This is a genomic window from Pseudomonas sp. FSL R10-2964, from assembly GCF_009600035.1.
GTDB lineage: Bacteria > Pseudomonadota > Gammaproteobacteria > Pseudomonadales > Pseudomonadaceae > Aquipseudomonas > Aquipseudomonas bubulae.
Genome location: NZ_WIWH01000032.1, coordinates 1 through 57,671, shown reverse-complemented (window position 1 = coordinate 57,671; position 57,671 = coordinate 1). Strand labels below are relative to the sequence as shown.

Sequence of the window (57,671 nt, the reverse complement as noted above, 5' to 3'; positions counted from 1 at the left end):
GGCACCTACTGCAACAGCCGCATGTTGCTGGGTATGGCGCAGCAGGGCGATGCGCCGAAAGTGCTGGCCAAAATCGACAAGCGCGGCGTGCCGGTCAACTCGATCCTGGCCTCGGCGGCGGTGACGGTCATTGCAGTGCTGCTCAACTACCTGATGCCCCATGATGCGCTGGAACTGCTGATGTCCCTGGTAGTGGCGACCCTGGTGATCAACTGGGCGATGATCAGCTACTCGCACTTCAAGTTCCGCCAGCATATGGACAAGACCGCGCAAGTCCCGCTGTTCAAGGCGCTGTGGTATCCGTACGGCAACTACATCTGCCTGGCGTTTGTAGCGTTCATCCTGGTGATCATGCTGTTGATCCCGGGGATTCGCGTGTCGGTGTACGCGATTCCGGTGTGGGTGGCCTTTATGTGGCTGTGCTTCGTGATCAAGAACAAGCGCGCGGTACAGGCGCAGGCAACGGCTTACAGCTCTGCCAAATAAACGCTGTGTTTAACCCTGCAAACCCGGCCATTGCGCCGGGTTTGTTGTTTGTGGGGTATCCTTGATGCTCTGAACACGGACTCTTTTTTGATGCTGGTGATTTCCAACAACGTGCATATCCCTGATGCCGAGATCGAACTGACGGCCATTCGCGCCCAGGGTGCGGGCGGGCAGAACGTCAACAAGGTTTCGAGCGCCATGCACCTGCGCTTTGATATTCCCAATTCGTCGTTGCCGGATTTTTACAAGGAGCGGCTGCTGGCGCTGCGTGACAGCCGCATCACCAGTGATGGCGTGCTGATTATCAAAGCCCAGCAATACCGCACCCAGGAGCAGAATCGGGCTGATGCGCTGGAGCGTCTGGCGGAGTTGATCGTCAGTGCCACCAAGGTGGAGAAAAAGCGCCGCCCGACCAAGCCGACCCTGGGCTCAAAAAAACGTCGGCTGGAATCCAAGACCAAGCGCGGCAACATCAAGGCGGGGCGGGGCAAGGTGGATTTCTAGAGGGCAGCAGCAGTCCTGTGGGAGCGGGCTTAATCACCCTGAGCGCGAGCTAGGACGCTCTTGCGTTCTGCGCCTGACGATACAGATAAACACTCAGCATCAACCCGCCAAGCGCCGCCAGCGCCGCAAACAGAAAGATCGAAGCAAAGCCGAACCCTGCCGCCACGGCACCCACTAGCGGCCCGGTGATGCCCAGCGACAGGTCGATAAACAGCGAATACGCACCCACCGCAGCCCCCCGGCTGGAGGCCGGCACCAGGTTGACCGCCTCAACCCCCAGCGCCGGGAACACCAGCGAAAAGCCAAAGCCGCTCAAGGCCGCGCCCGCCAGGGCCAACTCCGGGTTGGGTGCCAGCCACAGCAACAGCAGGCCCAGCGTCTCGACGCTCAGGCAGGCAATCGCCACGCGAAAACCGCCGATACGGTTGATCAGGTTGCCAAACAGCAAACGCGCACTGATAAAGCTGGCGCCAAACAGGCTCAGGCACAGCGCTGCGTTTTCCCAGTGGTTGGTCGCGTAATACAAGGTGATAAAGGTGGCGATGGTGCCAAAGCCGATCGAGCCCAGGGCCAGCCCGGTGCCGTGGGGCAACACGCGTCCCAGTACATGCAGAAACGGCAGGCGCACGCCGCTGACAATGGGGGCCGCCAGTTTTGGCCAGGCCAGCAGTACGCCCAGCGCTCCCAGGGCAATAATGCTTACGCCCAGGCTCCACATGCCCAGGTGGCCGACCATGACCACGCCCAGAGGTGCGCCAATGGCAATAGCGCCGTAGCTGGCGATGCCATTCCAGGAAATCACCTTGGCCGTGTTCTGCGCGCCGACCCGGCCTATGCCCCAGCCGATTGAGCCGGAGCCCACCAGGCTTTCCGCGCTGCCCAGCACCAGCCGGCCGATCAACAGGCTGGCCAGGCTCCAGGCCGGCATGCTCGTCAGCCAGCTGGACACCAGCATAAACACGCCACTCAGGCCGCAGCCGGCCAGGCCAACCATCACGGCGCGCTTGCTGCCCCGGGTATCGATGTAGCGGCTGGCGTAAGGCCGGCTCAGCAGCGTAGCCAAATATTGCACGCTGATCACCAGCCCGGCGATCACCGTGCCGTAACCGAGATGGTTATGCACGTAACCCGGCAGTACGGCCAGCGGAATGCCAATGTTCAAATAGCCGATAAAGGTAAACAGGACGATGGAAACCACTTGCAGCGTGATTGCCATGGGGCGCTGTGTTTCAGGCATGGGGTAGGGGTCCTGCGGGGAGCGGGTTGGTGCAGATTATAGTGGTGTAACCAGTTGCGTCGCGATTAAAGCGGCCAGTGCATTTTCCTGGGTGCCGAACCGTTTGAGCAGGAGAGCTTGTTTTTCGGGGCTGAGGCGCTCCCAGAGGTCGATCATTTTCTCGGCGGTGCCGATCAGAACGCTGGCCTGGGTATCGCTGAAGGTGTCAGTCACGCTTGATTCCGCAATAAGGGGCGATTGTGTCAGACGGTGTGAAAAACTGAATGCTTTTCGCACCGTCTGATTGTGCGCCGTCAGTCTTCGCTTTCGGCCTGCAGGCTTTCAGAAGCCTCGTCCAGTGCGGGGTTTTCGCCACTGGTGTGTTGCGGGGTTGGCTGCTCGGTTTCGTGCAGGCTTGGGAAGGGGAGGTTTGGGATCTCGTGCATCGTCGCGCTCCTCGTAAGGTGTGTTTTAAGTAGCTTGCTAAGGATACAGGAGGGAGTGTGACAATTTGTCTTTTTATTGCGTCTGGGGGGATTTGTATCGAACTTTTCATATTGCAGCTGTCGCTGCAAAAGGCAGAGCCCTGTAGCAGCTGCCTCGTTCCTTCGGCAGCTGCTACAGGGTGGGGGGCTAGTGTGTACACACCTGCGCAATCGCCTTGGCCAGCAGGCTCAGGCGCGTGCCGTCGACCCCGGCCATATTGGCGCGCCCCGAACCAACCATGTACACGCTGTGTTTCTCGCGCAACAGCTGGACTTGCTCTTGGGTCAGGCCAGTGTACGAAAACATCCCGCGTTGCTCATTAATATGGGCAAAGTGCTCCGCCAGCCCGAACGGGATCAGGGCTTCCACCAAACCGCTACGCAATTGCGCGATACGGCTGCGCATGGCTTCCACTTCTGCGATCCACACGCTTTTCAGCTGGGCATCGCCGAGGATGGTTGCTACCACCGCCGCGCCGTGATCCGGCGGGTTGGACCACAAGTTTCGCGCAATATAGGCCAACTGGCTGCGGATATCGGTCAGCTTTTCGGCGTCATTGGCACACACAATCAATGCACCGACGCGTTCGCGGTACAGGCCGAAGTTCTTCGAGCACGAGCTGGTGATCAGCACTTCCGGCAGTTCACGGGTGAACAGGCGGGTCGACCAGGCGTCTTCCTGTATTCCGTCGCCAAAACCCTGGTAGGCAAAATCGATCAAAGGCAGCAATTCACGACGACGGACCACGTCCAGCACCTGCAGCCAGTCCGCCTGGGACAGGTCAAAGCCGGTCGGGTTGTGGCAGCAGGCGTGCAGCAGCACCACATCGCCTTTTGGCGCGTGTTCCAGGGCTTCGAGCATGGCCGCGACATTGAGCTTGTTGTCGCTGCCCACGTAAGGGTAGTGACTGATCTTCAGCCCGGCTGCGGCAAAGATGGTTTCGTGGATCGGCCAGGTTGGATCGCTCAGCCAGATGCCACGGCCCGGCAAGCATTGCGCGATAAAATCGGCGCTCAGGCGCAAGGCCCCGGTACCGCCCGGGGTCTGGGTCGCTGCAGCACGCTTGCTGGCCAGCAGGGGTGAGTCTTCGCCCAGCACCAGTTCGCTGATCAGTTGCCCGAATCGGCTGTCACCATGACCGCCGATATAGGTTTTGGTCTGTTGCTGATCGACCAGGCGCTGCTCGGCCAACTTTACCGATTGCAGGATCGGCGTCAGGCCATTGGCGTCTTTATAGACGCCCACGCCTAGGTCGAACTTGTCCGGATTGGTATCCTGTTGATAGGCGTCCATCAAACCGAGAATCGGGTCGCCCGGTACCCGACCAATATCGGCAAAGTGCATTACTTGCGACCTTCGGCAGTTTTGGCGACTTCATCAGTGCGTGCGGCCATGATGAAGTCGTTGCGGTGCAGGCCCTTGATCGAGTGGCTCCACCAGGTCACGGTGACCGAGCCCCATTCGGTCAGCAGGCCCGGGTGATGGCCTTCGGCTTCGGCGATCTCGCCCACGGCATTGGTAAAGGCCAGGGCGAATTTGAAGTTCTTGAACAGAAAGACCTTTTCCAGCTGCATGATGCCGTCGCGAACTTCGATGTTCCAGTCCGGGATCTGTTTGATCAGGATCGGCAGTTCTTCGTCGCTGACCTGTGGGGCATCGGCGCGGCAGGCTTCGCAGTGGGCTTGGTTCAGTGCGTTCATGGTGGATTCCTGAAATCAGTTTTTATAGATGACTAAAAAAGGGTTAAGCCGCTTTCGGCTTGGGCGTGAACTTCGGCGCGTGCAGGCCCATTGTCATGCCTTTTTCGACCATACCCATGATGTCTTCATGGGCCAGGTCAAACAGTCGCTTCAAGTCCGGCAGGACAAAATACAGCGGCTGCAAAATATCGATGCGATACGGCGTACGCATGGCTTCCAGCGGGTCGAAAGCCTGATGTTCCGGCTCTGAAGACAGGCTGTAAACCGTTTCTTTGGGCGACGACAGAATCCCGCCACCGTAAATGCGTTTGCCTTCCGGCGTGTCGACCAGGCCGAACTCGATGGTCATCCAGTACAGACGTGCCAGATACACCCGTTGTTCTTTGCTCGCCTGCAGGCCCAGCTTGCCGTAGGTGTGGGTGAATTCGGCGAACCACGGGTTGGTCAGCAGCGGGCAGTGGCCGAAAATCTCATGGAAAATATCCGGCTCTTGCAGGTAATCGAGTTCTTCGGGAGTACGAATAAAGGTGGCCACTGGAAACTGCTTGTTGGCCAGCAACTCGAAGAAGGTCTGGAAGGGGATCAGTGCGGGTACCCGGGCAACTTGCCAGCCCGTGGTGGCGCCCAGTACCTGATTGATCTCGTCGAGTTGCGGGATGCGGTCGTGGGGCAGGCCCAGCTTTTCGATGCCTTGCATGTACTCGGGGCAGGCGCGGCCTTCCAGTAGTTTCAACTGACGGGTAATCAGCGTGTTCCACACCCCGTGCTCGGCGGGTGTGTAGTCGATAAAGCCATTGGCATCAGGCTCACGGGCGACGTATTTCGTTTGCTTCATGGGGCTCTCCGCAAGGAAATCGTTTTTATTATTCGGTGTTGTTGCGATGCCTTAGTGATACCCCATGTGATTGTTATGTGCAGCTAGCCTAAAGCCAGTAATGCTGGGATGATGGCGCTTATTCGTAAAGTATTCGTTACGATGTGAGGGGCAGGCTGTCATTCTTGACTGTGCGACAGCACAACTGTCACAAAATCGTGACGATGAAATGCCTCTGAAGCCGGAAAACCTCCCTGTGGGAGCGAGCCTGCTCGCGAATGGCGCTCTTTGAGCCTTCGCGAGCAGGCTCGCTGCCACATAGGACATCCATTGTTAGTTATTCCCGAGCCCTGCCCATGCGTATCAAAGTCCACTGCCAAAACCGGATTGGCATCCTTCGCGACATTCTCAACCTGCTGGTGGCCTACGGCATCAACGTCAAGCGCGGCGAGGTCGGGGGTGATCAGGGCAATGCGATTTATCTGTACTGCCCCAATCTGATTAATCTGCAATTTCAGGCCTTGCGTCCGAAGTTTGAAACCATCCCCGGGGTGTTTGGCGTCAAGCGTGTGGGCTTGATGCCCAGCGAGCGCCGGCATATGGAGCTTAACGCCTTGCTCGGGGCGCTGGAATTTCCGGTGCTGTCTATCGATATGGGCGGTTGCATTGTTGCGGCCAACCGTGCCGCCGCACAGTTGCTTGGGGTGCGGGTGGATGAAGTGCCGGGGATTTCCCTGTCACGCTACGCCGAAGACTTCGACCTGCCCGAACTGGTGCGGGCCAACAAGTCGCGGATCAATGGCTTGCGGGTCAAGATCAAGGGCCTGGTGTACCTCGCCGATATCGCCCCGCTGCAACTGGAACACGACGAAAGCGAGGCGATGGCCGGGGCCGTGCTGACCCTGCACCGCGCCGACCGTGTGGGCGAGCAAATCTACAATGTGCGCAAGCAGGAGCTGCGCGGCTTCGACAGTATTTTCCAAAGCTCGAAAGTCATGGCTGCGGTGGTGCGCGAAGCGCGGCGAATGGCACCGCTGGATGCGCCGCTATTAATAGAAGGCGAAACCGGCACCGGCAAGGAGCTGCTGGCCCGGGCCTGCCATCTGGCCAGCCCTCGTGGCCAGTCGCCATTGATGGCGCTGAACTGCGCCGGCTTACCTGAGTCGATGGCTGAAACCGAACTGTTCGGCTACGGCCCCGGTGCCTTTGAAGGTGCGCGGGCGGAAGGCAAGCTCGGCCTGCTGGAGCTGACAGCAGGAGGTACGTTGTTTCTCGATGGCGTGGGTGAAATGAGCCCGCGCTTGCAGGTCAAATTGCTGCGCTTCTTGCAGGATGGTTGCTTTCGTCGGGTTGGCAGTGATGAAGAGGTGTATCTGGATGTGCGGGTGATGTGCGCCACCCAGGTCGACCTGTCCGAGCTGTGCGCTCGGGGTGAGTTTCGCCAGGATCTGTATCACCGGCTCAACGTGCTATCGCTGCATATTCCGCCGCTGCGCGATTGCCTGGACGGTCTGGAACCGCTGGTGGAGCATTTCCTCGATCAGGCCAGTCGCCAGATCGGTTGCTCGCTGCCGCGCCTGGCGCCAGCGGCAATGGATCGTTTGAGCCACTACCACTGGCCGGGCAACGTGCGCCAGTTGGAGAACGTGCTGTTTCAGGCGGTGTCGCTGTGTGATGGCGGGGTGGTCAAGGCTGAGCATATCCGCCTGCCGGATTACGGCGTGCGTCAGCCCCTGGGCGAGTTCTCGCTGGAAGGCGGGCTGGAGCAGATTGTCGGGCGGTTCGAAAAGGCAGTATTGGAACAGCTGTATTCCGAGCACCCAAGTAGCCGATTGCTGGGCAAGCGATTGGGGGTGTCCCATACCACCATCGCCAACAAACTGCGCGAGCACGACATTATTAAGCCGGGCAAGGACGTTTGAGCCTGTAAGTGCTGATCTGTGGGAGCGGGCTTGCTCGCGATGATATCGCTGCGGTGTGCCAGACATATCGCGCCGCCAGAATCGCGAGCAAGCCCGCTCCCACAAGATCGACGTGACTCGGCAGGCCAGCCCTTGCCGCAACCGGCAGAACCCCGCCGTCTCTTCGCACCAAACGCTATCCCCATCCCTGCGCAAACCCGCGCCGCAGCGCGTCAAAATAAAGTTGGTGCGCAAATTGCAATGACCTCTTCAGTACAGCGGTGGGCGGCAAGCGTCCGTCAGACAGAGGAAAGACTGTGGACAAGTACCTTTATGTGGCAATGACCGGCGCCAGTCAGAACGCACTGGCGCAGAAGGCGCATGCCAACAATCTGGCGAACATCTCGACCAACGGGTTTCAGCGTGACCTGGAACAGGCCCGCTCGATGCCGGTGTTTGGTGACAGCTTTCCGGCGCGTGCCTTTGCCTTGACCGAGCGCCCTGCCACCGATTTCAGCCAAGGTGCCCTGGTCGAGACCGGCCGCGACCTGGATGTGGCCGTGTCCGGCGACGGCTGGCTGGCGGTGCAGGCCCCCGACGGCAGTGAGGCCTATGTGCGAACCGCCAGCATGAACGTGGATGCCCTGGGCATCCTGCGTGCCGGCAACGGCATGCCGATCATGGGCAACGGCGGGCCGATCGCGGTGCCGCCCCAGCAGCAGATCGAAGTCGGCGAAGACGGCACCATCAGCATCCGCGCCCAGGGCGAAGGCCCGCGGGTGATGGCGCAAGTGGACCGCATCAAGCTGGTCCAGCCGGACCTTAAAACCATGAGCAAGGGCCTCGACGGCCTGATCCACACCAATGACGGTCAGCCGGCCCCGGCCGATGCCAATGTGCGGGTGACCTCGGGTTTTCTGCAGGCGAGCAACGTCAATGCCGTGGATGAAATGACCTCGGTGCTGGCTCTGTCCAAGCAGTTCGAGCTGCATATCAAAATGATGAACACCGCCAAAGAAGACGACCAGGCCATGACTCGCGTCCTGTCCATCAGCTAATTACTTGAACGCGGCGCCGAAAAACCGGCGCGCGAGGAGAGCTCCATGCTTCCGGCACTGTGGGTTGCAAAAACGGGTTTGGCTGCACAAGACACCAACCTGACCACCATTTCCAACAACCTGGCCAACGTCTCGACCACCGGCTTCAAACGTGATCGCGCCGAGTTCCAGGACTTGCTCTACCAGATCAAGCGCCAGCCAGGTGCCCAGTCCACCCAGGACAGCGAACTGCCATCGGGCCTGCAAGTGGGCACCGGGGTACGTATTGTCGGCACGCAAAAGAACTTCACTGCCGGTAGCCTGCAAACTACCGAGCAGCCGCTGGACATGGCCATCAACGGCCGTGGTTTTTTCCAGATCATGCAGCCCGACGGCACAACGGCCTACACCCGTGACGGTACTTTCCATCTGGACTCCAATGGCCAGATCGTCACCGCTAACGGCTTTGCCCTGGAACCGGCGATTGTGGTGCCGGCCGATGCCCAGACCTTCACCGTCGGCCAGGACGGCACCGTATCGGTGACCATTTCCGGCAACCCGGCGGCGCAAGTGATCGGCAACGTGCAGACCGCCGACTTTATCAACCCGGCCGGCTTGCAGTCCCAGGGCGGCAACCTGTTCCTGGAAACCGCCTCCAGCGGTGCGCCGCAAATCGGCACCCCGGGCCTGAACGGCTTTGGCCTGACCATGCAAAGCATGCTCGAGACCTCGAACGTCAGCACCGTGGAAGAAATGGTCAATATGATCACCACCCAGCGCGCCTACGAGATGAACTCCAAAGTGATTTCGACCGCTGACCAGATGTTGTCGTTCGTCACGCAAAACCTGTAATTACGTGAAATAGCGGGAGAGCTCATGAAGCGCTTGTTTTCTGTTCTGGCACTGGGCGCCATCACCTTGCTGGCCGGCTGCGTCAGCCCGCCACCGCGGGCCAACGACCCGTACTACGCACCTGTGCTGCCGCGTACGCCGCTGCCGGCTGCCGCCAACAACGGCTCGATTTACCAGGCCGGTTTCGAGCAGAACCTGTACAGCGACCGCAAGGCGTACCGCATCGGCGACATCATTACCATTACCCTTAATGAGAAGACCCAGGCGAGTAAAAACGCCAACTCGGCGATCGGTAAAAACAGCAATACCAGCATCGGCCTGACCTCGTTGTTCGGCAGCGGCCTGACCACCAACAACCCGCTGGGTGGTGGCGATTTGAGCCTCAATGCCGGTTATAGCGGCAGCCGTGCCACCAAGGGCGACAGCAAGGCCGGGCAGGGCAACAGCCTGACCGGTTCGATCACCGTGACTGTCGCCGACGTGCTGCCCAACGGCATCATCGCCGTGCGCGGTGAAAAGTGGATGACCCTTAACACCGGCGACGAGCTGGTACGCATTGCCGGCCTGGTACGGGCCGATGACATTGCCACCGACAACACCGTGTCTTCGACCCGTGTGGCCGATGCGCGCATCACCTACTCGGGCACCGGTTCTTTTGCCGATGCGAGCCAGCCGGGCTGGTTTGACCGTTTCTTCCTTAGCCCGCTGTTTCCCTTTTAGTGATGAAGCTCACCATGCCCAACCTCAAGCATCTGCTGGCAGCCGTGTTGCTGTTGTCGACCTCCCTGGGCGCCCACGCCGAGCGGTTGAAAGACATCGCCAGCATTTCCGGCGTGCGTTCCAACCAATTGATTGGTTATGGCCTGGTGGTGGGCTTGAATGGTACGGGTGACCAGACCACACAAACCCCGTTTACCCTGCAGACGTTCAATAACATGCTGTCGCAGTTTGGCATCAAGGTACCGCCGGGTTCGGGCAATGTGCAGCTGAAAAACGTTGCGGCGGTGTCCATCAGCGCCGATTTGCCGGCATTCGCCAAGCCGGGGCAGGTGATCGATATCACCGTTTCCTCCATCGGCAACTCCAAAAGCCTGCGCGGCGGTACGCTGCTGCTGACACCGCTTAAAGGCATTGATGGCAATGTGTATGCGGTGGCCCAGGGCAATCTGGTGGTCGGCGGTTTCGATGCCGAAGGCCGCGACGGCTCGAAAATCACCGTCAACGTGCCCTCGGCCGGGCGTATTCCGGGTGGCGCATCGGTTGAGCGGGCCGTGCCCAGCGGTTTCAACCAGGGCAACAGCCTGACCCTGAACCTCAACCGTTCGGACTTCACCACCGCCAAGCGTATCGTCGACAAGATCAATGACCTGCTCGGCCCCGGTGTGGCGCAGGCCATCGATGGCGGCTCGGTTCGCGTGACCGCACCACTGGACCCGAGCCAGCGGGTCGACTATCTGTCGATCCTGGAAAACCTCGAAGTTGATCCGGGGCAGGCGGTGGCCAAGGTCATCATCAACTCGCGTACCGGCACCATCGTGATTGGCCAGAACGTCAAGGTTTCGCCCGCCGCAGTGACCCACGGCAGCCTGACCGTGACCATCACCGAAGACCCGATTGTCAGCCAGCCCGGCCCGCTGTCCAACGGCGAGACCGCCGTGGTGCCGCGTTCGCGACTGAATGCCCAGCAGGAAGCCAAGCCGATGTTCAAGTTCGGCCCGGGCACCACCCTCGACGAAATCGTGCGGGCGGTAAACCAGGTCGGCGCAGCGCCAGGGGACTTGATGGCGATTCTCGAAGCGCTGAAACAGGCCGGCGCGCTGCAAGCCGACCTGATCGTGATCTGAGGCCGACGTCATGGATATGCGTAAGAGTGGAGTAGTCAGTGGCAGCGATTCCGGGGCGTTCACCGACCTGAATCGGCTGAACAATCTGAAAGTCGGCGACCGCGAAAGCGACGGCAATATGCGCAAAGTTGCCCAGGAATTCGAGTCGCTGTTTCTCAACGAAATGCTCAAGTCGATGCGCTCGGCCAACGAAGTGCTGGGCAAGGACAACCCGCTCAACACCCCGGCGGCCAAGCAGTATCAGGAAATGTACGACCAGCAATTGTCCGTGACCCTGTCCCGGCAGGGCGGTGGTATCGGCCTGGCCGATGTGTTGATGCGCCAGATGTCGAAAAACAAAGCTGCGGTGCCGGGGGAGGCTGCGGCGACCCCGGCGCTGACTGCCGAAGCCAAAGCCCCGGCCGCCACCACCGTCGACAGCCCTTTTGTGCGTTCCAGTGGTCAGCGTCCATTGTGGGCTTCGCGGGTCGCCATCACGCCGCAGGCAGCCGGCGGCGGCCATCAGAATGACATGGCCCTGCTCAATCAGCGCCGTCTGGCGTTGCCGAGCAAGCTGACTGACCGCTTGCTGGCCGGGATCGTGCCATCGGCCGATCCGGTGCGTTCCACGCTCAATACCGCCGCCGTGCCGGGGCGCACTTCGCCGGGGCTGGATGCCGTGCTCAAGGGCAGCCGCCAGCCGATGCTCAGTGCCAGTGGCGTGCAAGGGCGCATGCAGGTTTACGGTCGTGCCGTGGCGCAGCCGCCGCTGGCCCCGGCCAAACAGGCCTTCGAGTCGCCGGATGCGTTTGTCGCCACCATGTTGCCGATGGCGCAACAGGCCGCCGACCGCATCGGCGTCGACCCGTTGTACCTGGTGGCGCAAGCCGCACTGGAAACCGGCTGGGGCAAGTCGGTGATGCGCCAGCAAGATGGCAGCAGCAGTCACAACCTGTTCGGCATCAAGGCCACCGGCAGTTGGCAGGGCGCCCAGGCGCGGGCCATCACCAGCGAGTTCAGGGGCGGGCAGATGGTCAAGGAGACAGCGGAATTCCGTTCCTACGATTCCTATCAGGACAGCTTCCATGATCTGGTGACGCTGTTGCAGAGCAACAATCGTTATAAAGAAGTGCTCAATGCGGCCGATAAACCGGAGCAGTTTGTACGCGAATTGCAGAAGGCCGGTTATGCGACCGACCCTGAGTACGCGAGCAAGATTTCGCAGATAGCCAAGCAAATGAAAACCTACCAGAGCTACGCTTCGACGGGTTCTCTCACGAATTTATAAGGTTTGAACCATGGCGAGTTTGATCAACATCGGGATGTCGGGGCTCAACGCCAGTCAGGGCGCATTGGCGACAGTCGGCAACAACATTGCCAACGCCAATACCTCGGGCTATTCGCGTCAGCAGATCGTCCAGGGCAGCGCCGCGTCGCAACAGGTGGGCGGGGTGTTTATCGGCACCGGCACCACCCTGGCCGACGTGCGCCGCGTGTACAACTCCTACCTCGACGCCCAGTTGCAAACCACCACCTCGCTCAATGGCGATGCCCAGGCTTATCTCGACCAGATCGGCACGGTCGACAAACTGCTGTCGGATAAAAACACGGGCGTATCGGCAGCCCTGAGCAGCTTTTTCAGCTCATTGCAAACTGCCGCCGCGGCGCCCGGTGATGTGTCCGCGCGGCAGTTGTTGCTGACCAGTGCGCAAACCCTGAGCAACCGCTTCAACTCGATTTCGACCCAGCTCAACCAGCAGAACGAAGGCATCAACAGCCAGCTGGACACCCTGACTTCGATGGTCAACCAGCACACGGCCACCATTGCTTCGCTGAACAAGCAGATCGCCCAGGCCACCACGGCTGGCAATACGCCGAACAACCTGCTGGATGCGCGTAACGAAGCCGTGCGCAGCCTCAACGAGCTGGTCGGGGTGACGGTTCAGGAGCACGACAACGTCTACGATATTACCCTGGGTACCGGCCAATCGCTGGTGCAGGGCAGCACCTCGAACACGATTTCGGCGGTGCCGGGCAAGGTCGATAAAAGCCAATACAGCATCCAGGTCAACTTCCAGCAATCGAGTTCGGATGTGACCTCGGTGATCAGTGGCGGCAAGATCGGCGGCCTGCTGCGTTACCGCGACGATGTGCTGGCCCCGGCGATGAACGATTTGGGCCGTACAGCCATTGTGGTCGCCGATGCGATCAACCAGCAGCTGGGCCAGGGCCTGGATGCCAATGGCGAGTTCGGCTCGTCGTTGTTCAACAGCATCAACAGTGCCACGGCCATCAGCCAGCGCAGCCAGGCGGCGACCGGAAATATTGGCGCAGGCAACTTCAATGTCAGCATCGCTGACAGCGGCGCGCTGACCGCCTACGACTATCAGGTCACGTTCACCAGCGCCACCGAGTACTCGGTCAAGCGCTCTGACGGCACCGATATGGGGGCGTTCGCTACCACCGACACCCCGGCCAAGGTCATTGACGGTTTCACCCTGGATCTCAAGGGCGGCCCGATGACCGCTGGCGACGCGTTCAAGGTCAGCCCCACCCGCAGTGGTGCAGGCAATATCGGCGTGCAAATGAGCGATGCCAATAAATTGGCATTTGCCGGGCCGCTGGTGGCCGGAGCGGGCGGTTCCAATACGGGTACTGGTGCGGTAGGTGGCTTGAACCTGACGGTACCACTGGATATTTACAGCGGGACCAACCTGGGCCAGTCCCAGGTCGAAGACGCGATGCCATTGCGTATTGTATTCGATGGGGTCAATGACGCTGGAGCCCATACTTACCGTGTGCTGAACGAAAAAGGCGAAAAGATCAGCGACGGCTCCTACGTGCCGGGCCAGGACAACGCCGTCAAGATCAAGGTGCCGGTCGCCAACGCTGACGGCAGCACTTCGGATGTCAGCTTCGACGCCACTATCAGCGGTTCGCCGGGCAAGGGCGACAGCTTCGATATCAAGTTCAACAAGGACGGCAAGGCCGACAACCGCAACGCGAACGAACTGCTGGGCCTGCAAACCAAGGCCACAGTGGGCGTAGGCAAGGACGGCACTGGCGGCGTCAGCATGGCTACTTCCTACAGTCAGTTGGTGTCCAAGGTGGGCGGTAAAGCCAGCCAGGCGGCGGTCGACGGCACCGCCAATGGCGCGGCTTTGTCCTACGCCAAAGAGGTGCGCAACTCGGTATCCCAGGTCAACCTGGACGAAGAAGCCTCCAACCTGGTCAAGTTCCAGCAGTACTACACCGCCTCGTCGCAGATCATCAAAGCGGCGCAAGCAACCTTCAGCACGCTGATCAACAGTCTTTAAGGGAGCCCGCGACGATGCGTATTTCAACTTCGCAGTTTTTTGAATCGACCAGTGCCACCTACCAGAACAACTTCTCGTCGGTGATCAAGACCCAGAGCCAGATCGACTCCGGCGTGCGCATCCAGACCGCTGCCGATGACCCGGTAGGTGCGGCGCGCCTGCTGCAATTGCAGCAGCAAAAAGACATGCTGGCGCAGTACAGCACCAATATGAACAGCATCAAGTCGTCGCTGGGCGCCCAGGAAGCGGTGCTCGACAGCATCAATAACTCATTGCAAAAAGCCAGTGAGCTGGCTCTGCGCGCCGGTGGCGGGATCAGTGATGCCGACCGCGGCGCCATCGCCAACGAACTGGGCAGCATTGAAGAACAGGTGTTCAGCCTGCTCAACAGTAAGGACGCCTCAGGCAACTATATGTTCTCCGGCTCCAAAACCGACACCCCGCCATACACCCGCAACAATGATGGCACCTACAGCTATCAGGGCGACGACACCCAGCTCAACCTCAAGGTTTCCGACACCCTGACCCTGGCCAGCAGCGACACGGCCAGGAGCATCATGGAAGGCGCGACCAACACCGGGCGTACCCAGGCGACTTTTGTGCCCGGCGTGGATGCCAATGGCGAGCCGACCGTCAATGACGGCAAGCTCTCGGTGTCTGCCGGTCTGGTCACGTCAAGCGCGGTGTTCAACAAGAGCTTTGCCGAAGGCCAGCCATACAAACTGACGTTTATCAGCAGCACCCAGTTCAAACTGACTAAAAGCCCGGATGACGAGGACATTACCTCGCAAATTCCGGGAAATGGCGTATTCGACCCGACCAAGGAAGGCTCGCAGAGCATCAGCCTGCATGGCGTATCCTTCGATATCACCCCCAACCTCAAGGACGTACCAGCGGCTGAGCGGGATGCGTTGGTGGCGGGGCGCAGCTTTACGCTTGAGGCCAAGGCGGACACCATCAATACCTCGCGCACGCCGGGCAACGGTTCGACGGCGCAGATTACCAATTCCACGGTGACCGACGCCCAGGCCTATGGCGACAGCTTTCCGAGCGATGGCGCGGTGATCAAATTCACCAGCGCCACTGAATACGAAGTCTATGCCCAGCCGCTGAGCGCCGACAGCAAGTCGATTGCCCAGGGCACTGTTGATGGTGGTGCGCTCGGGATCAAGTTCGACTTCGCTGGAGCACCGCAGGCGGGCGACCAGTTTGTCGTCAACCGCAACAACCACCAGAGCCAGAACGCGCTGGATACCATCAGCCAGCTGCGCAAGGCCCTGGAAATCCCCAGCGACAAAGACCCGCTGGCCCAGCAAACGCAAAAGGACGCGATCAACTCCGCGATCGGCAACCTGAAAAACGCCAGTGCCGGCGTTGACAGCGCCCGCGGCTCGATTGGTGCGCGCCTGAAGGCGGTGGATATTCAGGCGGATGAAAATATCAGCCTGGGCCTGGCCAACGACTCCACCACGGCGGCGATCGGCAACACCGATATGGCGGGGGCGTCCATCGAACTGGCGTTCCAGAAAGCCATGCTCGAAGCCTCGCAACTGGCGTTCGTGAAAATCTCCCAGCTGAGCCTGTTCAACCAGCTCTAAACAGCGGTGCAGGGGGGTGATGTGGGAGCGGGCTTGCCCGCGATGCAGGCGACACGGTATGCCGGTAATACCGTGTTGCTGCCATCGCGGGCAAGCCCGCTCCCACAAAATCGCCTTTCTGGCTGTAATGTTTTGTATAAAACCGCACAAAATAGCGTGACCTATGAGTCATAACGGGCATCTTCACTGTATCGTGTGAAACGTACGGGCGGGTGCCGGGCCTTTTTCGGGCTGTTTTGTTTATTTTTACGCACCCACACAAGCCCTTTTATTGTCAGCGCCCCTCGATTATGTGAGCGGGTGATCTCCAGCTATTTAGTATTGGGAAGCCACAATGATTGGCATTAAAAGCATCGCCAGTTACGTGCCAGCAAGCGGTGTAGACAACTACGCGCAGGGCGCGAAGTTCTCCAAAGACGAAGAATTCATTCTGGGCAAGATCGGTTCGGCGTTTCTGCCGCGCAAAGACGCTGACCAGGAAACCTCCGACCTGTGTGTTGAGGCAGTCAACGCACTGTTTATCAACAATCCTCAGCTTAAACGCGAATCCATCGACGCGTTGATCGTTGTCACCCAGAACGGCGACGCTGAAGGCCTGCCGCACACCGCGGCCATTGTCCAGGACAAGCTCGGTCTGCCGACCCACGTTGCCGCCTTTGATATCTCCCTGGGCTGCTCGGGTTATGTCTACGGCATCTACGCGATGAAAGGCTTTATGGAGGCCGCGGGCCTGAAGAACGGTCTGCTGGTGACGGCCGACCCGTACTCGAAAATCGTTGATCCGGAAGACCGCAACACCACCATGCTCTTTGGTGACGCCGCCACCGCTACCTGGATGGGCGAAGACGCTCCCTGGCAGTTGGGCAAGGCCAAGTTCGGCACCGACGGTTCGGGTGCGCCGCATCTGAAAGTCAGTGATGGTGTGTTCTTTATGAACGGGCGCCAGGTGTTCAACTTCGCGCTGCTCAAAGTGCCTGCGCACTTGAACGAGTTGCTGGAAGAGTCCGAGCTGACCTCCAAGGATATCGACGCGTTCTGCATCCACCAGGGCAGTGCGGCCATTGTTGACGCCGTGGCCCGTCGCTTTGAAGGCGAGCCGGAGAAATTTATCAAGGATATGGTCGAGACCGGCAACACCGTGTCCTCGAGCATTCCGCTGCTGCTGGAAAAGCACGTGATGGATGCCACCTGGAAGCGGGTGGCGCTGAGCGGCTTTGGTGTGGGCCTGTCGTGGGGCTCGGCGATTATCTATCGCCCGTAAGCATTACGTTGAAACACAAAACGCCCGTGGCCCTAAAGCCATGGGCGTTTTGCTTTCTGGCAGGGCTGATTGAAACTGTGGGAGCGGGCTTGCTCGCGATGGCATCACCCTGGTTTGCCTGAAGCACCGCGTCGCCCGAATCGCGAGCAAGCCCGCTCCCACACTGGGGGGTGCCCGGCAGCTCATCGCCCCGCTAACCCCCTGAATTACAAGGCATGGCCCCCTTGCCTGCAAAAAAAATCAAAATAAACCTCAAGCAACCTGCGTTTACGACGATAACCATTACGAAGGTTCTCTAGGCCACACCCGGCGGTTGCCAGGGCCGGAAGCCGCAGTATTCATCCAATGAGGATTTCGTCATGGCTTTATCAGTAAACACTAACGTCACGTCCCAGACCGTTCAGAAGAACCTGAACAAAGCCGGCGACTCGTTGAGCACCTCGATGACCCGTCTGTCTTCCGGTCTGAAAATCAACAGCGCCAAAGACGACGCTGCCGGCATGCAGATCGCCAACCGTCTGACTTCCCAGACCAAAGGCATGACCGTTGCCATCGCCAACGCCAACAACGGCTCCTCGATCGCGCAGACCGCTGAAGGCGCGATGCAGGAATCGACCAATATTCTGCAACGTTTGCGTGAACTGGCCCTGCAGTCCGCGAACGGTGATAAAAGCGACGCCGACCGTGCGTCCCTGCAACAAGAATTTACTGCGAAAACCGGTGAACTGACCCGTATCGCACAAACCACCACTTTCGGTGGTCGTAACCTGCTGGATGGCTCGTTCACCAACCAGTCTTTCCAGATCGGTGCTGACGCTAACCAGACCATTTCGTTTGGTATGACTGATATCAGCGCTACTGGTTTGAAGGGGTCTTACAGTGAAGCGTCGGTGAATGGCGCTGCGATGACAAATCTGTCGGCTTCATCTGTTGGTAGCGCGCTGTCGACTGCTACTACCACGACTACTACTCGTACTGTTACTTCTGCTGTAGGAACTGGCGCGCAAGTTACTAAGCTGCAGACGGCGGGTACTTCCGACATTCTTGAGACCGATAAAATTACCGTTAACGGTAAGGCGGTCGCGCTGACAGATGGCATGAAAGGTGAGGCTCTGGCTGCTGCAATCACCAAGGCTGATAGCACCGTTCAGGCCTCATGGAGTGAAACAGACGGCAAATTGACGCTGACTTCCTCTTCTGCCATCACTATGGGGGGGGCAAACATTGACAAGGCCGGTCTGAGTGCCACACCAATTCTGACAACGACTGGTGCCGTAGCCACAGGTGCTGCTGTTAATACCCTGAAAGCTACTGGTGGTGGCGCATCAGTCATGGCGAGTACAGACGATATAACGGTTAACGGCAAGAAGATTACTGTATCTAACGGCATGACCGGTGCGGCCCTGGCTACATCTATCTCTAATGCCGGTGCAAACGTTGTGGCAACTTTTGATGAGGGTACAGGTGTTATGAGCCTTACCTCACCTGCCGCAATCGTCGTAGGTGGTGCTGACGCGGCAAAATCCGGTCTGACCGCTACTTCGGCCAACACCACAGCGAACACCACCACGACGCCTAAAGCAGCCGGTTCTGCCATGGGTACCGCGGGCGAGATCGCAATCAACGGCAAGTCCGTTTCGTGGACCAAGACTAACACCGTTTCTCAAGTCATCGACAAGATGAGCGCGATTGAAGGCATCAAGTCCGCTACCTTCAACTCTGAAGGCCGTGTTGAACTGACCTCCACCGATGGCAATGACATCAAGCTGACCAACACCGCTGGCGGCTCGCTGGCTCAGTTGGGTCTGTCGGCTGGCACTTCCCAAGCCAAACTGACCGCTGACACCTCGATCGAACTGAACGGCGTTGAAGTCAAGTTCAAGAAGGGCGACACCACCGACACCATCGTATCCTCGATCAACAGCGCCAGCACCGGCGTGACTGCCAGCAAAAACACTGACGGTACCTTGAAGTTGTTCTCCAACAAGGACATTACCGTCAAGGACGGCGCTGCAGGTACAGGCCTGACTGCATTGGGTCTGACTCCGGCAGCTGGCAAAACTGACACCACGACTGCAACCACCGTAGAAACCACCGTTTCCGACCTGAGCATCCTGTCCGCCGCTGACTCCCAGCGTACCGTCCAGGCTCTGGCTGACGCGATCCAGCAGATCGACACCCAACGTTCCGCCCTGGGTGCCGTACAAAACCGTTTCACCAGCACCGTGGCCAACCTGCAGAGCATTTCCGAGAACTCCACCGCTGCACTGGGTCGTGTTCAGGATACTGACTTCGCATCCGAAGCCGCCGAGCTGACCAAGCAGCAAACCCTGCAACAGGCATCCACCGCGATCCTGTCCCAGGCTAACCAGCTGCCTTCCGCTGTCATGAAACTGCTTCAGTAATTTCAGCGCTGGGTTGAGAACAAAAGGGCGCGTTTACGTGCCCTTTTGTTTTTTCAGCATTTACTGCTTGAAGGTGGCACGAATTGTGAAGCTGCCTGCAGTCTTGGCACTTGCTTCGTCAATAAAGCGGTAGCCACCGGACAAGGAGAATACAGATGGCCAGTTCTACGATTACCGGCGTCGGTTCGGGTTTTGACACCATCGGGATTGTGAAAGCCTTGGTTGATGCTGAAAAAGCACCCAAGCAAAGCCAGATTACCGCGCAACAAAAAGACACCACCATTCAGCTGTCCGCCGTGGGCACGGTGAAAGCGTCGCTGGAAAGCTATCGCACAGCCATTGCCAAGCTCAACAGCGTCTCCAGTTTCAACGGTTTGACCGCTTCGTCCACGGACGAGAAAATTTCCAAGGTCACCATCGATGACAAGGCTTCCAGCGGCAAGTACGTGCTGAACGTCACTCAGTTGGCAACTTCTTCCAAAATCACCAGCAAGGTGTTTGAAGGTGGCGCGTCGGCGTCGGTCAACTCCAGCGAGCAAGACCAGACCCTGACCATTTCCCAGTCCGGTGACAGCTATGACGTCAAGATCCCGGCTGGCGCGACCATGCAGCAGACTCGCGATGCCATCAACACCCAGCTGCAGTCCAAGGGCATCAGCGCCAACGTGCTGACAGACGCCAACGGTTCGCGTCTGGTGATCGGCTCGCAGACCACGGGCAAGGGCACCGATATCACCATCAGTGGCGATTCGGAGCTGGCCACTGGCTATAGCGCCGGTAAACCGCCGGTGAATGCCGAATACACCATCGATGACATTGCCATGGAATCGTCGAGCAATACGGTCACCTCTGCCATCAGCGGCGTGACCCTGGAGCTGCTCGATACCAAAGCCTCCACCATTACCGTGGCCTCCAATACCGACACCCTGAAGACCTCGGTGCAGTCGTTTGTCACGGCCTACAATGCGCTGCTGACCAGCATCAATACTCAGACCAAGGTCACCGCCACCGGTGACGCGGCAACCACCACCTCGGGCGCCCTGACCGGTGATGCGTCGATGCGCCAGCTGGTCAACGGCCTGCGCGGCGAGTTATTGCAAAACTCCGGGACTTCGAGTGTTGGTAACCTGGCGCAAATGGGCATCAGCACCGACCAGAAAACCGGCCTGCTGACCCTCGATGACACCAAGTGGAAAGCCGCGGTGGCAACCCCCAATGGTGCTATCGAGATTGCCAAGGTGTTTACCGGTGACACCGGCCTGATCACGCGCATGACCAAGGCCACCGAGAGTTATGTCGGCAGTTCGGGTCTGCTGGCCACCCGCGCCACCGATCTGAACACCAAGCTCACCGACCTGACCACCCAGCAGGCGGACCTGGACCGGCGCATGGAGTCGATGAAAACCACCCTGACTGCCAAGTACACGGCCATGGATGGTTTGATCGCCAAAATCAACGCCAGCAGTTCCAGCATCATGACCACGCTCAATTCCTTGAATAACCCTAAATCCGACTGATTTGCCGCGCCCTGGCCGCTAAAGCTTTGGGCGCTGCAGTCGATAAAAAGATCAAGAACCAAGCATTTTTGCCTGACACCGTAATGAGGTAGAAACATGAACCCGATGCGCGCCCTTCGTCAGTATCAGAAGGTTAATTCCCACGCTCAAATTTCCGAAGCCAGCCCCCATCGTCTGATTCAGATGCTGATGGAAGGCGGCCTGGACCGTATGGCCCAGGCCAAGGGCGCGATGAGCCGTGGTGATATCCCGCAGAAGGCCATGCTGATTACCAAGGCCATCGATATCATCACCGGCCTGCGTCAGGGCCTGGATGAAGAAAAGACCGATGACAAGGCCGCGCTGGAGCAACTGGACAGCCTGTACGAGTACATGGCCGTGCGCCTGACCCTGGCCAATGCCAAGAACGACCCGGAAATCATCGATGAAGTGGCGCGCCTGCTGATCACTGTAAAAAGTGGTTGGGATGCCATCGCCCCGCAATAAGCCAGAGGAGTGCGTCATGAGCCAACTGCAACGTATTCAGGAAACCCGCGAAGCGCTGATTGATGCCCTGGCCGAGCGCAACTGGGATGCCATCGGCGAGCTGGATTCGGCCTGCCGGGTGTGTGTCGAGAATGTGCTGGACGAAGCGCCACTGGACGAGGCTGTTTTGCGCGAAAATCTGGAGGGGTTATTGGTGGTGTATCGCATGTTGCTGGAGGCGGCTACTGATGAGCGCCAGGCGGTCGTTGAGCAGATGGGGCAGATCAACCAAGCAAAAAACGCGTCAAAGGTTTACCATCTATTCGGTTAAGGCCTAAAGAATATGTGGTTAATTGCGTTTTAAACCGCCATAAATTTGACTCGGCACAGTTTTTTGACTTAACTAGCACGTTATTCTGTATTCAGTCGTCTTAGATATCCAACAGGGTTAGGACGTCTACATATGTCCTGCCATCCGGGGCATTGAGTTGACTAGGGAAGTTGCTATTGCATGTGGCGTGAAACCAAAATCCTGCTGATCGATGACGATAGCGTCCGCCGCCGTGATTTGGCGGTGATCCTGAATTTTCTTGGCGAAGAAAATCTGACCAGCCCCAGCCACGAATGGGAGCAGGCTGTCAGTGCCTTGCCGTCCAGTCGCGAAGTGCTTTGCGTGCTGGTCGGCACCGTGAGTACTGCCGGTGGCCTATCAGGACTGCTTAAGACACTGGCCGCGTGGGATGAGTTCCTGCCGATCATGCTTTTAGGTGAAGTTTCTTCTCTCGACCTGCCTGAAGACCAGCGCCGCCGGGTGTTGTCCAGCCTCGAAATGCCCCCCAGCTACAGCAAATTGCTTGATTCCCTGCACCGTGCCCAGGTCTATCGCGAGATGTATGACCAGGCCCGCGAGCGCGGCCGTCATCGCGAGCCCAACCTGTTCCGCAGTCTGGTCGGTACCAGCCGGGCGATCCAGCATGTGCGCCAGATGATGCAGCAAGTGGCCGATACCGATGCCAGCGTGCTGATCCTCGGTGAGTCCGGCACCGGCAAGGAAGTGGTGGCGCGCAACCTGCACTACCACTCCAAGCGTCGCGATGCGCCGTTTGTGCCGGTCAACTGTGGGGCGATTCCTGCCGAGCTGCTGGAAAGTGAGCTGTTTGGCCATGAGAAGGGCGCTTTTACCGGGGCCATCACCAGCCGTGCCGGGCGTTTTGAGCTGGCCAATGGCGGCACCCTGTTCCTCGACGAAATCGGCGATATGCCGCTGCCGATGCAGGTCAAGCTGTTGCGTGTGTTGCAGGAACGTACATTTGAGCGTGTGGGCAGCAACAAGACCCAGTGTGCCGATGTGCGGATCATTGCCGCCACCCACAAAAACCTTGAAAGCATGATTGAAGTCGGGGCCTTCCGCGAAGACCTGTACTACCGCCTCAACGTATTCCCGATTGAAATGGCACCGCTGCGTGAGCGGGTCGAAGATATTCCGTTGCTGATGAACGAGCTGATTTCGCGCATGGAGCACGAAAAACGCGGTTCGATCCGCTTCAATTCCGCCGCCATCATGTCGTTGTGCCGTCATGCATGGCCGGGCAACGTTCGCGAACTGGCCAACCTGGTGGAGCGCATGGCGATCATGCATCCGTACGGGGTGATTGGCGTTGTTGAGCTGCCGAAAAAATTCCGCTACGTGGATGACGAGGACGAGCAACTGGTCGACAGCCTGCGCAGCGATATGGAAGAGCGTGTGGCGATCAACAATGCCACTACCGACTTCGTGGCCAGTGCCAACGCGATGCTGCCGCCAGAAGGGCTGGACCTCAAGGATTACCTTGGCGGGCTGGAGCAGGGTCTGATCCAGCAGGCGCTCGACGACGCCAACGGTATTGTGGCGCGTGCGGCAGAACGCTTGCGTATTCGTCGTACGACCCTGGTCGAGAAAATGCGCAAGTACGGCATGAGCCGTCGCGAAGGTGAAGAGCAGGCGGATGATTGACGCGTGACTTTGTGGGAGCGGGCTTGCTCGCGATAGCATCACCGCGTTATTCCTGACACTGCGAGGCGCCCAAATCGCGAGCAAGCCCGCTCCCACATAAGCCGGGGCTGGCATAGCGGTTCGCTTGTGTTAGCTATTCAGGCACGGGTATTGCTTCGCTTGGTGTAACGGACCGTTTTATGACGGTCAGCCCAGCGAGTACGCCCCATGCCTCAAGCCGCCGTCCAGTTGTCCTCGGCCCCCGATCCCTACAGTCTGCTGGAAGCCCGCGTCTCGGAGCTGACCGGCGAGCTGGCAGTGGTCAGTGCGCAGCGCATGGCCGAGCTTGCAGAGAAAGAGCGGCTGGCCAATCGCTTGCAACACCTGCTCGATCTGCTCCCAGGCGGGATCATCGTGATTGATGATCGTGGTCGCGTGCGCGAGGCCAACCCCGCAGCCTGCGAGCTGTTGGGCCTGCCGCTGGAAGGCGAGTTGTGGCGCCATGTGATTGCCCGCTGTTTTGCACCTCGGGAAGACGACGGCCACGAAGTATCGCTCAAGGACGGTCGGCGCCTGTCGATTGCCACCCGTTCGCTTGACCCTGAGCCCGGGCAACTGGTGTTGCTCAATGACCTGACAGAAACCCGGCGCCTGCAAGACCAGCTCGCCCGCCATGAGCGCCTGTCGTCTCTGGGGCGCATGGTTGCTTCCCTGGCCCACCAGATTCGTACGCCGCTGTCGGCGGCGTTGATCTACGCCAGTCATCTCACCGAGCAGGCGCTGCCGGTGGAAACCCAGCAGCGCTTCGCCGGGCGTCTCAAGGAGCGCCTGCACGAGCTGGAGCATCAGGTGCGCGACATGCTGGTGTTTGCGCGTGGCGAACTGCCGCTTACGGACAGGGTCACCCCCAAAGTATTGATGCAGGCCCTGCAAGCCGCCGCGCAAACCCATGTGCAGGGTGTGGCGATCCGCTGGCAGTGCGATGCCTACACGGGGCAGTTGCTGTGCAATCGCGACACCCTGGTCGGCGCGCTGCTCAACCTGATCGAAAACGCCCTGCAAGCCGGTACGCCACAGGTGCGGCTCAAGGTGCATCTGTATCGCCGCGACAACAGTTTAAGGGTGTGTGTCAGCGACAACGGCAGTGGCATTGAGCCGCAAGTGCTGGCGCGCCTGGGCGAGCCGTTTTTCACCACCAAGGCCACTGGTACAGGTCTGGGCCTCGCGGTGGTCAATGCCGTGGTGCGTGCGCACCAGGGGCAATTGCAATTACGTTCGCGGCTGGGGCGTGGCACCTGTGCCTTGCTCAGCTTGCCGCTGATTCCCGTTGTAGCGGAGGCAAACTGATGGTGATGCGAATTAACGTGCTGTTGGTCGAGGACGACCATGCGTTGCGTGAGGCCCTGGCAGACACACTGTTGCTGGCAGGTCACGGTTTTCGCGCCGTCTGTTCGGGGGAAGAAGCCCTGGCTGCGGTGATGCTGGAGCCGTTCAGCCTGGTGATCAGTGACGTCAATATGCCCGGTATGGATGGCCATCAGTTGCTGGCCCGCCTGCGCGCCTGCCAGCCGCAATTGCCGGTGCTGCTGATGACGGCTCACGGTGCGGTGGAGCGGGCGGTGGATGCCATGCGTGAAGGGGCGGTGGATTATCTGGTCAAGCCGTTCGAGCCCAAAGCCTTGCTCGATCTGGTGGCCCGCCATGCTCTGGGCAGCCTCGGCGTGGCCGACAGCGAAGGGCCGGTGGCGGTGGAACCGGCCAGCGCACAGTTGCTGGAGCTGGCGGCACGGGTGGCGCGCAGTGATGCCACGGTACTGATCTCGGGCGAGTCGGGCACTGGCAAAGAGGTGCTGGCCCGTTATATCCACCAGCATTCCCATCGGGTGGATCGGCCGTTTGTGGCGATCAATTGTGCGGCGATCCCCGACAATATGCTCGAGGCGACCCTGTTTGGTCATGAAAAAGGCGCCTTCACCGGCGCCATTGCCGCCCAGGCTGGCAAGTTCGAGCAGGCTGATGGCGGCACCTTGCTGCTGGATGAAATTTCCGAAATGCCCTTGGGTTTGCAGGCCAAGCTGCTGCGCGTATTGCAAGAGCGCGAAGTTGAGCGGGTGGGCGGGCGCAAGCCGGTTGCGCTGGATATCCGTGTTGTCGCCACCACCAACCGCGACCTGGCGGGGGAGGTGACAGCGGGGCGTTTTCGCGAAGATCTGTACTACCGCCTTTCGGTTTTCCCCCTGGCCTGGAGGCCGTTGCGTGAGCGCATCGCCGATATCCTACCGCTGGCAGAGCGGCTGCTGGCCAAACACATCAGCAAAATGAAGCACACTGCTGTAGGGTTTTCGCCCGATGCCAAGGCGTGCCTGAGTGCATACCCGTGGCCGGGCAACGTGCGCGAACTGGATAACGCGATTCAACGGGCGTTGATCTTGCAGCAGCACGGTGTGATCGAGGCGGCAGATTTTTGCCTGGCCGGGCCTGTGGCCTGTGCACCTTTGCCGCCATTGACGCGTCCTGAGCCGCTGGCGGTGGAAGTTGTGGAGTCGGCGGGCGGCTTGGGCGATGATCTGCGCCGGCGTGAGTTTCAGATGATTATCGACACCTTGCGTGCCGAGCGCGGGCGACGCAAGGAAGCTTCCGAGCGTCTGGGCATCAGCCCGCGCACCTTGCGCTACAAGCTGGCGCAAATGCGTGATGCGGGGATGGATGTTGAGGCTTATTTGTTTGCTGCCACCTGAGAGCGTCACTAAACCCCTGTGGGAGCGGGCTTGCCCGCGAAGGCATCACCGCGCAGCGCCTGATTCACCGTGTCGATTAAATCGCGGGCAAGCCCGCTCCCGCAGGGGCAGGTGTTATCCTTGTCTGCGACGTTTTGTAACGTTAATTGTTATAAAACGGCAAGGAGCTGGCACCCTTGTTGCTACACCTCAATATGCGCTGTGAAAGTGTCAAAAAAATGCGGGTCGTCGGAGGCACTGGTCCATGAGCCAAGGTATTGAATTTAATCGATTGATGTTGGACATGCGGGCCATGCAGATGGACGCCATGGCACAACCGAAATCGGCTGTGCAGGCCGCTCCCGAAGCGGGTGCCAGCAGCTTCTCCGACATGCTCGGTAATGCGATCAACAAGGTCAGCGAAACCCAGCAGGCGTCGAGTCAGCTGTCCAACGCGTTCGAGATCGGTAAAAGCGGTGTCGACCTGACTGACGTGATGATCGCCTCCCAGAAGGCCAGCGTTTCCTTTCAGGCCTTGACCCAAGTACGTAACAAGCTGGTTCAGGCTTACCAAGACATCATGCAGATGCCGGTTTAAGGGCGATATCAAGTCATGGCAGATGCACTCCCGGATAACGTTCCGGCCAAAGCAGGCGCAGGCGGCAAACCGCTGTTTGGCCTGACCTTTCTCGACAATCTGGGCGACATGACCATGCTGCGTCAGGTCGGCCTGATGGTCGGTCTGGCGGCGAGCGTGGCGATCGGTTTTGCCGTGGTGCTGTGGTCCCAGCAACCCGACTACCGGCCGCTGTACGGCAGCCTGGCCGGTATGGATGCCAAGCAGGTCATGGAAACCCTGGCCGCTGCAGACATTGCCTACACCGTCGAACCTAATTCTGGCGCCTTGCTGGTCAAGGCCGATGACGTCTCCCGTGCCCGCCTCAAGCTGGCCGCCGCAGGCGTGACGCCCACCGACGGCAATATCGGTTTCGAGATTCTCGACAAGGACCAGGGCCTGGGCACCAGCCAGTTTATGGAGGCCACACGCTATCGTCGTGGGCTTGAAGGCGAGCTGGCACGGACCATTTCCAGCCTCAACAACGTCAAGGGCGCGCGGGTTCACCTGGCCATTCCGAAAAGCTCGGTGTTTGTCCGTGATGAGCGCAAACCCAGCGCTTCGGTACTGGTAGAGCTGTACTCGGGCCGCTCGCTGGAGCCTGGGCAGGTGCTGGCGATCGTCAACCTGGTGGCTACCAGCGTGCCCGAGTTGAGCAAGTCGCAGATCACCGTGGTCGACCAAAAAGGCAATCTGCTGTCGGATCAGGGTGAAAATTCCGAGCTGACCATGGCCGGCAAGCAGTTCGACTACAGTCGCCGCATGGAAGGCATGCTTACCCAGCGCGTGCACAACATTCTGCAGCCGGTGCTGGGCAATGACCGCTACAAGGCCGAAGTGTCGGCCGATGTTGATTTCAGCGCGGTCGAGTCTACCTCCGAGCAGTTCAACCCCGACCAGCCAGCCCTGCGCAGCGAGCAATCGACCAGCGAGCAGCGCACTGCCAGCAACGGCCCGCAAGGTGTGCCGGGGGCCCTGAGCAATCAACCGCCGAGCCCGGCCAGCGCACCGCAGCAAACCGGCCAGGGAGCTGCTGGCGGGGCGGGCATGATCCAGCCGGGCCAGCCGTTGCTTGATGCCAACGGCCAGCAAATCATGGATCCGGGCACCGGCCAGCCAATGCTGGCGCCGTACCCGGCCGACAAACGTTCGCAGTCGACCCGCAACTTCGAGCTTGACCGCTCCATCAGCCACACCAAACAGCAGCAGGGCAGGGTCAATCGCCTGTCGGTGGCGGTGGTGATCGACGACAAGATCAGCGTCAACCCGGCCAACGGTGAAATCACCCAGGTGCCATGGACCACCGATCAGCTGGCGCGCTTTACCCGTCTGGTGCAGGACGCCGTGGGCTTCGATGCCAGCCGTGGCGACAGCGTCAGCGTGATCAATGTGCCGTTCTCCACCGAGCGGGGTGAAGTGATTGCCGATATCCCGTTCTATTCCCAGCCCTGGTTCTGGGATGTGGTCAAGCAAGTGCTCGGCGTGCTGTTCATTCTGGTGCTGGTGTTCGGTGTGTTGCGCCCGGTGCTCAACAACATCACCGGTCACGGCCGCAACAAGCAGGTGGCCGGTATTGGCAGTGATGCCGAGATGGGCGGCCTGGGCGGTCTGGATGGCGAGCTGGCCAACGACCGTGTCAGCCTTGGCGGCCCGCAAAGCATCATGTTGCCAAGCCCCAGCGAAGGCTATGACGCGCAGTTGAATGCAATCAAGAGTCTGGTCGCAGAAGATCCGGGCCGTGTGGCCCAGGTAGTAAAAGAGTGGATCAATGCCGATGAGTGATAACCGCGCCGCCGCCAACGCCAAGTTGACCCGGGTCGACAAGGCCGCCATTTTGCTCCTGTCGCTGGGCGAATCCGATGCCGCCCAGGTGCTGCGCCATATGGGCCCCAAGGAGGTCCAGCGGGTGGGTGTGGCGATGGCGCAGATGCGCAACGTGCACCGCGAGCAGGTCGAGCAGGTGATGAGCGAATTCGTCGAGATCGTCGGCGACCAGACCAGCCTCGGCGTGGGCTCGGACAGCTACATCCGCAAAATGCTCACCTCGGCCCTGGGCGAAGACAAGGCCAACGGCCTGATCGACCGCATCCTGCTGGGTGGCAATACCAGCGGCCTGGATAGCCTCAAGTGGATGGAACCGCGTGCCGTTGCCGATGTGATCCGCTTTGAGCACCCGCAAATCCAGGCCATTGTGGTGGCTTACCTCGACCCTGACCAGGCGGGTGAAGTGCTCGGCCACTTTGACCAGAAGGCGCGCCTCGACATCATCCTGCGGGTCTCGTCGCTCAACACCGTGCAACCGGCGGCGCTCAAGGAGCTTAACCAGATCCTCGAGAAGCAGTTCTCCGGCAACTCCAACGCGGCGCGTACCTCCCTGGGTGGGGTCAAGCGCGCGGCCGATATCATGAACTTCCTCGACAGCTCGATGGAAGCGCAGTTGATGGACTCGATCCGGGATATCGACGAAGACCTTTCGGGTCAGATCGAAGACCTCATGTTCGTGTTCAACAACCTGGCCGATGTCGACGACCGCGGTATCCAGGCGTTGCTCCGGGAAGTGTCCTCTGACGTACTGGTACTGGCGCTCAAGGGCTCCGACGAGAACGTGCAGGAAAAGATCTTCAAGAACATGTCCAAGCGTGCCGCCGAATTGCTGCGCGACGATCTGGAAGCCAAAGGCCCGGTGCGCGTCAGCGATGTCGAGACTGCGCAGAAGGAAATCCTCACCATCGCCCGCCGTATGGCCGAAGCCGGAGAAATTGCTCTCGGCGGGAAGGGCGGCGAAGAGATGATCTAAGTGAGCAGCGGCGAAACCCCCGGTGATGTAATCCGTGCCAAGGATGTCGGTGCTTTTGATGTCTGGGGTCTGCCCAGCTTCGATCCGTGGCGCGAGCCCGAAGCAGAGCCCGAACCCGAGCCGGTTGAAGAACTGCCCGAGATGGAAGAGGTGCCGCTGGAAGAAGTCCAGCCGTTGACCCTTGAAGAGCTCGAAAGCATTCGCCAGGAGGCCTACAACGAAGGCTTCGCCACGGGTGAGAAAGAAGGTTTTCATAGCACCCAGCTCAAGGTTCGCCAGGAAGCCGAAGTGGCCCTGACGGCCAAGGTTGCCAGCCTCGAGCGCCTGATGGGCAGCCTGCTGGCACCGCTTGCCGAGCAGGATCAGCAGCTTGAGAAAGCCATGATCGGGCTGGTTGAGCACATGACCCGGCAAGTGATCCAGCGCGAGCTGAAAACCGATTCGAGCCAGATCGGGCAAGTGCTGCGCGAGGGTTTGAAGCTGTTGCCGATGGGCGCCGAGAATATTCGCCTGTTTATCAATCCGCAGGACTTTGACCAGATCAAGGCCCTGCGTGAGCGTCATGACGAGCAATGGCGGATTGTCGAAGACGACAGCCTGCAACCGGGAGGCTGTCGCATTGAAACCGAGCACAGCCGCATCGATGCCAGTATCGAAACACGGATCAAGCAGGCCATGAGCCAGTTGCTTGACCAGCTCCACGAACAGGTACTGCACCCGGCGGCGCCTGATATCGACATCGATCTTGATGCACCTTAAGCGCACCAGTTTTGCCAAGCGCCTGGGCAGCTACGCTCCGGCGGTGTCCTTGCCGGTGCAGCCGGTGGTTGAAGGGCGCCTGCTGCGCATGGTCGGTCTGACCCTGGAGGCCGAAGGCCTGCGCGCGGCCATGGGCAGCCGTTGCCTGGTGATCAACGACGACAGCTTTCACCCGGTAGAAGTCGAAGCTGAGGTGATGGGCTTTAGTGGCAGTAAAATTTTTCTGATGCCCGTAGGCAGTGTCGCCGGCATTGCGCCGGGCGCCCGAGTGGTGCCGCTGGCCGATAATGGTCGCCTGCCGATGGGCATGAGCATGCTCGGGCGGGTGCTCGATGGCGCCGGCCGTGCGCTGGACGGCAAGGGGCCGATGAAGGCCGAAGACTGGGTGCCGCTGGACGGCCCCACCATCAACCCGCTCAAGCGCGACCCCATCAGCGTGCCGCTGGACGTGGGCATTCGCAGCATCAACGGTTTATTGACGGTGGGTCGCGGCCAGCGTCTGGGCCTGTTTGCCGGTACAGGGGTGGGCAAGAGTGTGTTGTTGGGCATGATGACTCGCTTTACCGAGGCCGACATTATCGTGGTGGGCCTTATCGGCGAGCGGGGCCGTGAGGTAAAGGAATTTATCGAACATATCCTGGGGGCCGAAGGCATCAAGCGTTCGGTGGTGGTGGCATCGCCTGCCGATGATGCGCCCTTGATGCGTTTGCGCGCGGCGATGTATTGCACGCGGATTGCCGAATACTTTCGCGACAAGGGCAAGAACGTCCTGTTGCTGATGGACTCCCTGACCCGATTCGCCCAGGCCCAGCGGGAAATCGCCCTGGCCATTGGCGAGCCGCCCGCGACCAAGGGCTATCCGCCGTCGGTGTTTGCCAAGCTGCCCAAATTGGTGGAGCGCGCCGGCAACGCCGAGGCCGGGGGTGGTTCGATCACTGCGTTTTACACCGTGCTGTCTGAAGGGGATGACCAGCAGGACCCGATTGCCGATTCGGCGCGGGGCGTGCTCGACGGTCATATTGTGTTATCCCGCCGATTGGCCGAAGAGGGCCATTACCCGGCCATCGATATTGAAGCATCCATCAGCCGGGTCATGCCCTCGGTGGTCAGTGAAGAACATATGCGCCGCGCCCAGCAGTTCAAGCAGCTGTGGTCGCGCTTCCAGCAGGCGCGGGACTTGATCAGCGTGGGCGCCTATGTGCCGGGCGGCGATCGCGAGACCGATACCGCCATTGCCCTGCAACCGGCGATGGTGGGGTATCTGCGCCAGGGGTTGAACGACAATATCAGCCTGGCCGAGAGCGGCGCTCATCTGGGCAGTATCTTCGCCCCGGCAGCCGGAGGTTAATCGGCCATGGCCAGTGACAACAGGGCTTCGCGTCTGGCGCCGGTGGTGGACATGGCGGAAAAGACCGAGAAGGCTGCGGCCCAGCGTCTGGGACACTTCCAGGGGCAGGTCAACCTGGCCAACAGCAAACTGGGTGATCTGGAAAACTTTCGCGGGGAATACCAGGCGCAATGGGTTGACCGCGGCAGCCAGGGAGTCACGGGCCAATGGCTGCGTAACTATCAGTACTTCCTCGGCCAGTTGGAAACCGCCGTTGGCCAGCAGCGTCAAAGCCTGGTGTGGCATCAGAACAATCTCGACAAGGCCCGCGAGACCTGGCAACAGGCCTATGCCCGGGTCGAGGGGCTGCGCAAACTGGTACAGCGCTACGCCGACGAAGCGCGCCAGCTGGAAGACAAGCGCGAGCAAAAGCTGATGGACGAACTGTCCCAGCGCTTGCCGCGCAAAGACGTGTACTGATCGCGTACGTCCTCTGCATCCCGTAGCAGCTGCTACGGGTATTGGCCTGCGGCGGTGCTCACAGAAGCGTCTATAGTTGCACTGACTATCTCGGGAGCAATTCACATGGCAGTGACATCTGAAGTCTCGGCAGATGGCAGTAAGCTGACGATCGCCATCAAGGGCCGGTTCGACTTTGCCAAGCACCAGGAATTTCGTGACGCTTACGAAGAACTCAGCCCCGCGCCCGCCTGCGTAGTGGTGGATTTGAAGGATGCCACCTATCTCGACAGCTCGGCCCTGGGCATGCTGCTGCTGTTGCGTGAGCATGTCGGCGGTGATGATTCTGACATTCGCGTGGTCAACAGCAGCCCGGATGTGCGCAAGATTCTGGGCGTTTCCAATTTCGACAAGTTGTTCGATATCAATTGAGCGGCTCGATGCAGCGCCTGCGCAGGCTGCAGCAAACGATAGTGCAGCAGCGCGACCAGATCGCCCGGCACAACGACTACTTGCTTAACGAACAGCGGGTGGCCAAGGCTGTGTTTGACCGGGTGGCGCACTCAGGCTGTCTCGATGCCCCCAATATCCGTTATCTGCAATCGCCCTATGCCTTGTTCAATGGCGATTTGCTGTTGGCCGCCTATACGCCCTCAGGCGATACCCATCTGCTGCTCGCCGACTTTACCGGCCACGGTTTGCCTGCGGCGATTGGTGCCATGCCTCTGGCCGAGGTGTTCTACAGCATGACGGCCAAGGGCTACGGGTTGGCGGAAATACTCAGGGAAATGAACGCCAAGCTTAAACGTATCCTCCCCGTGGACATGTTCTGTTGCGCCGCGTTGCTGTGTGTGAGCGCCCAGCGGCGCTGCGTCGAAGTCTGGAATGGCGGTATGCCCGATGGCTATTTGCAAGCGGCACTCAGCGGTCAGCGCACGGCACTGACCTCGCAGCACTTGCCGTTGGGTGTCTTGCGCGCCGAAGTGTTTGACCATGCCACCCAGGTGTTGCCGATGCTGCCCGGTGATCAGGTGTTTTTACTGACCGACGGTGTGATCGATACCTGTGGCCCCAATCAGCAATTGTTCGGGGTTGAGCGCCTGGAGCGGGTGCTGGATGCCAATCGGCATCCGTTGCAACTGATTGCCGAGGTCGAACAGGCTTTGCGGGATTTTCAGGGGCAGGCCCGGGATGATGTGAGCATGGTGCAGATCACTTCACAGCTGCCGGCTTTTTTGGGGGTGCCGGCGATTGTCTATTCCGACAGTGGCCAATGCAGCCCGCGGGACTGGTCGGCCAGCTTCGAGTTTCGGGCGCCCAGCCTGCAGCAGTTCAATCCACTGCCTTACGTGTTGCAGTTGCTGATGGAAGTCCACGGGCTGCGCGCCCAGGGGCCGGTGATTCATGCGGTGCTTGCCGAGCTCTACAGCAATGCCCTGGAGCACGGGGTGTTGGGCCTCGATTCACGGCTCAAGCGCGATACAGGGGGCTTTGCCCATTACTATCAGCAGCGCAAGGAGCGTCTGGCAACGCTCAAGTACGGGTTTGTACGGTTCTCGTTGCAAGTCGAGCCGATCGGCGAAAGCGGTCGCCTGCTGATCCAGGTAGAAGACAGTGGTGCGGGTTTTGATGTTGCCAGGGTGATGGCCAGGCCACTGGATTTAGACCGTCTGTCGGGACGCGGGGTGAGCCTGGTGCGTCAGCTCTGCCCTGCAGCACGTTGGGCACCTGATGGTCGTAGCGCGACCGTGGAGTTTTCGTGGGGGGGTCTGGCATAATCCGCTCATTCTTGATCAAGGAGTGAGCAAGTGTCAGACATTCATATGGACCCGAAAGTGGTCAATGCGTTGCGAGACGTGATGGAGGGAGGGTTTGCCGACCTGCTGGACACCTTCCTCTCCGACTCCGAAGAGCGTCTTGGCCAACTGCACAACGCCCGCGAGGCTTGCGACCTGACGCTGGTTGCCCATAGTTTCAAAGGCAGCAGCAGCAATATGGGTGCCATTCGCTTGGCACATTTGTGCGGCCTGCTTGAAGAGCGTGCGCAAAAGAAGCAACTGGCCGAAATCCAGGAGCTGGTGATCAAAATCGACGATGAATACCAGATGGTCCGGCGCCTGTATCGCGCCGAGCGCCAGCGTTCGGTATCGCCGCATTTTGTATCCCGCTGACTGTGCACTAAAGCTGGCCCGAACCTTGCTGTGACTCTCTGACCTGTACCCATGCCAGCCGTACAGTGGAGAGCCGTTAATGCCCGTTGCTGCCCAAACCCTGCTTCTGACACCTGCCGCCGCAGCCCCTAAAGCCTCGGCGAGCAGTCCTGTGCAGCCTGCCAAGGCTGATGCGCAGCCTTTTGCAAAGGTCTATGCCCAGGCAGCCGACCCGGCGCCAGCCGTTGCCGGTAGCGGCAACCCCTTGCCTGCCGGCAAGACGGAAGACGCAGTCAGCACTGATCAGGATGACAGTACTGACAAGCCGGGCGATGACGTGGCAACGGCCGATCCGCTAGCCACGCAGCCGGTGGTGCCAGTGCCGGTGCCGGCTGTTGAGGCTGCGCCGCCCGCGCAACCGGCCACCCCTGAGGTGCAAGTGGCACAACTGGCGGCCCAGGCACCGCCACCGCTGGCGGCCGACGACGACACCTTCGATCCTCAAGCCGATCCTCTGGACGCAATGCCTGCCGTGCGCCTGGCGATGGAGCAGGGCGGGCATGTCTCGGCCAGTAGCCAGTCCCCGGTCAAAACTCCATCAAGCGACGCCGCTCCTGCCGCAGCCCAGGGGCAGGCCAGCGGGATAGCCATGCTGGTCGATGATAAAAGCGATGACTCGACCACTGGTGAAGGGGGCGAGAAATCCTTTAAAGGCCTGGTCGATGAGGGTCTCAAGGACCTGAAAAGCGCCTCCAGCGATACCCGTGTGGATGACTTCGCCAACCGCCTGGCGGCGCTGACCCAGGCGGCGGTGCCGAAAACTACCAATGCGCTGCCGGTCAACCAGCCGTTGGCCATGCATCAGAGCGGCTGGTCCGAAGAAGTTGTAAACCGCGTGATGTACCTCTCCAGCGCCAACCTCAAATCAGCCGATATCCAGCTGGAGCCTGCCGAGCTGGGGCGTCTGGATATTCGGGTCAATATTGCGGCTGACCAGTCGGCGCAGGTCAACTTTGTGAGTGGCCACGCCGGTGTGCGTGAGGCGCTGGACAGTCAGATGCACCGCTTGCGCGAAATGCTCGCTCAGCAGGGCATGGGCCAGGTGGACGTCAACGTGTCGGATCAGCAGCGCAACTGGCAAGGCCAGCAGGGCCAGGAGCAACAGGCCCGTAGCGGTGGCGGTGGCCAGCGACTGGACAGCCTTGTTGATGACGAGCCGGTGGAAGTGGCTGCGGTTGCGCCAAGCGTGGTGCTGGGCTCCAGCGCGGTGGATTACTACGCGTAAGCGCTAGCACTAAAACACCTGTAGATACTCTGTTGCAGGTCAAGCCCTATTGTGGGAGCGAGCCTTCGCCAGCTGCTACGCAATTTGAATTGGCGTGAAGCCTTCGATCCCTCCACTTCTGGCATAACACTTGCTCTGCCTACCCTCGGCACCTGTGAAAACCGAAAAGTGACGGATTATTGGCATGGCGACGAGCGACGCAGTAAAAGACCCCGCCGTTAAAGGCAAACTCAAGCTGATTATCCTGATCGTCGTGGCTGTGCTGCTGGCAATTGGCCTGTCTGTTGGCGCCACCTGGTATTTCATGCACAGCCCCAAGAGCGAAGCTGTGCCGCAAGCTGACGTGAACGTCAAGCTGCCTGCCCTCTATGAACCGATGGCCCCGGCCTTTGTGGTCAATTTCAACGCCAATGGCCGTCAGCGCTATATGCAAGTCAGTGTGACCCTGCAAGCACGCGACCCTGCCGATCTCAAGGCGCTGATGGTGCATATACCGGTGATTCGCAACAACCTGGTGATGCTGTTTTCCGGGCAGACCTTTGACGACCTCGCCACACCGGTTGGCCAGGAAATATTGCGCCAGAAAACCACTGCCAGCGTGCAGGAAGTTGCGCAAAAAGAACTCGGCAAAGTGGTTATCGATCAGGCGCTCTTTACTAACTTTGTATTGCAGTAGGATCACGACATGGCCGTGCAAGACCTGCTGTCCCAGGATGAGATTGACGCGCTGCTGCATGGCGTCGATGACGGTCTGGTACAGGCCGAAACCGCTGCCGAGCCCGGCAGTGTCAAAAGCTACGACCTGACCAGTCAGGATCGTATTGTCCGGGGTCGCATGCCGACCCTGGAAATGATCAACGAGCGTTTTGCCCGTTACACCCGCATCAGCATGTTCAACCTGTTGCGCCGCTCGGCGGATGTGGCGGTGGGCGGGGTGCAGGTGATGAAGTTCGGCGAGTACGTGCATTCGCTGTATGTGCCCACCAGTCTCAACCTGGTCAAAATCAAGCCGCTGCGCGGAACGGCGCTGTTTATCCTCGACGCCAAGCTGGTGTTCAAGCTGGTGGACAACTTTTTTGGCGGCGATGGCCGTCACGCCAAGATCGAAGGCCGTGAATTCACCCCCACCGAATTGCGCGTGGTACGCATGGTGCTGGAGCAGGCCTTTATCGACTTGAAGGAAGCCTGGCAGGCGATCATGGAAGTCAATTTCGAGTACATCAACTCTGAAGTTAACCCGGCCATGGCCAATATCGTCGGGCCCAGCGAAGCCATTGTGGTGTCGACCTTCCATATCGAACTCGACGGCGGTGGCGGCGACCTGCATGTGACCATGCCGTACTCGATGATCGAACCGGTGCGCGAAATGCTCGACGCCGGTTTCCAGTCCGACCTCGACGACCAGGACGAACGCTGGAGCAAGGCCCTGCGCGAAGACGTGCTCGACGTCAGTGTGCCGCTGAGCGCCACCGTGGCCCGCCGCCAGTTACGCCTGCGCGATATTTTGCATATGCAGCCCGGCGACGTGATCCCCATCGAGCTGGAGGATGAACTGGTGATGCGCGCCAATGGCGTGCCGTCATTCAAGGTCAAACTGGGCTCGCACAAAGGCAATCTGGCCTTGCAAGTGGTTGAGCCCATCGGTCGGCGCTAGGCGCCTGGCCACAAGAATTTGCTGTGCTAATGATTGAATGCCCGCCGAGGACACCCCCATGGCTAACGAACACGATACAACCGCTGCAGACCAGGCGCTGGCTGATGAATGGGCAGCTGCGCTGGAAGAAACCGGCGATGTTGGCCAGGCCGATATCGATGCGCTACTGGCGGCCGATGCGGCAACCAAGCCCTCTTCCAGCCGACTGCCGATGGAAGAATTCGGCAGTGTGCCGCGCAACAACCAGCCGGTGACCCTGGATGGCCCCAACCTCGACGTGATTCTGGATATTCCGGTGTCGATCTCCATGGAAGTGGGAAGTACCGACATCAATATCCGCAACCTGCTGCAACTCAATCAGGGCTCGGTGATCGAGCTGGACCGTCTGGCAGGCGAACCACTGGATGTGCTGGTCAACGGCACCCTGATTGCCCACGGTGAAGTGGTGGTGGTCAACGAGAAGTTCGGCATCCGCCTGACCGACGTGATCAGCCCAAGTGAACGCATCAAGAAGCTGCGCTGAATGAAACGGCTACTTGGCGGTTTACTGGGCTTGCCCTTGAGTGTGCTGGCGGCCGAGCCGGTGGTTGCGACCGCAGCGGTTCCGGTGGCTGGCGCCAGTGTTGGCGGGCAGTTGACCCAGCTGGTACTGGGTCTGCTGCTGGTGCTGGGGCTGATTTTTGCCCTGGCCTGGTTGCTGCGCCGTGTACAGCAGGCGGGCCCGCGCCAGGGCCAGGTGATCGAACTGATCAGCTCCCGGGCCCTGGGCGCGCGGGACCGGCTGGTGCTGGTGCAGGTGGGCAATGAACAGATCCTGCTCGGTCTTACGCCGGGCCGGATCACCCCGCTGCATGTGCTCAAGGAGCCGGTGCAGGTGCCGGGTAGTGCGCAACCGGCCACCCCCGAGTTTGCCAAGCGCCTGATGGAAATACTCGGTCAGCAAAAGGACAAGCCTTGATGCGTTTTGTAGTCGCGCTGTTGTTGGCACTGGCCGCGCCATTGGCATTCGGGGCTGACCCGTTGTCGATTCCGGCGATAACCCTGGGCACCGGGGCCAATGGTCAGCAGGAGTACTCGGTCAGCCTGCAAATCCTGCTGATCATGACTGCGCTGAGCTTTATTCCGGCATTTGTCATGTTGATGACCAGCTTTACGCGGATCATCATTGTGTTTTCGATCCTGCGCCAGGCCCTGGGCTTGCAACAAACCCCCTCGAACCAGATCCTTACCGGCATGGCGCTGTTTTTGACCCTGTTTATCATGGCGCCGGTTTTCGATCGGGTAAACAACGACGCCTTGCAGCCCTATCTGGCCGAAAAGCTCACGGCCCAGGATGCGATCCTCAAGGCTGAAGTGCCGATCAAGGACTTTATGCTGGCGCAGACCCGCAGCAGCGACCTTGAGCTGTTTATGCGCCTGTCCAAACGTACCGATATCGCCACCCCGGATGCCGCACCCCTGACCATTCTTGTGCCGGCGTTTGTCACCTCGGAGCTTAAAACCGCCTTCCAGATCGGTTTTATGATCTTTATTCCGTTTCTGATTATCGACCTGGTAGTGGCCAGTGTGCTGATGGCGATGGGCATGATGATGCTCTCGCCACTGATCATCTCGTTGCCGTTTAAAATCATGCTGTTTGTACTGGTGGATGGCTGGGCGCTGATTATCGGCACCCTGGCCAGCAGTTTCGGCGGAGTTTGACCCCATGACCCCAGAAGTCGCGGTAGACCTGTTTCGCAGTGCGTTGTGGCTGACCACCCTGATGGTTGCCGTGCTGGTAATACCCAGCTTGCTGGTGGGGTTGCTGGTGGCGATGTTCCAGGCCGCGACCCAGATCAACGAACAGACCCTGAGCTTCCTCCCACGCTTGCTGGTGATGCTGGTCACCCTGATCGTGGCCGGGCCGTGGCTGGTGCAGACCTTTATGGAATACATCCTGCAGTTGTACGGCAGCATTCCGCAGTTGATCGGCTAAATGTCGCTGCTCGCCCTGACAGACGCGCAGATCAGTACCTGGGTCGCCAGCTTTATGCTGCCGCTATTCCGGGTGGGCGCGCTGCTGACCACCATGCCGATCATCGGCACCACCCTGGTGCCCAAACGCATCAAGTTGTTTTTGTCCCTGGCGATTACCCTGGCAATCATGCCCAGCCTGCCGCCGTTGCCCGCCGTCAACCCGCTGGATCTCAGTGGCCTGATGCTGATTGCCGAGCAAATCGTCATCGGTGCGTTACTGGGGTTTGCATTGCAGCTGTTTTTTCATGCGTTCGTGGTCGCCGGGCAAATTGTCGCGATCCAGATGGGCATGGGCTTTGCGTCCATGGTCGACCCGGCCAACGGGGTCAACGTGGCAGTAATCGGGCAGTTTTTCACCATGCTGGTGACCTTGCTGTTTTTGTCCATGAATGGCCATCTGGTTGTATTTGAAGTGTTGACCGAGAGCTTCACCACCTTGCCGGTGGGCGGTGGCTTGTTGCCCAACCACTACTGGGAAATCGCCAATAAACTCGGCTGGGTGCTGGGTGCGGCGTTGCTTCTGGTACTGCCGGCGATCACTGCGCTGCTGGTGGTCAACATTGCCTTCGGCGTAATGACCCGGGCCGCGCCGCAACTGAATATCTTTGCCATCGGTTTTCCGCTGACCCTGGTGCTGGGCATGGTGATCCTGTGGATCAGCATGGCGGACATTCTCAACCAGTATCAACCGCTGGCCTCTGAGGCCCTGCAGTTTTTACGTGATCTTGCGCAGGCCAGATAGCCATGGCCGAAAGCGAGAGTGGCGCCGATAAAACAGAAGACCCCACGGAGAAACGAAAAAAGGACTCCAGGGAAAAGGGTGAAATTGCACGTTCCAAAGAGCTGAACACCCTGGCCATCATGCTGGCTGGTTCGGCGGGCTTGCTGATTTTTGGCGGTGCGCTGGCGCAGGATTTGATGGAGCTGATGCGTTACAACTTCAGCTTGAGCCGCGAAGTGCTGCTTAATCCGGATTCCATGGGCGCGTTTCTGCTGCATTCAGGGAAAATCGCCTTGATCGCGGTGCAGCCAGTACTGATCACGTTGTTGATCGCGGCCCTGGTCGGCCCGATATCCCTTGGCGGCTGGCTCTTTGCTGCGGGCAGCCTGGCGCCGAAATTCAGCCGCATGAACCCGGCCGCCGGGATCAAGCGCATGTTCTCGGCCAAGGCGCTGGTGGAGCTGCTCAAGGCCCTGGCCAAATTCTTTATCATCCTGATCGTGGCCTTGCTGGTGTTGAAGTCCGACATCGATGACCTGCTGCGCATCGCCCATGAGCCGCTGGAACTGGCAGTGATCCACAGCCTGCAAGTGGTGGGTTGGAGTGCGTTGTGGATGGCCTGCGGATTGATCCTGATCGCTGCGGTGGACGTACCGGTACAGCTATGGGAAAGCCATCAGAAATTGCTGATGACCAAGCAGGAAGTACGCGACGAGCACAAGGATCAGGAAGGGCGTCCGGAGGTCAAGCAGCGCATACGTCAGGTGCAGCGTGAAATGTCCCAGCGGCGCATGATGGCGGCGATCCCGGATGCCGACGTCATAATCACCAACCCGACCCACTACGCCGTGGCCCTCAAGTACGACCCGGAGAAGGGCGGGGCGCCGATGTTGCTGGCCAAGGGCAGTGACTTCCTGGCGCTGAAAATTCGCGAGATCGGTACCAAGCACAACATCCTGCTGCTGGAGTCGCCGGCGCTGGCGCGGTCGATCTATTACTCCACGGAGCTGGAGCAGGAAATCCCCGCCGGCTTGTACCTGGCCGTGGCGCAGGTGCTGGCCTACGTCTACCAGATCCGCCAGTACCAGGCCGGCAAGGGCAAGCGCCCGGACCCCCTCAAGGACTTGCCGATCCCGGCGGATTTGCGCCGTGACGAGTAGCGTGTCAGTTGACGGGGTGGAGTGCAGGTATTTTGCGTCGAGTAGTTACTTTTAAATTCGCCTCCGTCAAATAATCTCTGCTAGTGCGGTGTTATATATCTATCTTGTATTAGGTGGGATCCTACAAGACAGTTGGAAGTGCCTTACTTATTGTTTGAAAGTTAGCTGTTAGTTTAGTTGCTTCTTACTTCGGTGTGTGGGGATGGGTAAAAGTCAGCTAATGGCTTTCGCTTTTATTTCCTTGGGGTATGAATAAGTGTCGGGATTTAAACTTAAACTAAATCTTCAGTTTATTAAACAATTGTTGTAATGCATTTTTGTAGGGGGTGTTTGATGGGTGTTGCAATGAAGTCTGCCAAGTCTGCTTTGGCGTCTATGGTGTTGCTGGCTTGTTCGGCATCAGTTGCCAGTGCTGCGGGAGCAGGATCGGGTACTGTCACGTTTAGCGGTGAAATTTTGGAGTCGGCCTGCTCCATTACACCTGAAAGTGTGGATCAACCTGTTCCGCTGGGTTCGGTGTCCAAATCTCAGCTGAATAATGGTGGCATCGGTACCAAGCAATATTTCAACATCGAGTTGACCGGTTGTTCATTGACCGGTCTCACCGACAATACAGTCAAGGCCACCTTTACCGGTACGGGGGCGACAGCAGTGCCAGGAGCATTGGCCCTGAACGGCGTTGCCGGTGCGGGCATCCTTCTGACCGAGTTCGACGGCACCGCCATAACGCTGGGTACTGCAACCCGCCCGAAAGGTATTACGGCGGGTAGCAATACGCTGACCTTTGGTGCTCAGTTGAAAGGTCAAACATCTACAACCACTACTGTAGGTACAGGTACTTTTACTGCTGTTACGAACTTCGCGCTGGCATATCAGTAGGTTGTCCGGTTGCCCTGTTGTAGGAAGTTCGACAGCAGGGCAATTGCAGGTGGGAGTTTCCTGTGAAAGCACTCTCGATTTCAGTAGTGGTTACCTCGTTCTTTGTGTTTATAACGTTGGGTTTCGGTGTGTGTACTGCACTAGCAAGTCAGGGGGGTGGGCGCGTAACACTTGAAGGGCAAATTGTTGATTCTGCGTGTGCACTTGATGCGAGTAGCGCTTATCAACTCGTTGAATTCGACCCTTTGCCCATGGGGCAACTTATTCGTCAGGGTCAGTCTTTGCCAGTGATATTCACATTGCGTTTAATTAAATGCTCATTGGCCAGGCCTGACTCTTTTCGTCCAGGCAGTTACTTGCCTGACTGGCAGCATGTAAGGGTGACGTTTGATGGCCTGGCGGATGCCAGCGGGCGCTTGTTTGCCATTGGCGGAGCGGCCCGGGGGTTGGCCCTGCGTATTGCCGATACCCAAGGGCAGGAAAGCATCCCGGGAGTACCCATGCCCCTGGCGCCTCTGACCGGAGCGGACCAGGAGCTGCATTACACCCTTCAACTGGTTGGCAATGGTCGTCCTGTAGCGGTTGGTTCTCACCGAACTGCGGTGCGTTTCCGCCTGGAGTATTTCTGAATGTACGGGCTGTTTACCGGGCGGGATCTCTCAGCCGCCCAAATGATACTGCGCACCGGCGTGTTGAGCGGATTGATGTCGCTGGGCGCTGAGGTATGGGCCGGGGATGAGATTCAGTTCAATACCGATATTCTGGACCTCAGCGATCGTACCAATATCGACTTGTCCCAATTTTCTCGCAGCGGTTTTATCTTGCCTGGCGTTTATCCGCTGCAGGTGCAGGTCAACTCGCAATGGCTGCCTGAGCAGCGCATAGCTTTTTACCCTCCTGACGATGACCCCAAAGGTAGCCAGGCCTGCCTGTCGACCGAGCTGGTTGAGCAACTGGGGCTCAAGCCTGAAATGCAAGCTCGGCTCGGCTGGTGGAAGAGCGGCGAGTGCCTGCATATCAATAGCCTGGCGGGCATGGAAGTCAGTGGTGATCTGGCGACCTCTAGCCTGCATATTTCCGTGCCGCAAGCCTATCTGGAGTACAACGCCCGGAACTGGGATCCGCCTTCCCGGTGGGACAACGGCGTGCCGGGCGCTCTGATGGATTACAACCTCACGGCCAAGTCCAGCGGGCGGAAGGGCTCAGCCCGTCAAACCGACTTGAGCGGCAATGGCACGTTCGGCGCAAACGCGGGCCCCTGGCGCTTGCGTGCAGACTGGCAGGGCCGTATCGAAGACGAAAGCTACAGTCGTGCGCGACGGCTGGAGTGGAGCCGCTTTTATGCCTATCGAGCGCTGCCTGCCATGCAGGCGCGTCTGACTCTGGGAGAAAACTACCTGTATTCGAACGTGTTCGACAGCTTCCGTTATACCGGCGTTGCACTCAACTCGGATGACAACCAGTTGCCGCCCAATTTGCGTGGCTATGCACCGGAAGTTGTCGGCGTTGCCAAAACCAATGCCAGGGTCATTATCAGCCAGCAAGGTCGTGTGCTTTATGAAGCGCTGGTTGCGGCGGGCCCTTTTCGTATTCGGGATCTGAATGATGCCGTAACCGGGACCCTGGAGGTGCGCGTCGAAGAGCAGGACGGCAGCGTCACCACCTTCCAGGTTGAGTCGGCCAACATTCCCTACCTGACGCGTCCCGGCACTGTGCGTTACAAACTGGCCAGCGGTCGACCGTCTTCTCTTCACAACGGAGGGCAGGGCGACGTCTTCGGTGCAGGCGAATTCTCCTGGGGCGTAAGCAATGGCTGGTCCCTGTATGGCGGTGGTCTCAGTAACAATAATTACACGGCGCTTTCTGTAGGGGTGGGGCGCGACCTGCTGGCCTTGGGAGCGATCTCATTCGATGTGACCCGGGCCAGCGCCAAGCTGCAGGGCACGTCCTTGTCGGGCGATTCCTTTCAGTTGAGCTATTCGAAAAACTTCGACCAGTACGACAGTCAGGTCACCTTTGCGGGTTACCGTTTTTCCCAAAAAAACTACATGAGCATGAGCGAGTACCTGAATGCGCGCCAATACGGTGGTCCGGTGGGGGGCAGCAAGTCGCTTTACACTGCGACAGTCAACAAGCAGTTTCGGGATATGGGGCTTACCGCTTATCTGAGCTACAGCAACCAGTCCTATTGGGATCGTCCGAGCGGTGAGCGATGGAACTTGTCCCTGGCGCGCTATTTCAGTGTGGGCTCGATAAGAAACATGAGCCTTTCCCTGAGCGCTTTCCGTAATCAGGAGAAAAACCAGCACAGTGGCATCTCCAGCAACCACACCGGTATGTACCTCTCAGTCAGCCTGCCGATGGGTCGCTCCGGGACGCTCACCAGCAGCGTCAACAGTAGCTCTCAGGGCCAAAATAACTATTCCACGAACTACAGTGACCGGCTCGATCAGCGCAACAGCTATCAACTGTCGGCAAGCAACACCTCGGTTAGCGGGTACCTGAACCATGCCGGTGATCAGGCGGATGTCTCCGTCAGCGCTGCCCTGCAAGAGAACAGCTACAACAGCCTCACCCTGTCTGCTCGTGGTGGCGGCACACTGACGCCATACGGTGGCGCAGGGCATCGAACTGCGGGTACGGGCGGTACCCGGTTGATGATCGATACCGGTGGAGTACCTGGCGTGCCGATCCGGGGCTATGGCAGCCCGACGCGCAGCAATGCCTTCGGCAAGGCTGTTGTCTCGGATGTCGGCAGCTTTACGCGCACTGCGGCCAGTGTCGATCTGGAAAGCTTGCCGGCCGATGTGGAGGCGACAGAGTCCATGACCCAGTTGACCCTGACAGAGGGCGCCATCGGTTATCGCACGCTGGAAGTGATTGCCGGGCTCAAGGCCATGGCTGTGTTGAGCCTGCCTGATGGCAGCGTCCCGCCGTTCGGCGCCATGGTGAAAAACGAAAAACAGCAGGGCACCGGCATCGTCAATGATGCTGGCAGCGTCTACCTCAGTGGTATTCAGCCCGGTGGGCGGATGATAGTCAGTTGGGGTGGTGCCGAGCGTTGCACCTTTGTATTGCCTGAAGATTTACCGGTCGACGGGTTGGCTTCCACCCTCAGTCTGTCCTGCCAGGGGGTCGCAGCGGACAAGACCATGCCCGCGTCAGCCTCTCTGGGCAGGATTGTTGATAACGAGAAAAAGTCATGAAAATTAAAACGTTCAGTTGCGCGTACTCGTCGCTTGTCCTCCTGATGCTGTCGCAGACCGGCAACGTCAATGCCGCCATTGGTCTTGATCGAACCCGGGTCGTGTTTGATGGCAGCAAGGATGCCGCCAGCATGACCATCACCAACAACAACACCCAGTTGCCTTACCTGGCCCAGGGCTGGATCGAGGATGAGCAAGGCAACAAGATCACCTCGCCGCTGATCGTGTTGCCACCGGTCCAGCGCCTGGAGCCCGGTAAAAAAAGCCAGGTGAAAGTTCAGGCGTTGCCTGCGGTCAAGTCGCTGCCCCAGGACCGGGAGACCGTCTATTACTTCAATTTGCGCGAAATTCCGCCCCGTAGCGACAAGGCCAACAGCCTGCAGATCGCCCTGCAGACCCGCATCAAGCTTTTTTATCGTCCGGCTTCGATAGTGCCGAGCCAGCAGGAACGCTCGGACCCCTGGCAGAAACAACTGATCCTGACCCGTGAGGCCGATGACTTTCAAGTCAATAATCCTACCCCGTACTACATCACGCTGATCGATGTCCGCAGCAGCAAAGAGGGCAAAACCTCTCCCGGTTTTGAGCCGCTGATGGTGCCGCCAAAAGGCACGCTCAAGCTGGGCGTGAGTGCGGCGGCACTGGGTAGTAAACCCTGGCTGACCTATGTAAATGATTACGGCGGCCGCCCGGCACTGGCGTTCAGTTGCACTGGCAACACCTGCAAGGTGGACGCAAATGTGTCTACGACCGATGACTAGTGCGCGCCTCAGAAGAGGCGTCATGAAACCTTGTACGGTGACGGCCATGAGTGCCTTGTTGCTGACGTTGCATGCCGCCCAGGGCCAGGCCGAGATTCAAGGGATGAGTGGAGTTCTGGATATTTCGGGCTCACTGATCAATTCCCCTTGCGTCCTGGACATGGCCTCGGCAGACCAGGCCGTGGACCTTGGAAATGTGCCCCGCAGCCAATTGATGCGCCCGGGCGATATGGCATCGCCCGTGGTTTTGCAGTTGCGCTTTGTCGATTGCATGCGCGCATCCGGCAGCCTCCTGAATGAACGTACGGGCAATCTGGTGTGGAGTGCCTATCAGCCGGTGGTGTCCGTCGCTTTTCTGGCGCCTGCCGATAAGGATGATCCGCGTTTGGTCAAAGTGCAGGGTGTCACCGGCATGGGCCTGCGCCTGACCGATGCCCTTGGCCGGGATGTCGTGGAGAGCCTTTGTTTCTGGCGCATGGCAGCGACACCCTGACGTGGCAGGTGCAACCCACGCGCACTGCCACAGCACTGAGCAATGGCGCGTTTCGGGCCCGGGTTGATTTCAGGCTTATTTATGAGTGAGGGCGCAACGATGATCAGGTCGGTAACTTCGCGTTTTGCAATCACTTGCTATTGTCTGTGTCTGTCTCTTGGCCAGAGTGTTACGGCGCGTACCTCGGAGGTGGCCGTGAATGTGAGTGGGGTAATCCTTGCGCCTGCGCCTTGCATTGTTAATGGCAACAACACGCTCACTGTCCCTTTCGGCAGCAATCTGGTAGCTGCACAGATCGATGGGGTCAATTATCGCAAGCAGGTGCCTTATACAGTGACGTGCGGGCCGCAGCCAACCAATGACATGACAATAGAGTTGCAGGGGGGTGGAGCCAGTTTTGATCGCGCGTTGTTGATGACCAGTAAAAGTAATCTCGGGATCAAGTTCCTGGTGGGGGGTGCAACCTGGTCCCTTAACAGTCCCGTTAATTTTACATACCCAACTTTGCCTCAAATGGAAGCGGTGCTGGTGGCAAAACCGGGTAGCACTCTTGCGGGAGGAGCTTTTTCGGCTTCCGCAACGATAGTCATATCACTGCGCTGAGAAGTAAAGGCAGATGAGGCACCGACAATAAACTGACGTGTTTGCACTGCGTATCATTGATCACCTTTGGTGTGGAAAATACTATAGTTGTTGACTTGGGCTCTTAACCTGATCTGGATGGATTTGTGGCGGTGTTTATATTTGCGCTGGATGCCCCCAAGACGCGTGTCGAGGTAAAACTACATACAGGATCAAAAGTCGTGAATATTATGAGGTGTTTTGCTGGCGTATTTTTTTGGCTGTTTGTACAAGTTGCTTTTGCTGTTCATTGCCAAACGGATGACCGGGTCTGGAGGGATATGAGAGCAGAAACTCTTATTATCTACACTGACGTAAAACTGGATGCGGAAAATAGCAGGGTTACTATGAAAAGTGCTGTGCCGACCGTGTGCAGGCATAATTTCCCGGTGACGTTTCCTCTTAGTTATCGGGAGTGGATAGCTTCAACCTCTGATACGTTTAATCAGGCTCCAAAATTTTCTGCTTTCTCCTCCGGGATGATTGTTGGCGGGAACGAATACCCTTGGCCTTTGGGGCCTGGCAGGTACCTTGCCGAAGGCTCTAGAAGTGGACCTAACTATTTTTTCTGGCTTGGTATGTATCTCAAACTTTCTTCAAGTCCAGGCTTGAACATTAAAATTGACGCGGGTGATGTGATCGGTAACTTTCATTTTTTCAAGCTGTATAATTTCACCCATGCTTCGTATGCGCCATTTTCGATGTACGTTCAAATCAGGGCACGCAACAGTTTGGACACAACACCACCTGTTCCAGCGGAGTGTGCTATCAATGATAACAGGCCCGTTAATGTTGATTTTGGTTCTGTGGATCCCGCGGCCATCGGGATAAGTGCGAGCACTTCACTTGCCCGGAAAACGGTCGGCGTAAAATTTGTGTGTGACAGGGCTCTTCAAAGCGCCAGGCTTAAACTGGTGGCAACGCCTTCTATATTCAGTGCTGAAGGTTTTGTATCGGGCAAGCCTGATATAGCCATCGCCATGATTCGTAAAAGTGATGATGCAATTATTTTACCGTCTTCCGGGCTCAGTTATTATGTCTATTTGATCAACGGTGAAACAACGGAGGAATATACTTTTTCTCTTTTTCGTAAACGTGGCACTTTTCCACCTGCCGGCCCTTTTGCTGGGAGCGGTACTCTTGTGGTGGAGTTTCCTTGACTCGCCAAGCAAGAGCCATCCCATCGGCTGCAAAATAAAAGCTGCAACAACACAAGGGGGAAGGATTCTCCCTTTGGCAATGAACGGCGTTTTTTCCTGGTTTCAGCCCTGCTGCGCTCATCGGCACTACAAGGATTCGCACACCCTGCAAGCCTTCCATATGGCCATTTGCCAAAGTTGGAAGGTTTCTTGCAGTGGCAGGCTCCACGGCGCATATGGCGTCAAAAGTTTGCTAAAGGTTTGCCGCAATGTCATTGGATCGCTCTCAGTTAATCAACACCGCTCGCAGCGGTCTGGCCGGCCTGGGTCAGGGGCAGTTGGGTGTGCCGCTGTTGTTGCTGGTGATGCTGGCAATGATGATGTTGCCGATCCCCGCCTTTTTGCTGGATGTGTTTTTTACCTTCAATATCGCGCTGTCCATCGTGGTGTTGCTGGTGTGCGTCTACGCCTTGCGGCCGCTGGATTTTGCCGTGTTCCCCACCATCCTGCTGGTGGCCACGCTGATGCGCCTGGCGCTCAACGTGGCCTCCACGCGGGTGGTGATGCTCCACGGTCAGGAGGGCCACGCCGCCGCGGGCAAGGTGATCCAGGCCTTCGGCGAGGTGGTGATCGGCGGCAACTACGTGGTGGGCATCGTGGTGTTTGCGATCCTGATGATCATCAACTTCGTGGTCGTGACCAAGGGCGCCGGGCGCATCTCGGAAGTGAGTGCGCGCTTCACCCTCGACGCCATGCCCGGCAAGCAGATGGCCATTGACGCCGACCTGAATGCCGGACTGATCGACCAGAATCAGGCCAAGATGCGCCGTCAGGAAGTCGCCCAGGAAGCCGAGTTCTATGGCTCGATGGACGGTGCCAGCAAATTCGTGCGCGGTGATGCCATCGCCGGTCTGTTGATCCTGTTTATCAACCTGATCGGCGGCATGGCAGTTGGGATTTTCCAGCACGGCATGAGCTTCAGCGAAGCCGGCAAGGTGTACGCCTTGCTCACCATTGGTGACGGTTTGGTGGCGCAATTGCCGTCCCTGTTGCTGTCCACGGCTGCCGCGATCATGGTGACCCGTGCTTCGGGCTCCGAAGACATGGGCAAGCAGATCAACCGGCAGATGTTTACCTCACCCAAGGCGCTGGCTGTCTCGGCAGGCATCATGGCCATCATGGGCATCGTGCCCGGCATGCCGCATTTCTCCTTCCTGAGCCTGGCTGCAGTCGCCGGTGGTGCGGCGTACCTGATGTGGAAAAAACAGAACGTGGTCAAGGTCCAGGCCCTGGCAGAGGTCAAGCGCCAGCAGGAGCTGCTGCCTTCGCCAGCCCGCGCCCAGGAAACCAAGGAGCTGGGCTGGGATGACGTTACCCCCATCGACATGATCGGGCTTGAGGTCGGTTATCGCCTGATCCCGTTGGTGGATCGCAACCAGGGTGGCCAGTTACTGGCGCGGATCAAGGGGGTGCGCAAGAAGCTGTCCCAGGACCTGGGCTTTCTGATGCCCACCGTGCATATCCGTGACAATCTCGACCTGGCCCCCAGCGCCTATCGCCTGACCCTGATGGGAGTGATTCTGGCGGAGGCCGAAATCTATCCGGACCGCGAGATGGCGATCAACCCGGGGCAGGTATTTGGCACGCTTAACGGGATTACCACCAAAGACCCGGCCTTTGGTCTGGAAGCGGTGTGGATCGAGGTCAGCCAGCGCAGCCAGGCGCAGTCGCTGGGCTATACCGTAGTGGACGCCAGTACCGTAGTGGCAACGCACCTTAACCAGATCCTGTACAAACACTCCCATGAGTTGATTGGCCATGAAGAAGTTCAGCAGTTGATGCAGCTGCTGGCCAAGTCCTCGCCCAAACTGGCCGAAGAGCTGGTGCCGGGGGTGTTGAGCCTGTCGCAATTGCTCAAGGTGCTGCAGGCCTTGTTGGCCGAACAGGTGCCAGTGCGGGATATCCGCAGTATTGCCGAAGCCGTCGCCAACAATGCTCATAAGAGTCAAGATACTGCCGCTTTGGTTGCCGCCGTACGCGTGGGCTTGTCTCGTGCCATCGTGCAAAGCATTGTAGGCGTTGACTCCGAGCTGCCTGTTATCACCCTGGAGCCCAGGTTGGAACAAATATTGCTCAATAGTTTGCAGAAGGCCGGACAAGGCCAGGAAGAGGGCGTTTTGCTGGAGCCCAGCATGGCAGAGAAGCTCCAGCGCTCGTTGATCGACGCTGCTCAGCGTCAGGAGATGCAAGGCAATCCGGTCATCTTGTTGGTGGCAGGCCCGGTACGCGCGATGCTGTCGCGCTTTGGCCGTCTGGCGGTGCCCAACCTGCATGTACTGGCTTACCAGGAAATCCCTGACAACAAGCAGGTCACGATCGTTGCGACAGTAGGCCCTAACGGCTGAGGGTTTGGTTTATGCAAGTGAAGCGATTTTTCGCCGCCGATATGCGTCAGGCCATGAAGCTGATTCGTGATGAGTTGGGGGCTGACGCCGCCATTATTGGCAACCGCCGGATTGCCGGGGGCGTTGAGTTGACCGCGGCCCTGGACTACAAGCTGTCCGCGCTGGCACCCCGGGTGCCGAACATTGAGCTGGAAGAAGAGCTGCGCAAGACCCAGTCGCGGATTGTTTCGGCCCAGGCCGAGTTGAGCTTGCGCGGTGAAGGCGAGGCCGGCGATAACCGCCAGCTGTTTGCCGGTTTGCCGCTCACGGCTGCCGAGCCATTGATTGAGCCGACCCTGGAAGAACCGCCGCGCCCTGCGCCGGCGCCCGCGGCACCGACGATCGATCAGCGTGCATTCGACAATATGCGCCATGAACTCAACGGTTTGCGCGAGTTGCTGGAAGTGCAACTGGGCTCGCTGGCGTGGAGCCAGTTGCAGGACGCCAAGCCCGCGCAGGCCAACTTGTGGCGCCGTTTGCAGCGCATCGGTTTGTCCGGGCCGTTGTCCCGTGATCTGCTGGCGCAGGTGGCCGGAATCGAAGAGCCACGCCAGGCGTGGCGGATGTTGCTGGCGCACCTGGCGCGGATGATTGCCACGCCGGAGCTGGAGCCGCTGGAAGAGGGTGGCGTAATCGCCATGGTGGGGCCCGCCGGGATGGGTAAAACCACCACCCTGGCCAAGCTGGCGGCCCGTTATGTGCTCAAGTACGGCGCGCAGAATATCGCCCTGGTGAGCATGGACAGTTTCCGTATTGGCGCCCAGGAACAACTCAAGACCCTGGGGCGCATCTTGAATGTGCCGGTAACCCATGTTGCCCCCGGCCAGTCGCTGGGCCAGACCCTTGAACCGCTGGTGCGCAAGCGCGTGGTGCTGGTCGATACCGCGGGCCTGCAAGCCAGCGACCCGGCGTTGCGCCTGCAGCTCGAAAGCCTGGCGGGGCGCGGGATCAAGGCCAGGAATTATCTGGTGTTGGCCACTACCAGCCAGAAGCAGGTGCTGACGGCCGCTTACCTCAGTTACAAGCGTTGCGGGCTGGCCGGTTGCATCCTCACCAAACTGGATGAAACCGCGAGCCTGGGCGAAGTGTTGAGCCTGGCGATCAGTCACGAGCTGCCGGTGGCTTACCTCACCGACGGCCCGCGGATCCCGGACGATCTTCATCTGCCGCGGCGTCACCAGCTGGTGAGCCGCGCAGTGAGTGTGCAAATGCAGGAAGAACCCAGCGAAGAGGCCATGGCCGATATGTTCGCTGATATCTACCACAGCCCACCCAAGCGGGTCGGCTGAGGTAGTCAAGATTACGTTGAAATGTACCTACATCGGCTGGTCTGAAGGTTTTGTTCCGCAGGGGAACGAGCAGCCAACGCATGTAGCCGCGTCTAAGTAAGACAAGGTAAAGAAAGATCATGGGCAGCATGCATCCCGTACAGGTGATCGCAGTGACCGGCGGCAAGGGTGGCGTCGGTAAAACTAACGTGTCAGTCAACTTGTCCATCGCATTGGCCGAGCTGGGCAGGCGCGTTCTGTTGATGGACGCGGACCTTGGGCTGGCGAACGTCGATGTTTTGCTGGGCTTGACCCCAAAATTCACCCTGGCCGATGTGGTCGAGGGGCGTTGCGAGCTGCGCGACGTATTGCTCCAGGGGCCCGGCGGGATCCGCATCGTGCCGGCGGCCTCGGGCACCCAGAGCATGGTGCACCTGAGCCCGGCGCAGCATGCCGGCCTGATCCAGGCCTTCAGCGACCTGGGCGACAACCTCGATGTGCTGGTGATCGACACCGCCGCCGGGATTGGCGAATCGGTGGTCAGCTTTGTCCGCGCAGCCCAGGAAGTGCTGCTGGTGGTGTGCGACGAGCCGACCTCGATCACCGACGCCTATGCGTTGATCAAGTTGCTCAACCGCGATTACGGCATGAACCGCTTCCGCGTGCTGGCCAATATGGCGCAAAGCCCGCAGGAAGGGCGCAATCTGTTCGCCAAGCTGACCAAGGTTACCGACCGTTTCCTCGATGTGGCCCTGCAATATGTGGGCGCCGTGCCTTACGACGAATGCGTGCGCAAGGCCGTGCAAAAACAGCGCGCCGTCTACGAAGCGTTTCCGCGCTCCAAGTGCTCGCTGGCGTTCAAGGCCATCGCGCAAAAAGTTGACACCTGGCCGTTGCCAGCCAACCCGAGGGGGCATCTTGAGTTCTTTGTCGAACGCCTGGTGCAGCAGGCAGGGGGGCGCTTTTAATGACGGCCAGCGGTTATCGCATGTACAGCAAGTCATCCCGTGACAGCCAGTACGAGCTGATCGAGCGCTACGCGCCCCTGGTCAAGCGCATTGCCTACCACCTGCTGGCGCGTTTGCCGGCCAGCGTGCAGGTGGATGACCTGATCCAGGCCGGGATGATCGGCCTGCTCGAAGTCTCGGGCAAATACGACGCCAGCAAGGGCGCGAGTTTCGAGACCTATGCCGGCATCCGTATCCGTGGCGCGATGCTCGATGAAGTGCGCAAGGGCGACTGGGCACCGCGTTCGGTACACCGCAATACCCGCATGGTCAGTGACGCCATTCGGGTAATTGAAGCAAAAACCGGTAGTGACGCTAAAGATCATGAAGTTGCGGCCGAACTCCAGTTAAGCCTTGATGATTATTACGCCATCTTGAATGACACCCTGGGCAGCCGCCTGTTCAGTTTTGACGATCTGTTGCAGGACGGCGAACACGAAGGGCTGCATGAAGATGGCGCGAGTGCCCACACGGAGCCGTCGCGCGACCTTGAAGATGAACGCTTCCAGGCCGCGCTGGCCGATGCGATCGCCCATCTGCCAGAGCGTGAACGGTTGGTGCTGGCGCTGTACTACGACGAAGAACTGAACCTCAAGGAAATCGGCGAAGTGCTGGGGGTCAGCGAGTCCCGAGTCAGCCAGCTACACAGCCAGTGCGCGGCACGCTTGCGGGCTCGCCTGGGGCAGTGGCGCGCGCACTAGGGCCCTTGATACCTGTGGGAGCGGGCTTGCCCGCGATGGGATCGACACGGTGAATCAGACAGGCCGCGTCGACCCCATCGCGGGCAAGCCCGCTCCCACAGTCGATTAGGCGTGTTTGAAAACGAATTGATTGAATGGCGTGCCCTGCACATGGGTGCGTTAAAGACTGCTTGGAGGTCGAATTGGACAAGAACATGAAAATCCTCATCGTTGATGACTTTTCAACGATGCGGCGGATCATTAAAAACCTGTTGCGTGACCTGGGGTTCACCAACACGGTCGAGGCGGACGACGGCACCACCGCGTTGCCGATCCTCAACCTGGGACACATCGACTTTCTGGTGACGGACTGGAACATGCCGGGCATGACCGGCATCGAGTTGCTGCGCCATGTGCGTGCCGACGAAAAACTCAAGCACTTGCCGGTGCTGATGGTGACCGCCGAGGCCAAGCGCGAGCAGATTATCGAAGCGGCCCAGGCCGGTGTTAATGGATATGTAGTCAAGCCGTTCACCGCTATCGCACTCAAAGACAAAATCGAAAAGATCTTTGAACGCATCGGTTGAGCGGTTGCCTTGGGGGCACTATGGAGCATAAAGATTGCACACAGGCCGATTTTGAATCGACCCTGAAAAAACATGCCCACGAATTGGTCGAAAGCCTTGAACGAGGCCAGTTTGGCGATGCCGTGCAGTTGATTCACGAGCTCAACCAGACCCGTGACCGCGGGCTGTATCGTGAAGTCGGCAAGCTGACCCGCGAACTGCACAGCGCCATTGTCAATTTCCATATTGATCCAGGCATGCCGCAAGCCGAAGAGGTGTCGCAGATCACGGATGCCACCGAACGTTTGGCTTATGTTGTGAAACTCACGGAAGCGGCGGCCAACCGGACCATGGACCTGGTGGAAAACAGCACGCCACTGGTCAATGGCCTGGGTCAGGAGGCCAAGGAACTGAGCGCGGATTGGGGGCGTTTTATGCGCCGCGAAATCGGTGCCGAAGAGTTTCGCGAGCTGGCGCGTCGGATTGACAGTTTTTTGACGCTCAGCGAAACGCAAAACACCATCGTGTCCGCCAATCTGACTGATATTTTGCTGGCTCAGGATTTCCAGGACCTGACCGGTCAGGTGATCAAGCGGGTGACGCAACTGGTCACGGACGTGGAGAGCAATTTGCTCAAGCTGGTGCTGATGGCCAGCCAGGTCGATCGCTTTGCCGGGATCGAGCACGACCGCGATGCATTGCGCGCTGAAAATAATTTGCAAAAAAACCAGGCCAAGGGTGAAGGTCCGCAGATTCATGCCGATACACGTAATGACGTCGTATCCGGTCAGGATGATGTTGACGATTTGTTGTCCAGTCTGGGTTTTTAGGACTTGAAGAGGCGTGCGGGCGCTGTTGCCCGGCGTCGAAGAGCCTATTTCAAGGAGCACCTACATGAGCTTCGGCGCCGATGAAGAAATCCTTCAGGATTTCCTGGTTGAAGCCGGCGAAATTCTGGAGTTGTTGTCCGAACAACTGGTCGAGCTGGAAAGCCGACCGGATGATGCGGATCTGCTCAATGCCATTTTTCGCGGTTTTCACACTGTAAAAGGGGGCGCCGGCTTCCTGCAGCTCCATGAGTTGGTGGAGTGCTGTCACATCGCCGAAAACGTCTTCGACATCCTGCGCAAGGGTGAGCGCAGCGTTGACGCGGAGCTGATGGATGTGGTGCTTGAGGCCCTGGATGCGGTCAATGGCATGTTCAGCGAAGTGCGCGAGCGCAGCCCGATCACTGCCGCGACTCCCGAGTTGCTGGCGGCCCTGGCGCGCCTGGCCGAGCCTGCTGCTGTGCAAGCAGCGGTTGTTGCAGTGCCTGAACCGGTGGTTGAAGCCCCGGTGACCGATATCACCGACAGCGAGTTCGAGCAGTTGCTTGATTCCCTCGATGCGGTCAAGGCGGCCGCGGCCGAGCCTGAGGCGGTGGCCACAACACAAAGCACGACCAGCGACGAAATAAGCGACGCCGAGTTTGAATTGCTGCTCGACCAATTGCACGGCAAGGGCCAGTTTTCGATGGAAGCGGCGGTGGCCACTGTGGCCGACGAAGCGCCCGCCGTGGCCGCCGAAGTCAGCAATGAAATCACCGACGATGAATTCGAAGCCCTGCTTGATCAATTGCATGGCAAGGGTTCGTTCAATACCGATGGGCTGGACACCGCGACCGCGGCTCCTGCCGAGCCTGCGGTCACTGCCGTGGTGCCTGCGGGCGACCCTGACCTGATCAGCGATCACGAATTTGAAGCCCTGCTCGACCAGATGCACGGCAAAGGCAAATTCAGCGCCGACTCGGCAGCCGTGGTGGCTGCAGTTGCCCCGGCCAAGCCGGTAGCGGCGGCACGACCGGGCCCGGCCCGTGGCGCGGCTGCGCCTGCAGAAAAACCGGTGGCCAGCGAGGCTGAAACCACCGTGCGCGTCGATACCGCGCGGCTCGATGACATCATGAATATGGTCGGCGAACTGGTGCTGGTGCGTAACCGTCTGGTGCGCCTGGGCCTGAACAGTCATGACGAGGAGATGGCCAAGGCGCTGTCCAACCTCGACGTGGTCACCGCCGACCTGCAAACCGCGGTGATGAAAACGCGGATGCAGCCGATCAAGAAAGTTTTCGGCCGCTTCCCGCGCCTGGTACGGGACCTGGCACGGCAGCTGAAAAAAGAAATCAGCCTGGAGCTGGTGGGCGAAGAGACCGACCTGGACAAAAACCTCGTCGAGGCCCTGGCCGACCCGCTGGTCCACCTGGTGCGCAACGCCGTCGACCACGGCTGCGAAACCCCTGAAGAGCGCGCCGCCGCCGGCAAGCCGAGCTGTGGTCGGGTGATTTTGTCGGCCGAGCAGGAGGGCGACCATATCCTGCTGTCGATCTCTGACGATGGCAAAGGCATGGACGCCAATTTCCTGCGTTCCCTGGCGGTGAAAAAAGGCTTGATGGACAAGGATGCGGCCGATCGCCTGAGCGAAAACGACTGCTACAACCTGATCTTTGCCCCGGGTTTTTCGACCAAGACCGAAATCAGCGATGTGTCCGGGCGTGGCGTGGGCATGGACGTGGTGAAAACCAAGATTGCCCAGCTCAATGGTTCGCTGAGTATCGAGTCGGCCCTGGGCCGTGGTTCAAAAATCGTCATCAAGGTGCCCCTGACCCTGGCCATTATGCCGACCCTGATGGTGATGCTGGGTAATCAGGCGTTTGCTTTCCCGCTGGTCAACGTCAACGAAATCTTCCACCTCGACCTGTCGCGCACCAACGTGGTCGACGGTCAGGAAGTGGTGATCGTGCGCGACAAGGCACTGCCGCTGTTCTACCTCAAGCGCTGGCTGGTGGCATCTGCTGCACACGAAGAGCAGCGCGAAGGGCATGTGGTGATTCTGTCGATCGGCACCCAGCGCATCGGTTTTGTGGTCGATCAACTGGTCGGCCAGGAAGAAGTGGTGATCAAGCCTTTGGGCAAGATGCTCCAGGGCACGCCAGGCATGTCGGGTGCCACCATCACCGGTGATGGTCGTATTGCCTTGATTCTGGATGTTCCGAGCATGCTCAAGCATTACGCATCACGGCGTATTTGATTCTGGTGCCTCGGGGCTCGTGCCCCGTACCGCCTAACGGAGTGTTTATGGTAGTCAAGGTCCTGGTGGTGGATGATTCCGGTTTTTTCCGCCGTCGTGTCTCGGAAATTCTGTCGGCTGACCCGACGATTCAAGTGATCGGCACCGCCACCAACGGCAAGGAAGCGATTGATCAGGCGCTGGCGCTCAAGCCGGACGTGATCACCATGGATTACGAGATGCCGATGATGGATGGCATCACTGCCGTGCGCCATATCATGCAGCGCTGCCCGACCCCGGTGTTGATGTTCTCCTCGCTGACCCACGAGGGTGCCCGCGTGACCCTCGATGCGCTGGACGCCGGGGCGGTGGATTTTCTGCCGAAAAACTTTGAAGACATCTCGCGTAACCCCGAGAAGGTCAAACAGATGCTGTGTGAAAAAGTACACAGCATCTCGCGCAGCAACAGGCGCATGTCCAGCTACAGCGCACCTGTACCGGCGGCGGCCCCGACCCCGACCCCTGCGCCCCGGCCCGGGCTGGGCGGTTT

Annotated in this window: 56 protein-coding genes and 1 pseudogene (1 of these 57 running past the window's edge); 51 read left to right on the top strand and 6 right to left on the bottom strand. The window is 59.1% G+C overall.

Going from position 1 to position 57,671, the window contains the following annotated elements; genetic code table 11:
* Positions 1-486, top strand: partial view of an amino acid permease gene (locus GHN92_RS17675; protein ID WP_153380678.1) — the end only. The gene continues 933 nt to the left of window position 1, outside the view; the window shows 486 of its 1,419 coding nt (coding positions 934-1,419); its start codon lies off the left edge, out of view; its stop codon occupies positions 484-486.
* A 90-nt stretch (positions 487-576) separates the two neighbouring features.
* The gene (gene arfB, locus GHN92_RS17670) at positions 577-990 is read left to right on the top strand and encodes an alternative ribosome rescue aminoacyl-tRNA hydrolase ArfB (protein ID WP_088377742.1); all 414 of its coding nucleotides are present in this window, start codon (positions 577-579) and stop codon (positions 988-990) included.
* Between the two features lie 49 nt (positions 991-1,039).
* Here the strand turns inward: arfB and GHN92_RS17665 are convergent, their stop codons facing one another.
* The 6 genes from GHN92_RS17665 to phhA form a co-directional block, all read right to left on the bottom strand.
* A complete protein-coding gene (locus GHN92_RS17665) occupies positions 1,040-2,227 on the bottom strand; it encodes an MFS transporter (RefSeq protein ID WP_095002634.1) in 1,188 nt (395 codons plus the stop codon).
* A gap of 36 nt (positions 2,228-2,263) precedes the next feature.
* On the bottom strand, positions 2,264-2,440 hold the full coding sequence (locus tag GHN92_RS17660) for a hypothetical protein (protein ID WP_095002633.1): 177 nt from the start codon (positions 2,438-2,440) through the stop codon (positions 2,264-2,266).
* Positions 2,441-2,520: 80 nt separating this feature from the next.
* Positions 2,521-2,652, bottom strand: coding sequence for a hypothetical protein (locus GHN92_RS24210; RefSeq protein WP_254925257.1), 132 nt, complete (start codon positions 2,650-2,652; stop codon positions 2,521-2,523).
* A gap of 187 nt (positions 2,653-2,839) precedes the next feature.
* The gene (locus tag GHN92_RS17655) at positions 2,840-4,036 is read right to left on the bottom strand and encodes an amino acid aminotransferase (RefSeq protein ID WP_130872359.1); all 1,197 of its coding nucleotides are present in this window, start codon (positions 4,034-4,036) and stop codon (positions 2,840-2,842) included.
* Positions 4,036-4,392: a 4a-hydroxytetrahydrobiopterin dehydratase gene (locus GHN92_RS17650; protein WP_016781595.1), complete on the bottom strand. Its 357-nt coding sequence runs from the start codon at positions 4,390-4,392 to the stop codon at positions 4,036-4,038. The genes GHN92_RS17655 and GHN92_RS17650 overlap by 1 nt, the downstream gene beginning before the upstream one ends.
* A 43-nt stretch (positions 4,393-4,435) precedes the next feature.
* Positions 4,436-5,227 carry a phenylalanine 4-monooxygenase gene (gene phhA, locus GHN92_RS17645; RefSeq protein ID WP_095002631.1) on the bottom strand — a complete coding sequence of 264 codons (792 nt, stop codon included), beginning with the start codon at positions 5,225-5,227 and terminating at the stop codon, positions 4,436-4,438.
* A 335-nt stretch (positions 5,228-5,562) separates the two neighbouring features.
* On the opposite strand from phhA, the gene GHN92_RS17640 reads away from it, so the two are divergent.
* From GHN92_RS17640 to GHN92_RS17400, 49 genes and pseudogenes are all read left to right on the top strand, one after another.
* A complete protein-coding gene (locus GHN92_RS17640; RefSeq protein WP_133143743.1) occupies positions 5,563-7,128 on the top strand; it encodes a sigma-54-dependent transcriptional regulator in 1,566 nt (521 codons plus the stop codon).
* A 296-nt stretch (positions 7,129-7,424) separates the two neighbouring features.
* Complete coding sequence (locus GHN92_RS17635; RefSeq protein ID WP_095002629.1) at positions 7,425-8,165, top strand: flagellar basal body rod protein FlgF; 741 nt, start codon at positions 7,425-7,427, stop codon at positions 8,163-8,165.
* A 45-nt stretch (positions 8,166-8,210) separates the two neighbouring features.
* On the top strand, positions 8,211-8,996 hold the full coding sequence (gene flgG / locus GHN92_RS17630; RefSeq protein ID WP_095002628.1) for a flagellar basal-body rod protein FlgG: 786 nt from the start codon (positions 8,211-8,213) through the stop codon (positions 8,994-8,996).
* Between the two features lie 24 nt (positions 8,997-9,020).
* The gene (flgH, locus tag GHN92_RS17625; RefSeq protein ID WP_095002627.1) at positions 9,021-9,716 is read left to right on the top strand and encodes a flagellar basal body L-ring protein FlgH; all 696 of its coding nucleotides are present in this window, start codon (positions 9,021-9,023) and stop codon (positions 9,714-9,716) included.
* A gap of 14 nt (positions 9,717-9,730) precedes the next feature.
* A complete protein-coding gene (locus tag GHN92_RS17620; protein WP_095002626.1) occupies positions 9,731-10,840 on the top strand; it encodes a flagellar basal body P-ring protein FlgI in 1,110 nt (369 codons plus the stop codon).
* Between the two features lie 10 nt (positions 10,841-10,850).
* Positions 10,851-12,107: a flagellar assembly peptidoglycan hydrolase FlgJ gene (gene flgJ / locus GHN92_RS17615; RefSeq protein ID WP_133143742.1), complete on the top strand. Its 1,257-nt coding sequence runs from the start codon at positions 10,851-10,853 to the stop codon at positions 12,105-12,107.
* Between the two features lie 10 nt (positions 12,108-12,117).
* On the top strand, positions 12,118-14,136 hold the full coding sequence (gene flgK, locus GHN92_RS17610) for a flagellar hook-associated protein FlgK (RefSeq protein ID WP_153380676.1): 2,019 nt from the start codon (positions 12,118-12,120) through the stop codon (positions 14,134-14,136).
* 14 nt (positions 14,137-14,150) lie between these two features.
* Positions 14,151-15,734 carry a flagellar hook-associated protein 3 gene (locus GHN92_RS17605; protein WP_153380674.1) on the top strand — a complete coding sequence of 528 codons (1,584 nt, stop codon included), beginning with the start codon at positions 14,151-14,153 and terminating at the stop codon, positions 15,732-15,734.
* 334 nt (positions 15,735-16,068) lie between these two features.
* Positions 16,069-16,995 carry a ketoacyl-ACP synthase III gene (locus GHN92_RS17600; protein WP_095002622.1) on the top strand — a complete coding sequence of 309 codons (927 nt, stop codon included), beginning with the start codon at positions 16,069-16,071 and terminating at the stop codon, positions 16,993-16,995.
* Between the two features lie 359 nt (positions 16,996-17,354).
* Positions 17,355-19,400, top strand: a complete 2,046-nt coding sequence (locus GHN92_RS17595; RefSeq protein ID WP_133143739.1) for a flagellin — start codon at positions 17,355-17,357, stop codon at positions 19,398-19,400.
* A 155-nt stretch (positions 19,401-19,555) separates the two neighbouring features.
* On the top strand, positions 19,556-20,917 hold the full coding sequence (gene fliD / locus GHN92_RS17590; protein ID WP_153380672.1) for a flagellar filament capping protein FliD: 1,362 nt from the start codon (positions 19,556-19,558) through the stop codon (positions 20,915-20,917).
* A gap of 96 nt (positions 20,918-21,013) precedes the next feature.
* Positions 21,014-21,403 (top strand): flagellar export chaperone FliS, encoded by a 390-nt coding sequence (gene fliS, locus GHN92_RS17585; protein ID WP_016781581.1) that lies wholly within the window; start codon positions 21,014-21,016, stop codon positions 21,401-21,403.
* 16 nt (positions 21,404-21,419) lie between these two features.
* Positions 21,420-21,713: a flagellar protein FliT gene (locus GHN92_RS17580; protein WP_095002618.1), complete on the top strand. Its 294-nt coding sequence runs from the start codon at positions 21,420-21,422 to the stop codon at positions 21,711-21,713.
* 180 nt (positions 21,714-21,893) lie between these two features.
* Positions 21,894-23,375 carry a sigma-54 dependent transcriptional regulator gene (locus tag GHN92_RS17575; protein WP_095002617.1) on the top strand — a complete coding sequence of 494 codons (1,482 nt, stop codon included), beginning with the start codon at positions 21,894-21,896 and terminating at the stop codon, positions 23,373-23,375.
* A 207-nt stretch (positions 23,376-23,582) separates the two neighbouring features.
* Entirely contained in the window at positions 23,583-24,701 is a 1,119-nt protein-coding gene (locus GHN92_RS17570; RefSeq protein ID WP_095002616.1) for a PAS domain-containing sensor histidine kinase, read from the top strand.
* Positions 24,702-24,706: 5 nt separating this feature from the next.
* Positions 24,707-26,092, top strand: a complete 1,386-nt coding sequence (locus GHN92_RS17565) for a sigma-54 dependent transcriptional regulator (protein WP_133143766.1) — start codon at positions 24,707-24,709, stop codon at positions 26,090-26,092.
* Positions 26,093-26,336: 244 nt separating this feature from the next.
* Positions 26,337-26,669 (top strand): flagellar hook-basal body complex protein FliE, encoded by a 333-nt coding sequence (fliE, locus tag GHN92_RS17560; protein ID WP_016781577.1) that lies wholly within the window; start codon positions 26,337-26,339, stop codon positions 26,667-26,669.
* A 15-nt stretch (positions 26,670-26,684) separates the two neighbouring features.
* Entirely contained in the window at positions 26,685-28,469 is a 1,785-nt protein-coding gene (fliF, locus tag GHN92_RS17555; protein WP_095002615.1) for a flagellar basal-body MS-ring/collar protein FliF, read from the top strand.
* The gene (gene fliG, locus GHN92_RS17550) at positions 28,462-29,484 is read left to right on the top strand and encodes a flagellar motor switch protein FliG (RefSeq protein ID WP_083369860.1); all 1,023 of its coding nucleotides are present in this window, start codon (positions 28,462-28,464) and stop codon (positions 29,482-29,484) included. The genes fliF and fliG overlap by 8 nt, the downstream gene beginning before the upstream one ends.
* Entirely contained in the window at positions 29,485-30,243 is a 759-nt protein-coding gene (gene fliH / locus GHN92_RS17545) for a flagellar assembly protein FliH (RefSeq protein ID WP_095024151.1), read from the top strand.
* Positions 30,233-31,591: a flagellar protein export ATPase FliI gene (fliI, locus tag GHN92_RS17540; RefSeq protein WP_095002613.1), complete on the top strand. Its 1,359-nt coding sequence runs from the start codon at positions 30,233-30,235 to the stop codon at positions 31,589-31,591. Before fliH ends, fliI begins: the two co-directional genes overlap by 11 nt.
* 6 nt (positions 31,592-31,597) lie before the next feature.
* Positions 31,598-32,050 carry a flagellar export protein FliJ gene (gene fliJ / locus GHN92_RS17535; protein WP_095002612.1) on the top strand — a complete coding sequence of 151 codons (453 nt, stop codon included), beginning with the start codon at positions 31,598-31,600 and terminating at the stop codon, positions 32,048-32,050.
* A gap of 105 nt (positions 32,051-32,155) precedes the next feature.
* Entirely contained in the window at positions 32,156-32,461 is a 306-nt protein-coding gene (locus GHN92_RS17530) for an STAS domain-containing protein (RefSeq protein WP_095002611.1), read from the top strand.
* An 8-nt stretch (positions 32,462-32,469) separates the two neighbouring features.
* Entirely contained in the window at positions 32,470-33,807 is a 1,338-nt protein-coding gene (locus GHN92_RS17525) for an ATP-binding SpoIIE family protein phosphatase (protein ID WP_095018908.1), read from the top strand.
* Positions 33,808-33,837: 30 nt separating this feature from the next.
* A complete protein-coding gene (locus tag GHN92_RS17520) occupies positions 33,838-34,200 on the top strand; it encodes an Hpt domain-containing protein (protein WP_095002609.1) in 363 nt (120 codons plus the stop codon).
* Positions 34,201-34,279: 79 nt separating this feature from the next.
* Positions 34,280-35,464 carry a flagellar hook-length control protein FliK gene (locus GHN92_RS17515; RefSeq protein ID WP_095018907.1) on the top strand — a complete coding sequence of 395 codons (1,185 nt, stop codon included), beginning with the start codon at positions 34,280-34,282 and terminating at the stop codon, positions 35,462-35,464.
* A gap of 184 nt (positions 35,465-35,648) precedes the next feature.
* Positions 35,649-36,140, top strand: a complete 492-nt coding sequence (gene fliL, locus GHN92_RS17510) for a flagellar basal body-associated protein FliL (protein WP_153380670.1) — start codon at positions 35,649-35,651, stop codon at positions 36,138-36,140.
* A gap of 9 nt (positions 36,141-36,149) precedes the next feature.
* Positions 36,150-37,118: a flagellar motor switch protein FliM gene (gene fliM / locus GHN92_RS17505; RefSeq protein ID WP_019828822.1), complete on the top strand. Its 969-nt coding sequence runs from the start codon at positions 36,150-36,152 to the stop codon at positions 37,116-37,118.
* 58 nt (positions 37,119-37,176) lie between these two features.
* Positions 37,177-37,641 carry a flagellar motor switch protein FliN gene (fliN, locus tag GHN92_RS17500; protein WP_095002606.1) on the top strand — a complete coding sequence of 155 codons (465 nt, stop codon included), beginning with the start codon at positions 37,177-37,179 and terminating at the stop codon, positions 37,639-37,641.
* On the top strand, positions 37,642-38,076 hold the full coding sequence (fliO, locus tag GHN92_RS17495) for a flagellar biosynthetic protein FliO (RefSeq protein WP_095018905.1): 435 nt from the start codon (positions 37,642-37,644) through the stop codon (positions 38,074-38,076).
* The gene (gene fliP, locus GHN92_RS17490; protein WP_133143737.1) at positions 38,076-38,819 is read left to right on the top strand and encodes a flagellar type III secretion system pore protein FliP; all 744 of its coding nucleotides are present in this window, start codon (positions 38,076-38,078) and stop codon (positions 38,817-38,819) included. Before fliO ends, fliP begins: the two co-directional genes overlap by 1 nt.
* A 4-nt stretch (positions 38,820-38,823) precedes the next feature.
* The gene (gene fliQ / locus GHN92_RS17485) at positions 38,824-39,093 is read left to right on the top strand and encodes a flagellar biosynthesis protein FliQ (protein WP_095002603.1); all 270 of its coding nucleotides are present in this window, start codon (positions 38,824-38,826) and stop codon (positions 39,091-39,093) included.
* Positions 39,094-39,876, top strand: coding sequence for a flagellar biosynthetic protein FliR (gene fliR / locus GHN92_RS17480; protein WP_095002602.1), 783 nt, complete (start codon positions 39,094-39,096; stop codon positions 39,874-39,876). It begins immediately after the preceding gene.
* Positions 39,877-39,878: 2 nt separating this feature from the next.
* The gene (gene flhB / locus GHN92_RS17475; RefSeq protein WP_095002601.1) at positions 39,879-41,015 is read left to right on the top strand and encodes a flagellar biosynthesis protein FlhB; all 1,137 of its coding nucleotides are present in this window, start codon (positions 39,879-39,881) and stop codon (positions 41,013-41,015) included.
* A gap of 345 nt (positions 41,016-41,360) precedes the next feature.
* A complete protein-coding gene (locus GHN92_RS17470) occupies positions 41,361-41,894 on the top strand; it encodes a fimbrial protein (RefSeq protein WP_095002710.1) in 534 nt (177 codons plus the stop codon).
* Between the two features lie 356 nt (positions 41,895-42,250).
* Complete coding sequence (locus GHN92_RS24205; protein WP_232527673.1) at positions 42,251-42,523, top strand: fimbrial protein; 273 nt, start codon at positions 42,251-42,253, stop codon at positions 42,521-42,523.
* A gap of 42 nt (positions 42,524-42,565) precedes the next feature.
* Positions 42,566-45,100 (top strand): outer membrane usher protein, encoded by a 2,535-nt coding sequence (locus GHN92_RS17460; protein ID WP_256666484.1) that lies wholly within the window; start codon positions 42,566-42,568, stop codon positions 45,098-45,100.
* On the top strand, positions 45,097-45,861 hold the full coding sequence (locus GHN92_RS17455; protein ID WP_095018903.1) for a fimbria/pilus periplasmic chaperone: 765 nt from the start codon (positions 45,097-45,099) through the stop codon (positions 45,859-45,861). Before GHN92_RS17460 ends, GHN92_RS17455 begins: the two co-directional genes overlap by 4 nt.
* A 22-nt stretch (positions 45,862-45,883) precedes the next feature.
* Positions 45,884-46,443: pseudogene (locus GHN92_RS17450) on the top strand (fimbrial protein).
* 106 nt (positions 46,444-46,549) lie between these two features.
* Positions 46,550-46,957 carry a fimbrial protein gene (locus GHN92_RS17445; RefSeq protein ID WP_238705503.1) on the top strand — a complete coding sequence of 136 codons (408 nt, stop codon included), beginning with the start codon at positions 46,550-46,552 and terminating at the stop codon, positions 46,955-46,957.
* A gap of 125 nt (positions 46,958-47,082) precedes the next feature.
* Entirely contained in the window at positions 47,083-48,135 is a 1,053-nt protein-coding gene (locus GHN92_RS17440) for a fimbrial protein (RefSeq protein ID WP_153380668.1), read from the top strand.
* Positions 48,136-48,389: 254 nt separating this feature from the next.
* Positions 48,390-50,519, top strand: a complete 2,130-nt coding sequence (gene flhA / locus GHN92_RS17435; protein ID WP_095002707.1) for a flagellar biosynthesis protein FlhA — start codon at positions 48,390-48,392, stop codon at positions 50,517-50,519.
* Positions 50,520-50,530: 11 nt separating this feature from the next.
* Positions 50,531-51,847, top strand: coding sequence for a flagellar biosynthesis protein FlhF (flhF, locus tag GHN92_RS17430; protein WP_095002596.1), 1,317 nt, complete (start codon positions 50,531-50,533; stop codon positions 51,845-51,847).
* Between the two features lie 119 nt (positions 51,848-51,966).
* Positions 51,967-52,794 carry a flagellar synthesis regulator FleN gene (gene fleN, locus GHN92_RS17425; RefSeq protein WP_016781547.1) on the top strand — a complete coding sequence of 276 codons (828 nt, stop codon included), beginning with the start codon at positions 51,967-51,969 and terminating at the stop codon, positions 52,792-52,794.
* Positions 52,794-53,534: an RNA polymerase sigma factor FliA gene (gene fliA, locus GHN92_RS17420; RefSeq protein WP_153380666.1), complete on the top strand. Its 741-nt coding sequence runs from the start codon at positions 52,794-52,796 to the stop codon at positions 53,532-53,534. The genes fleN and fliA overlap by 1 nt, the downstream gene beginning before the upstream one ends.
* A gap of 194 nt (positions 53,535-53,728) precedes the next feature.
* Positions 53,729-54,100, top strand: coding sequence for a chemotaxis response regulator CheY (locus GHN92_RS17415; RefSeq protein WP_162939305.1), 372 nt, complete (start codon positions 53,729-53,731; stop codon positions 54,098-54,100).
* A 20-nt stretch (positions 54,101-54,120) separates the two neighbouring features.
* A complete protein-coding gene (locus GHN92_RS17410; protein WP_095018900.1) occupies positions 54,121-54,909 on the top strand; it encodes a protein phosphatase CheZ in 789 nt (262 codons plus the stop codon).
* 64 nt (positions 54,910-54,973) lie between these two features.
* Positions 54,974-57,142: a chemotaxis protein CheA gene (locus GHN92_RS17405; RefSeq protein WP_095018899.1), complete on the top strand. Its 2,169-nt coding sequence runs from the start codon at positions 54,974-54,976 to the stop codon at positions 57,140-57,142.
* A gap of 47 nt (positions 57,143-57,189) precedes the next feature.
* A partial coding sequence (locus GHN92_RS17400) for a response regulator (RefSeq protein ID WP_153380664.1) occupies positions 57,190-57,671 on the top strand: 482 nt, incomplete at its 3' end.

What these genes read in the sequence shown, in the direction of transcription:
- GHN92_RS17410 (WP_095018900.1), top strand. Translation starts at nt 54,121, where the DNA reads ATGGAGCATAAAGATTGCACACAGGCCGATTTTGAATCGACCCTGAAA.
- GHN92_RS17595 (WP_133143739.1), top strand. Translation starts at nt 17,355, where the DNA reads ATGGCTTTATCAGTAAACACTAACGTCACGTCCCAGACCGTTCAGAAG.
- phhA (WP_095002631.1), bottom strand. Translation starts at nt 5,227, where the DNA reads ATGAAGCAAACGAAATACGTCGCCCGTGAGCCTGATGCCAATGGCTTT.
- GHN92_RS17405 (WP_095018899.1), top strand. Translation starts at nt 54,974, where the DNA reads ATGAGCTTCGGCGCCGATGAAGAAATCCTTCAGGATTTCCTGGTTGAA.
- GHN92_RS17470 (WP_095002710.1), top strand. Translation starts at nt 41,361, where the DNA reads ATGAAGTCTGCCAAGTCTGCTTTGGCGTCTATGGTGTTGCTGGCTTGT.
- fleN (WP_016781547.1), top strand. Translation starts at nt 51,967, where the DNA reads ATGGGCAGCATGCATCCCGTACAGGTGATCGCAGTGACCGGCGGCAAG.
- fliF (WP_095002615.1), top strand. Translation starts at nt 26,685, where the DNA reads ATGGCAGATGCACTCCCGGATAACGTTCCGGCCAAAGCAGGCGCAGGC.
- fliJ (WP_095002612.1), top strand. Translation starts at nt 31,598, where the DNA reads ATGGCCAGTGACAACAGGGCTTCGCGTCTGGCGCCGGTGGTGGACATG.
- GHN92_RS17650 (WP_016781595.1), bottom strand. Translation starts at nt 4,392, where the DNA reads ATGAACGCACTGAACCAAGCCCACTGCGAAGCCTGCCGCGCCGATGCC.
- fliI (WP_095002613.1), top strand. Translation starts at nt 30,233, where the DNA reads ATGCACCTTAAGCGCACCAGTTTTGCCAAGCGCCTGGGCAGCTACGCT.
- GHN92_RS17515 (WP_095018907.1), top strand. Translation starts at nt 34,280, where the DNA reads ATGCCCGTTGCTGCCCAAACCCTGCTTCTGACACCTGCCGCCGCAGCC.
- GHN92_RS17575 (WP_095002617.1), top strand. Translation starts at nt 21,894, where the DNA reads ATGTGGCGTGAAACCAAAATCCTGCTGATCGATGACGATAGCGTCCGC.
- flgH (WP_095002627.1), top strand. Translation starts at nt 9,021, where the DNA reads ATGAAGCGCTTGTTTTCTGTTCTGGCACTGGGCGCCATCACCTTGCTG.
- GHN92_RS17665 (WP_095002634.1), bottom strand. Translation starts at nt 2,227, where the DNA reads ATGCCTGAAACACAGCGCCCCATGGCAATCACGCTGCAAGTGGTTTCC.
- flgK (WP_153380676.1), top strand. Translation starts at nt 12,118, where the DNA reads ATGGCGAGTTTGATCAACATCGGGATGTCGGGGCTCAACGCCAGTCAG.
- GHN92_RS17570 (WP_095002616.1), top strand. Translation starts at nt 23,583, where the DNA reads ATGCCTCAAGCCGCCGTCCAGTTGTCCTCGGCCCCCGATCCCTACAGT.
- GHN92_RS17525 (WP_095018908.1), top strand. Translation starts at nt 32,470, where the DNA reads ATGCAGCGCCTGCGCAGGCTGCAGCAAACGATAGTGCAGCAGCGCGAC.
- flgG (WP_095002628.1), top strand. Translation starts at nt 8,211, where the DNA reads ATGCTTCCGGCACTGTGGGTTGCAAAAACGGGTTTGGCTGCACAAGAC.
- fliN (WP_095002606.1), top strand. Translation starts at nt 37,177, where the DNA reads ATGGCTAACGAACACGATACAACCGCTGCAGACCAGGCGCTGGCTGAT.
- GHN92_RS17655 (WP_130872359.1), bottom strand. Translation starts at nt 4,036, where the DNA reads ATGCACTTTGCCGATATTGGTCGGGTACCGGGCGACCCGATTCTCGGT.
- GHN92_RS17605 (WP_153380674.1), top strand. Translation starts at nt 14,151, where the DNA reads ATGCGTATTTCAACTTCGCAGTTTTTTGAATCGACCAGTGCCACCTAC.
- GHN92_RS17565 (WP_133143766.1), top strand. Translation starts at nt 24,707, where the DNA reads ATGCGAATTAACGTGCTGTTGGTCGAGGACGACCATGCGTTGCGTGAG.
- flhF (WP_095002596.1), top strand. Translation starts at nt 50,531, where the DNA reads ATGCAAGTGAAGCGATTTTTCGCCGCCGATATGCGTCAGGCCATGAAG.
- GHN92_RS17620 (WP_095002626.1), top strand. Translation starts at nt 9,731, where the DNA reads ATGCCCAACCTCAAGCATCTGCTGGCAGCCGTGTTGCTGTTGTCGACC.
- flgJ (WP_133143742.1), top strand. Translation starts at nt 10,851, where the DNA reads ATGGATATGCGTAAGAGTGGAGTAGTCAGTGGCAGCGATTCCGGGGCG.
- fliO (WP_095018905.1), top strand. Translation starts at nt 37,642, where the DNA reads ATGAAACGGCTACTTGGCGGTTTACTGGGCTTGCCCTTGAGTGTGCTG.
- fliR (WP_095002602.1), top strand. Translation starts at nt 39,094, where the DNA reads ATGTCGCTGCTCGCCCTGACAGACGCGCAGATCAGTACCTGGGTCGCC.
- GHN92_RS17640 (WP_133143743.1), top strand. Translation starts at nt 5,563, where the DNA reads ATGCGTATCAAAGTCCACTGCCAAAACCGGATTGGCATCCTTCGCGAC.
- fliL (WP_153380670.1), top strand. Translation starts at nt 35,649, where the DNA reads ATGGCGACGAGCGACGCAGTAAAAGACCCCGCCGTTAAAGGCAAACTC.
- fliM (WP_019828822.1), top strand. Translation starts at nt 36,150, where the DNA reads ATGGCCGTGCAAGACCTGCTGTCCCAGGATGAGATTGACGCGCTGCTG.
- GHN92_RS17530 (WP_095002611.1), top strand. Translation starts at nt 32,156, where the DNA reads ATGGCAGTGACATCTGAAGTCTCGGCAGATGGCAGTAAGCTGACGATC.
- fliG (WP_083369860.1), top strand. Translation starts at nt 28,462, where the DNA reads ATGAGTGATAACCGCGCCGCCGCCAACGCCAAGTTGACCCGGGTCGAC.
- fliD (WP_153380672.1), top strand. Translation starts at nt 19,556, where the DNA reads ATGGCCAGTTCTACGATTACCGGCGTCGGTTCGGGTTTTGACACCATC.
- GHN92_RS24210 (WP_254925257.1), bottom strand. Translation starts at nt 2,652, where the DNA reads ATGCACGAGATCCCAAACCTCCCCTTCCCAAGCCTGCACGAAACCGAG.
- GHN92_RS17455 (WP_095018903.1), top strand. Translation starts at nt 45,097, where the DNA reads ATGAAAATTAAAACGTTCAGTTGCGCGTACTCGTCGCTTGTCCTCCTG.
- GHN92_RS17460 (WP_256666484.1), top strand. Translation starts at nt 42,566, where the DNA reads ATGATACTGCGCACCGGCGTGTTGAGCGGATTGATGTCGCTGGGCGCT.
- arfB (WP_088377742.1), top strand. Translation starts at nt 577, where the DNA reads ATGCTGGTGATTTCCAACAACGTGCATATCCCTGATGCCGAGATCGAA.
- fliS (WP_016781581.1), top strand. Translation starts at nt 21,014, where the DNA reads ATGAACCCGATGCGCGCCCTTCGTCAGTATCAGAAGGTTAATTCCCAC.
- fliE (WP_016781577.1), top strand. Translation starts at nt 26,337, where the DNA reads ATGAGCCAAGGTATTGAATTTAATCGATTGATGTTGGACATGCGGGCC.
- fliA (WP_153380666.1), top strand. Translation starts at nt 52,794, where the DNA reads ATGACGGCCAGCGGTTATCGCATGTACAGCAAGTCATCCCGTGACAGC.
- fliQ (WP_095002603.1), top strand. Translation starts at nt 38,824, where the DNA reads ATGACCCCAGAAGTCGCGGTAGACCTGTTTCGCAGTGCGTTGTGGCTG.
- GHN92_RS17415 (WP_162939305.1), top strand. Translation starts at nt 53,729, where the DNA reads ATGAAAATCCTCATCGTTGATGACTTTTCAACGATGCGGCGGATCATT.
- GHN92_RS17580 (WP_095002618.1), top strand. Translation starts at nt 21,420, where the DNA reads ATGAGCCAACTGCAACGTATTCAGGAAACCCGCGAAGCGCTGATTGAT.
- GHN92_RS17600 (WP_095002622.1), top strand. Translation starts at nt 16,069, where the DNA reads ATGATTGGCATTAAAAGCATCGCCAGTTACGTGCCAGCAAGCGGTGTA.
- flhB (WP_095002601.1), top strand. Translation starts at nt 39,879, where the DNA reads ATGGCCGAAAGCGAGAGTGGCGCCGATAAAACAGAAGACCCCACGGAG.
- fliP (WP_133143737.1), top strand. Translation starts at nt 38,076, where the DNA reads ATGCGTTTTGTAGTCGCGCTGTTGTTGGCACTGGCCGCGCCATTGGCA.